The sequence below is a fragment of the Gordonia sp. J1A genome (genome assembly GCF_055393515.1).
Genome location: NZ_AP041607.1, coordinates 2,567,346 through 2,625,016 on the forward strand (window position 1 = coordinate 2,567,346; position 57,671 = coordinate 2,625,016).

The 57,671-nt window shown below is 68.9% G+C and carries 44 protein-coding genes (2 of these 44 cut by a window edge); 16 read left to right on the forward strand and 28 right to left on the reverse strand.

Annotation, left to right across the window (positions count from 1 at the left end):
• The 4 genes in view from ACZ5QD_RS12015 to ACZ5QD_RS12030 are tightly spaced (at most 12 nt apart) and all read right to left on the reverse strand, a layout consistent with a single transcriptional unit that may run on beyond the window.
• A protein-coding gene (locus tag ACZ5QD_RS12015; protein ID WP_006896124.1) for a potassium-transporting ATPase subunit C crosses the window boundary here: on the reverse strand, window positions 1-143 show its start. 514 nt of this gene lie to the left of the window's left edge; 143 of the gene's 657 nt are visible here — the first part of the coding sequence; the start codon lies at window positions 141-143; its stop codon lies off the left edge, out of view.
• A 4-nt stretch (window positions 144-147) separates the two neighbouring features.
• A complete protein-coding gene (gene kdpB, locus ACZ5QD_RS12020; RefSeq protein ID WP_045538766.1) occupies window positions 148-2,244 on the reverse strand; it encodes a potassium-transporting ATPase subunit KdpB in 2,097 nt (698 codons plus the stop codon).
• Window positions 2,244-3,932, reverse strand: a complete 1,689-nt coding sequence (gene kdpA, locus ACZ5QD_RS12025) for a potassium-transporting ATPase subunit KdpA (protein ID WP_006896121.1) — start codon at window positions 3,930-3,932, stop codon at window positions 2,244-2,246. The genes kdpB and kdpA overlap by 1 nt, the downstream gene beginning before the upstream one ends.
• A gap of 12 nt (window positions 3,933-3,944) precedes the next feature.
• On the reverse strand, window positions 3,945-4,043 hold the full coding sequence (locus ACZ5QD_RS12030) for a potassium-transporting ATPase subunit F (protein ID WP_081598092.1): 99 nt from the start codon (window positions 4,041-4,043) through the stop codon (window positions 3,945-3,947).
• A 311-nt stretch (window positions 4,044-4,354) separates the two neighbouring features.
• Here ACZ5QD_RS12030 and ACZ5QD_RS12035 point away from each other — a divergent pair, with 311 nt between their 5' ends.
• Window positions 4,355-4,969: a hypothetical protein gene (locus tag ACZ5QD_RS12035; protein ID WP_006896120.1), complete on the forward strand. Its 615-nt coding sequence runs from the start codon at window positions 4,355-4,357 to the stop codon at window positions 4,967-4,969.
• A 9-nt stretch (window positions 4,970-4,978) separates the two neighbouring features.
• On the opposite strand, the gene ACZ5QD_RS12040 is transcribed toward ACZ5QD_RS12035, so the two are convergent.
• On the reverse strand, window positions 4,979-6,334 hold the full coding sequence (locus ACZ5QD_RS12040) for an HNH endonuclease signature motif containing protein (protein WP_464366778.1): 1,356 nt from the start codon (window positions 6,332-6,334) through the stop codon (window positions 4,979-4,981).
• Between the two features lie 408 nt (window positions 6,335-6,742).
• Between ACZ5QD_RS12040 and ACZ5QD_RS12045 the strand changes: the two genes are divergently transcribed.
• Window positions 6,743-7,678, forward strand: a complete 936-nt coding sequence (locus tag ACZ5QD_RS12045; RefSeq protein ID WP_464366779.1) for an alpha/beta hydrolase — start codon at window positions 6,743-6,745, stop codon at window positions 7,676-7,678.
• Window positions 7,679-7,794: 116 nt separating this feature from the next.
• Here ACZ5QD_RS12045 and clpB read toward each other — a convergent pair whose 3' ends face one another.
• The 7 genes from clpB to ACZ5QD_RS12080 all read right to left on the reverse strand — a co-directional run bounded on the left by clpB (window position 7,795) and on the right by ACZ5QD_RS12080 (window position 17,221).
• Window positions 7,795-10,347: an ATP-dependent chaperone ClpB gene (gene clpB / locus ACZ5QD_RS12050; RefSeq protein WP_006896116.1), complete on the reverse strand. Its 2,553-nt coding sequence runs from the start codon at window positions 10,345-10,347 to the stop codon at window positions 7,795-7,797.
• A gap of 261 nt (window positions 10,348-10,608) precedes the next feature.
• Complete coding sequence (locus ACZ5QD_RS12055; protein WP_045538761.1) at window positions 10,609-11,319, reverse strand: hypothetical protein; 711 nt, start codon at window positions 11,317-11,319, stop codon at window positions 10,609-10,611.
• A gap of 120 nt (window positions 11,320-11,439) precedes the next feature.
• A complete protein-coding gene (locus ACZ5QD_RS12060) occupies window positions 11,440-12,120 on the reverse strand; it encodes a response regulator (protein ID WP_045538759.1) in 681 nt (226 codons plus the stop codon).
• Window positions 12,117-13,355: a sensor histidine kinase gene (locus tag ACZ5QD_RS12065; protein WP_231650258.1), complete on the reverse strand. Its 1,239-nt coding sequence runs from the start codon at window positions 13,353-13,355 to the stop codon at window positions 12,117-12,119. The genes ACZ5QD_RS12060 and ACZ5QD_RS12065 overlap by 4 nt, the downstream gene beginning before the upstream one ends.
• A 733-nt stretch (window positions 13,356-14,088) precedes the next feature.
• A complete protein-coding gene (locus ACZ5QD_RS12070; RefSeq protein WP_006896112.1) occupies window positions 14,089-14,730 on the reverse strand; it encodes a hypothetical protein in 642 nt (213 codons plus the stop codon).
• A 432-nt stretch (window positions 14,731-15,162) separates the two neighbouring features.
• Window positions 15,163-15,843: a potassium channel family protein gene (locus ACZ5QD_RS12075; RefSeq protein WP_231650257.1), complete on the reverse strand. Its 681-nt coding sequence runs from the start codon at window positions 15,841-15,843 to the stop codon at window positions 15,163-15,165.
• Window positions 15,836-17,221: a TrkH family potassium uptake protein gene (locus tag ACZ5QD_RS12080; protein ID WP_006896110.1), complete on the reverse strand. Its 1,386-nt coding sequence runs from the start codon at window positions 17,219-17,221 to the stop codon at window positions 15,836-15,838. Before ACZ5QD_RS12080 ends, ACZ5QD_RS12075 begins: the two co-directional genes overlap by 8 nt.
• Before the next feature lie 106 nt (window positions 17,222-17,327).
• Between ACZ5QD_RS12080 and ACZ5QD_RS12085 the strand changes: the two genes are divergently transcribed.
• Both ACZ5QD_RS12085 and ACZ5QD_RS12090 read left to right on the forward strand, forming a co-directional pair.
• A complete protein-coding gene (locus ACZ5QD_RS12085; protein WP_062366524.1) occupies window positions 17,328-18,800 on the forward strand; it encodes an amidase in 1,473 nt (490 codons plus the stop codon).
• A gap of 29 nt (window positions 18,801-18,829) precedes the next feature.
• Window positions 18,830-19,534 carry a GntR family transcriptional regulator gene (locus ACZ5QD_RS12090; RefSeq protein ID WP_464366780.1) on the forward strand — a complete coding sequence of 235 codons (705 nt, stop codon included), beginning with the start codon at window positions 18,830-18,832 and terminating at the stop codon, window positions 19,532-19,534.
• A 5-nt stretch (window positions 19,535-19,539) separates the two neighbouring features.
• Here ACZ5QD_RS12090 and ACZ5QD_RS12095 read toward each other — a convergent pair whose 3' ends face one another.
• From ACZ5QD_RS12095 to ACZ5QD_RS12105, 3 genes are read right to left on the reverse strand one after another with little or no spacing between them, the layout of a single operon-like run.
• The gene (locus ACZ5QD_RS12095; protein WP_006896107.1) at window positions 19,540-21,012 is read right to left on the reverse strand and encodes an NAD-dependent succinate-semialdehyde dehydrogenase; all 1,473 of its coding nucleotides are present in this window, start codon (window positions 21,010-21,012) and stop codon (window positions 19,540-19,542) included.
• A 24-nt stretch (window positions 21,013-21,036) separates the two neighbouring features.
• The gene (locus ACZ5QD_RS12100) at window positions 21,037-23,958 is read right to left on the reverse strand and encodes an FAD-binding and (Fe-S)-binding domain-containing protein (RefSeq protein ID WP_464366781.1); all 2,922 of its coding nucleotides are present in this window, start codon (window positions 23,956-23,958) and stop codon (window positions 21,037-21,039) included.
• A 4-nt stretch (window positions 23,959-23,962) separates the two neighbouring features.
• Window positions 23,963-25,249 carry an aspartate aminotransferase family protein gene (locus tag ACZ5QD_RS12105; RefSeq protein ID WP_006896105.1) on the reverse strand — a complete coding sequence of 429 codons (1,287 nt, stop codon included), beginning with the start codon at window positions 25,247-25,249 and terminating at the stop codon, window positions 23,963-23,965.
• Between the two features lie 78 nt (window positions 25,250-25,327).
• On the opposite strand from ACZ5QD_RS12105, the gene ACZ5QD_RS12110 reads away from it, so the two are divergent.
• A complete protein-coding gene (locus ACZ5QD_RS12110) occupies window positions 25,328-26,302 on the forward strand; it encodes a D-2-hydroxyacid dehydrogenase (RefSeq protein ID WP_278125123.1) in 975 nt (324 codons plus the stop codon).
• Here the strand turns inward: ACZ5QD_RS12110 and ACZ5QD_RS12115 are convergent.
• On the reverse strand, window positions 26,284-27,216 hold the full coding sequence (locus tag ACZ5QD_RS12115) for a LysR substrate-binding domain-containing protein (protein ID WP_062366518.1): 933 nt from the start codon (window positions 27,214-27,216) through the stop codon (window positions 26,284-26,286). The genes ACZ5QD_RS12110 and ACZ5QD_RS12115 overlap by 19 nt on opposite strands.
• A gap of 134 nt (window positions 27,217-27,350) precedes the next feature.
• On the opposite strand from ACZ5QD_RS12115, the gene ACZ5QD_RS12120 reads away from it, so the two are divergent.
• Together ACZ5QD_RS12120 and ACZ5QD_RS12125 are read left to right on the forward strand one after the other, a co-directional pair.
• The gene (locus ACZ5QD_RS12120) at window positions 27,351-28,598 is read left to right on the forward strand and encodes a Glu/Leu/Phe/Val dehydrogenase dimerization domain-containing protein (protein WP_464366782.1); all 1,248 of its coding nucleotides are present in this window, start codon (window positions 27,351-27,353) and stop codon (window positions 28,596-28,598) included.
• An 87-nt stretch (window positions 28,599-28,685) separates the two neighbouring features.
• Window positions 28,686-29,336 carry an NAD(P)H-binding protein gene (locus ACZ5QD_RS12125; protein WP_006896100.1) on the forward strand — a complete coding sequence of 217 codons (651 nt, stop codon included), beginning with the start codon at window positions 28,686-28,688 and terminating at the stop codon, window positions 29,334-29,336.
• Between the two features lie 13 nt (window positions 29,337-29,349).
• Here ACZ5QD_RS12125 and ACZ5QD_RS12130 read toward each other — a convergent pair whose 3' ends face one another.
• Together ACZ5QD_RS12130 and ACZ5QD_RS12135 are read right to left on the reverse strand one after the other, a co-directional pair.
• Window positions 29,350-29,757: a DUF7144 family membrane protein gene (locus ACZ5QD_RS12130; protein ID WP_006896099.1), complete on the reverse strand. Its 408-nt coding sequence runs from the start codon at window positions 29,755-29,757 to the stop codon at window positions 29,350-29,352.
• A 157-nt stretch (window positions 29,758-29,914) separates the two neighbouring features.
• Window positions 29,915-31,939 carry a winged helix-turn-helix domain-containing protein gene (locus tag ACZ5QD_RS12135; protein WP_157225322.1) on the reverse strand — a complete coding sequence of 675 codons (2,025 nt, stop codon included), beginning with the start codon at window positions 31,937-31,939 and terminating at the stop codon, window positions 29,915-29,917.
• 41 nt (window positions 31,940-31,980) lie between these two features.
• Here ACZ5QD_RS12135 and ACZ5QD_RS12140 point away from each other — a divergent pair, with 41 nt between their 5' ends.
• Complete coding sequence (locus ACZ5QD_RS12140) at window positions 31,981-32,313, forward strand: hypothetical protein (RefSeq protein WP_039867294.1); 333 nt, start codon at window positions 31,981-31,983, stop codon at window positions 32,311-32,313.
• 288 nt (window positions 32,314-32,601) lie between these two features.
• Window positions 32,602-33,195 (forward strand): hypothetical protein, encoded by a 594-nt coding sequence (locus ACZ5QD_RS12145; RefSeq protein WP_006896097.1) that lies wholly within the window; start codon window positions 32,602-32,604, stop codon window positions 33,193-33,195.
• On the opposite strand, the gene ACZ5QD_RS12150 is transcribed toward ACZ5QD_RS12145, so the two are convergent.
• From ACZ5QD_RS12150 to glsA, 3 genes are read right to left on the reverse strand one after another with little or no spacing between them, the layout of a single operon-like run.
• A complete protein-coding gene (locus ACZ5QD_RS12150) occupies window positions 33,192-33,893 on the reverse strand; it encodes an MFS transporter (RefSeq protein WP_464367268.1) in 702 nt (233 codons plus the stop codon). The genes ACZ5QD_RS12145 and ACZ5QD_RS12150 overlap by 4 nt on opposite strands.
• The gene (locus ACZ5QD_RS12155) at window positions 33,894-34,826 is read right to left on the reverse strand and encodes an MFS transporter (protein WP_464366783.1); all 933 of its coding nucleotides are present in this window, start codon (window positions 34,824-34,826) and stop codon (window positions 33,894-33,896) included.
• The gene (gene glsA, locus ACZ5QD_RS12160) at window positions 34,823-35,851 is read right to left on the reverse strand and encodes a glutaminase A (protein WP_197078071.1); all 1,029 of its coding nucleotides are present in this window, start codon (window positions 35,849-35,851) and stop codon (window positions 34,823-34,825) included. The genes ACZ5QD_RS12155 and glsA overlap by 4 nt, the downstream gene beginning before the upstream one ends.
• 119 nt (window positions 35,852-35,970) lie before the next feature.
• Here glsA and ACZ5QD_RS12165 point away from each other — a divergent pair, with 119 nt between their 5' ends.
• On the forward strand, window positions 35,971-36,594 hold the full coding sequence (locus ACZ5QD_RS12165) for a TetR/AcrR family transcriptional regulator (protein ID WP_346076454.1): 624 nt from the start codon (window positions 35,971-35,973) through the stop codon (window positions 36,592-36,594).
• Window positions 36,595-36,617: 23 nt separating this feature from the next.
• Here ACZ5QD_RS12165 and ACZ5QD_RS12170 read toward each other — a convergent pair whose 3' ends face one another.
• The gene (locus tag ACZ5QD_RS12170) at window positions 36,618-37,832 is read right to left on the reverse strand and encodes an oxygenase MpaB family protein (RefSeq protein WP_464366784.1); all 1,215 of its coding nucleotides are present in this window, start codon (window positions 37,830-37,832) and stop codon (window positions 36,618-36,620) included.
• A gap of 163 nt (window positions 37,833-37,995) precedes the next feature.
• Between ACZ5QD_RS12170 and ACZ5QD_RS12175 the strand changes: the two genes are divergently transcribed.
• The 3 genes from ACZ5QD_RS12175 to ACZ5QD_RS12185 all read left to right on the forward strand — a co-directional run bounded on the left by ACZ5QD_RS12175 (window position 37,996) and on the right by ACZ5QD_RS12185 (window position 41,324).
• A complete protein-coding gene (locus tag ACZ5QD_RS12175) occupies window positions 37,996-38,916 on the forward strand; it encodes a TIGR03564 family F420-dependent LLM class oxidoreductase (RefSeq protein WP_006896091.1) in 921 nt (306 codons plus the stop codon).
• 64 nt (window positions 38,917-38,980) lie between these two features.
• Window positions 38,981-39,958, forward strand: a complete 978-nt coding sequence (locus ACZ5QD_RS12180; protein WP_231650177.1) for an ABC transporter substrate-binding protein — start codon at window positions 38,981-38,983, stop codon at window positions 39,956-39,958.
• Between the two features lie 4 nt (window positions 39,959-39,962).
• The gene (locus tag ACZ5QD_RS12185; protein WP_006896089.1) at window positions 39,963-41,324 is read left to right on the forward strand and encodes a SagB family peptide dehydrogenase; all 1,362 of its coding nucleotides are present in this window, start codon (window positions 39,963-39,965) and stop codon (window positions 41,322-41,324) included.
• Between the two features lie 14 nt (window positions 41,325-41,338).
• Here ACZ5QD_RS12185 and ACZ5QD_RS12190 read toward each other — a convergent pair whose 3' ends face one another.
• The 3 genes from ACZ5QD_RS12190 to ACZ5QD_RS12200 form a co-directional block, all read right to left on the reverse strand.
• The gene (locus ACZ5QD_RS12190) at window positions 41,339-41,677 is read right to left on the reverse strand and encodes a DUF1801 domain-containing protein (RefSeq protein WP_006896088.1); all 339 of its coding nucleotides are present in this window, start codon (window positions 41,675-41,677) and stop codon (window positions 41,339-41,341) included.
• A gap of 305 nt (window positions 41,678-41,982) precedes the next feature.
• On the reverse strand, window positions 41,983-42,132 hold the full coding sequence (locus tag ACZ5QD_RS12195; protein ID WP_156150463.1) for a hypothetical protein: 150 nt from the start codon (window positions 42,130-42,132) through the stop codon (window positions 41,983-41,985).
• Between the two features lie 54 nt (window positions 42,133-42,186).
• Window positions 42,187-42,624, reverse strand: a complete 438-nt coding sequence (locus ACZ5QD_RS12200) for an Hsp20/alpha crystallin family protein (RefSeq protein WP_433821445.1) — start codon at window positions 42,622-42,624, stop codon at window positions 42,187-42,189.
• A gap of 297 nt (window positions 42,625-42,921) precedes the next feature.
• On the opposite strand from ACZ5QD_RS12200, the gene ACZ5QD_RS12205 reads away from it, so the two are divergent.
• From ACZ5QD_RS12205 to ACZ5QD_RS12215, 3 genes are all read left to right on the forward strand, one after another.
• Window positions 42,922-44,634: an FAD-binding dehydrogenase gene (locus ACZ5QD_RS12205; RefSeq protein WP_231875673.1), complete on the forward strand. Its 1,713-nt coding sequence runs from the start codon at window positions 42,922-42,924 to the stop codon at window positions 44,632-44,634.
• 536 nt (window positions 44,635-45,170) lie between these two features.
• Complete coding sequence (locus tag ACZ5QD_RS12210; RefSeq protein ID WP_045538629.1) at window positions 45,171-46,238, forward strand: IS110 family RNA-guided transposase; 1,068 nt, start codon at window positions 45,171-45,173, stop codon at window positions 46,236-46,238.
• 114 nt (window positions 46,239-46,352) lie between these two features.
• Window positions 46,353-46,670: a GIY-YIG nuclease family protein gene (locus tag ACZ5QD_RS12215; protein ID WP_045538273.1), complete on the forward strand. Its 318-nt coding sequence runs from the start codon at window positions 46,353-46,355 to the stop codon at window positions 46,668-46,670.
• A gap of 674 nt (window positions 46,671-47,344) precedes the next feature.
• On the opposite strand, the gene ACZ5QD_RS12220 is transcribed toward ACZ5QD_RS12215, so the two are convergent.
• The 3 genes from ACZ5QD_RS12220 to ACZ5QD_RS12230 all read right to left on the reverse strand — a co-directional run.
• Window positions 47,345-51,865, reverse strand: a complete 4,521-nt coding sequence (locus tag ACZ5QD_RS12220) for an amino acid adenylation domain-containing protein (protein WP_464366785.1) — start codon at window positions 51,863-51,865, stop codon at window positions 47,345-47,347.
• Window positions 51,862-57,177, reverse strand: a complete 5,316-nt coding sequence (locus ACZ5QD_RS12225; protein ID WP_464366786.1) for an amino acid adenylation domain-containing protein — start codon at window positions 57,175-57,177, stop codon at window positions 51,862-51,864. The genes ACZ5QD_RS12220 and ACZ5QD_RS12225 overlap by 4 nt, the downstream gene beginning before the upstream one ends.
• A 77-nt stretch (window positions 57,178-57,254) precedes the next feature.
• Window positions 57,255-57,671, reverse strand: partial view of a hypothetical protein gene (locus ACZ5QD_RS12230; protein WP_006896082.1) — the 3' portion only. Its footprint extends 342 nt past the window's final position; only the last 417 of its 759 coding nucleotides appear in the window; the start codon falls outside the window, past its right edge; it ends in the stop codon at window positions 57,255-57,257.

The following is a 57,671-nucleotide window of genomic DNA, read 5'->3' on the forward strand; positions in this document are numbered from 1 at the left end:
GACCCTTCGGCAGCAGTCGTGTGGAATCGCGAGATGCCCCAGACCGCAACGGGGTACAGGCCGCCCACGACGACGGCCAACGCGACCAGAGCGAGCAGCGCCACACCGCTCTGCCGGATCAGGCCGAGCAAGACGTTCTTCATGTCCTCATCCCATCCCCGGCAGCAGCCGGACGAGCAGATCGATCAGCCAGATGCCGATGAACGGCGTCACCACGCCGCCGAGCCCGTAGAGCAGCAGGTTGCGGCGCAGCAGATTGGCCGCGCTCGTCGCCCGATAGCGCACGCCCTTCAGCGACAACGGAATCAGCGCGACGATGATCAGCGCATTGAAGACGACCGCGGAGACGATCGCCGACTGCGCCGAATGCAACCGCATGATGTTGAGTGCGTCGAGCTGCGGGTACACCGTGCTGAACAATGCGGGCAGGATCGCGAAGTACTTCGCGAGATCGTTGGCCAGCGAGAACGTGGTCAGGGCGCCGCGGGTGATCAGCAGTTGTTTTCCGATCGCCACCACCTCGATCAGCTTGGTGGGATCGGAGTCGAGGTCGACCATGTTGCCGGCCTCCTTGGCCGCCATGGTTCCGGTATTCATCGCCAGCCCCACGTCGGCCTGAGCCAGCGCGGGAGCGTCGTTGGTGCCGTCGCCCGTCATCGCGACCAGTCGGCCTCCCGACTGCTCCTTTCTGATCAGGTCGAGCTTGTCCTCGGGAGTGGCCTGGGCGATGAAGTCGTCGACGCCCGCCTGGTCGGCGATGGCCTTGGCGGTTAGCGGGTTGTCGCCGGTCACCATCACGGTGCGGATACCCATGGCGCGCAACTGCGAGAAGCGCTCGGTCATCCCCGGCTTTACCACGTCCGACAGTTCGATGACACCGAGCACATGCGACCGCAGCCCTCGCCGGATGCCGACCACCAGCGGCGTTCCGCCGCGGGTGGCGATGGTGTCGACGTCGGTGCGCACCTGCGCCGGGAGCTCGCCGACCCACTTCTCGACCGCATCTGCGGCACCCTTGCGGTATTCGCTGAGCCGCCCGTTCTCGTCCACGTCGACGCCGCTCATCCGCGTCTGAGCCGTGAACGGCACCACGGTGATACCCGGATCGGCGCCCGATCTCGCCGCGGCAAGCGAGACCTCGTCGAGCGGGGTCACCTCGTAGCGTTCGATCGCCAAGTCGATGATGCTGCGGCCCTCCGGGGTGTCGTCGGCCAGGCTGCACCGGTACGCGACGCCCGCCAGCTCCACGAGTTCCACTCCGTCTGCCGGATGGAACTCTGTGGCCCGGCGATTGCCGTAGGTGATGGTGCCGGTCTTGTCCATCAGCAGGGTGTCGATGTCGCCCGCCGCCTCCACGGCGCGCCCCGACATGGCCAAGACATTGCGCTGCACCAGCCGGTCCATGCCTGCGATGCCGATGGACGAGAGCAACGCCCCGATCGTCGTCGGAATCAGGCACACCAGGAGTGCGATCAGCTTCACCGGGTCGGCGGCTTGTCCCGCATAGCTCTGCATCGGACCGATCGCGACCACCGCGAGCAGGAAGATGATGGTCAGCGCCGTCAGCAGGATGTCGAGCGCGATCTCGTTGGGAGTCTTCTTGCGCGACGCACCTTCGACGAGCGCGATCATTCTGTCGACGAAGGTGCTGCCCGGCTCGGCCGTGATCTGCACGACGATGCGGTCCGACAGCACGACGGTGCCCCCGGTGACCGCCGACCGGTCGCCGCCGGACTCCCGCACCACCGGCGCGGACTCCCCGGTGATGGCCGACTCGTCGACCGTCGCGATGCCTTCCACCACGTCGCCGTCCCCGGCGATGGTCTCGCCCGCCTCGACCACGATCCGCATTCCCGGCTTCAGCTCCGCCCCGGGGATCCGGCTGATGGCGCCGTCGTCGCCGAGAACCCGGGCAACGGTGTCGCGCTTCACCTTCCGCAGGCTGTCGGCCTGCGCTCGGCCGCGCCCCTCGGCGACTGCCTCGGCCAGACCCGCGAAGATCACCGTGAACCACAGCCACACCACCACCGTCCACGCGAACACCGATGGGTAGACGATGGCCAGCACGGTGGTGATCGCCGCACCGAGATACACCACGAACATCACCGGGTTGCGAGCCTGATCGCGCGGGTTGAGCTTGCGCAGCGCCTGGGGCAGCGACGACACGAGCTGCCTCACGTCGAATGCACCGGTCCCCGCCATGCTCGTGTCGTTCGCACTCTCGTCGCTCTGCGTCGCAGTCATCACAGTGCCTCCGCGATCGGTCCCAGCGCCATCGCCGGGAAGAAGGTCAGTCCGGCGACCAGCAGCGTGGTGCCGAGAAGAAGTGAGCCGTAAAGGATTCCGCTGGTGGGCAGCAGCGAGACCGATGTCTCGTTCTGTTTGGGCTTCTGCCTGGCCAGCAGTCCGGCCAATGCGAGCACCAGGACGATCGGCACCAGCCGGCCGAACAGCATGGCCAGCCCCAACGAGATCTGGAACCAGTCGTTGGTGGCGGCGAGTCCGCCGAACGCGCTGCCGTTGTTGTTCGCCGCCGACGCGTATGCGTACATGATCTCGCTGAACCCGTGGATCGCACTGTCACTGCCGCGGGCACCGTCGTTGCCGAGAGCCTCCGGTGTGGATCCGAGAAGAACAGTCACCGCGGACCCCGCGAGCACCAGCGCCGGCATCACCAGTACGTAGAGCGCGGCGACGGTGATCTCCTTCTGACCGATCCGCTTGCCCGCGAACTCCGGCGACCGACCCACCAGCAGGCCGCCGACGAAGACCGTGATGATCGCGAGCACCAGGAGTCCGTAGAGGCCCGAGCCGACGCCTCCGGGGGCGACCTCGCCCAACAGCATGTTCCAGAGCAGCCCTCCGCCCGATGCTGCGGCGAAGCTGTCGTGAGCGGCGTTCACCGCACCCGTCGACGTGCCTGTGGTCGACACCGCGAAGAGAGCGGAGCCCGGAATCCCGAACCGATACTCCTTGCCCTCCAGCATGGCGCCCGCGGCCTGCGACGCGATCCCGTCGGTCCGCGACTCGAAGGTCCAGACCAGCGCCAGCATCGCGCCCCAGATGACGGCCATCACGCCCAGCAGCGTGAGCCCCTGTCGGCGATCACGCACCAGCGTGCCGTAAGTGCGGGTGAGACAGACCGGAATGATCAGGATCGCCAGCACCTGGACCACGTTGGTCAGTGGCGTCGGGTTGGAGAAGGGGTGCGCCGAGTTGGCCCCGTACGTTCCACCGCCGTTGGTGCCGAGAAGCTTGATCGCCTCTTGGGACGCGAAGGGACCCAATGGGACCCGTCCCGCGGTCCCGTCCACAGTGGTGAATTCCGCTGCCGTGTGCCACGACTGGACCGCCCCTTGGAAAACCAGGATCGTCGCCACGATCAGCGCCAGCGGCAGCAGAATCCGGACGGTGCCCCGCACGAGATCGACCCAGAAGTTGCCGAGCACTCCGTTGCCCCGGCGGCTGACGATGCCCCGGATCAGCGCGATCGCCACGGCCATGCCGACCGCCGCAGACAGGAAGTTCGCAACCGCCAGGCCGAGCATCTGCGACAGGTTGCTGATGACGGTCTCGGGCTCGTACGACTGCCAGTTGGTGTTGGCGACGAACGAGATCGCGGTGTTGAAGGCGACCGCCGGAGACATGCCGGGCTTTCCGTCCGACCACGGGAGATGCCCCTGCAGACGCTGCAACGCGTACAGCACCAGGATCGAGACACCGGAGAATCCGAGGACCGACAGCGCGTAGCCGCGCCAGGTCTGATTCGCCCGCGGATCGACGCCGATCACCCGGTAGAGCAGACGCTCCGGCGGAGAGTCCTTCACGGACTCGTACACCCGCGCCATGTAGTCGCCCAGCGGCACATACACCACCGCGAGCACGACGAGAACAGCTGCCAGCTGCAGAATGCCGGCCGAAAGATCAGTCAATGCCCCGACTCTCTAGAACTTGTCCGGGTACAGCAGCGCTGCCACCAGATATCCGACGACGCCGATTGCGGCGATCAACAGCACCACCGACACCGTGCCAGCCCCGGTCATCGCCCGGTCCCCCGCTCCAGTGCGAACAGCAGTCCAGCGCACGCGGCTATCGCGAGCACGGCGATGCAGACCATTACGACGTCAGCCATCTCCCGGCCTCCTCAATCCGACGGCCCGCCGGTCCGGCGGGCTCGGACCTCACGCTCGTCGCACGAGATGCGCTGCGCCAGATGCCTTAACGCGATCTATACGGCGGCGCCGAGGATCTTGACGGCTCCGTTCACACCGCATGCCCCCACGCTCGGCGATTTGCGCGCGGACCGCCGTCTCCGGTGTAGTTGCATGGTCCAGCTCACCCTCAGGAGTTTCACGTGAAGCGCAGCATCCAGTTGGCCACCGTCGGCGCGACCGCCGCTCTCGCCGCGACCGTCGGGGTCGCATTCGCCCCGGGCGACGCCGCAGCCGGCGTCGTCGGCGGGTACCAGCAGCCGGCATCCGGAGCCGTCTCGATCACCTCCGGGACCAACGAGATCAACGTGATGGTGATCAACCGCAAGGACGCGGACCAGTGCACCGTCACCGCCACCCGGAGGGACGCCAAGACCGGCACCAAGACGTTGACCCGCACCGTGAAGCTCAACGCACTGAACCAGCACACCGGCATCGCGAACTTCGCAGGAATGTTCAACAAGACCGACTACACCGTCTCCGGCACCTGCGTCGGAACCAAGGCGACCGAGCCGTCGGACGAGCCGGGAGACGCGAAGTCCGGAGAAGCGAAGTCCGACGCCGCCGAGACCGGCGAGCAGATCACCACCAACCTCCTCGGCGGGACCAACAAGGTCGTCGTGAAGGTCGACAACTCGGTGAACTCGAACTACGCGCAGTGCTTGCAGATCGTCAAGGGTGTGTCGTGGGATCTCGGCCTCCGCGGCGCACCGCTGGAGACCGTCATGAAGATCGCCACGACCTTCTGCCCGCGGTAGCCGCCGCAGTCACGCGGCTGCCGGCGCCGACGTGAGCGTCCTGCGCGCGTTCGACCGCAACTCCCTTCGCGGCCGGTGCGGCTGGTCGGTGTCCGCAGGCTCACGGAACCAGGGATACCGATCGTGGCCGATGAACACCTCCCACCCCGATTGATGAATCAGCGTGTGGTGCATCCGGCACAGCAGAACGCTGTTGTCGAGCGACGTCTCTCCACCCTGCGACCACGGAATGCAGTGATGCGCATCGGTCCATCCGACGGGCCGGCCGCACCCTGGGAATGCGCACCCTCGATCTCGCACTTCGAGTGCCCTTCTGATCCCCGCCGTGACCAGCCGCTGTTCACGGCCGACGTCCAGCGGCACCGACTCGCCGTCGACCACGATGCGCCGCACCGCCGCATCGCAGAGAACCAGACCCACCGTCGCGGACGACACCGGCCCGGTGTAGCCGAGCGACGAGACCCTCTGCTCCGCCTCCGACCGCCTGCCACTCACACGTTCCTCCGTGCGACTCGGCACGACCAGAGTGACGTGCGGAAGGACGCCGCCGCTCGACGGGCGATCGCGTCCGCTGAGGAAGGAGCGGACTATCTGCCCGAACGCATCTGCACGCCGCCGTCCCACCGCGCGCGGATCGGGTGAGCCGTCCGGCAGCGGCACCGGTCGGCACAACCGATCCAGCGCCGCGCTGAGTTCCTCTCCGGTGAGCACATCCACGTCGAGCGTCGCCGAGATCCGACCGTCGGCCCCGACTGCCAGACTCATCTCATTGAGCTCCGAGTTCTCCGCGACCGGCACCGAGTCCGGATCGGATTCATCGAGTTCCGGAGCCCATTCGAGCGCGAGTTCCCGCGCTCGGCGAGCCACATCCGCCGGAGTCTCCTGCACCGTCAGCCGCCGAGCCAGATCCTCACGCGCCGCGGAGTCGAGCGGGATCCGCTTCTCCACGAACGCGATCCCGCGTCCGACGGCATCGACGTGTTCCACTGAGACCCCGCCTGCGCGCGCCTGCCGCGACAACGACGGGAGCGTCGCCGCGACGCCACCCACCCGAGCGAGACGATGTGCCGCCGCCGGCGAGTGACCGAGTCCTTTCAACAGGTCGACGACCGATCTCACTCGCTTGCGAGTCGGAAGCCCCGATCGCGCGGCAGCCTCCGACACTCCAGCCAACGCCGTCGTCGTCAGATTCAGCAGGCGGGTCAACTCCGCCATCAACACGAGGAGTTCGCGGTCGTCGACGCCGGCGCGAGCCACCGAGTCGATCAGTCGCGCGAGCGAACCTCCCGACTCGCCTCCCATTGCCGGAGACAACTCGTCCGACAGACGATCGGCGAACTCCTTCACAGCTTCAGTCAGATTCATGATTCCCCCTTTCGCACGGCCTCCCTCGTCGCGATCGAGTCGCAACGCACTGCATCACGCAACAAGCACGCCAGGGTCGCTCAACAGTCACCCCCGAGCCGGGTGCCGGTCCGACGAATCCGGACCGGCACCGACCCCATCTGCACTTTCGATTCTCAAAGAACTCGAAGCGTCCCGAAGAGACCTTCACGCTCGATCTGTGATCTATGCTACATTCGACTTCTAGATAGTACAAGTGTTCGACTCGTCGGGTGGGGGTCTCATCCACGGACTCGTACCCAGGAAGGATTATTCCTAGGCAACTACCGGGCCTGGGCCACGTCAACAGAAGTGGGAAGACTGGATGCAGCGGCCGACAGAGACATACCCATCACATGATCGGCCGAGAATCGACAGAGAGGCGAGCACGTGTCCAACGACATCAAGCACATCAAGTTCCAGAACCCGGACATGTTCTGGGAGATCGCGGCGGACCTCTACTTTCCGCCGTCGTTCGACGAATCCAAGAAGTACCCGACCGTCATCAGCGCGCATCCGATCGGCAGCTGCAAGGAGCAGACAGCGGGCAACATCTACGCCACGCGCCTGGCCGACGAGGGCTACGTGGTCATCGCCTTCGACGCCAGTTTTCAGGGTGAGAGCGGCGGCACCCCACGGCTGATCGAGGATCCGACCCAGCGTGTGGAGGACTTCCGCCGGGTGGTCGACTACCTCACGACGCTCCCCTACGTCGACACCGACCGAATCGGCGCGCTGGGTGTGTGCGGCGGCGGCGGATACGTGCTCGCTTCGGCGCAGAGTGAGAAGCAGATCAAGACAGTCGTCTCGATCACCGGCGTGAACTACGGTCGCATGGTCCGCGAGAACGCGGCGGCAGCCGGCGGCCCGGTGGCCGCGCTCAAGCAGATCGCCGAGCAGCGCACCGCCGAGGCCGCGGGAGCCGAGGGCGCGATCAGTGCTGCTCTGCCGCCATCGGCCGAGGCCGCGCAGCAGATCGGCGACATCGACGTCGTCGAGGCCTACGACTACTACTGCACCCCGCGCGGACAGTCCGCGAACGGCAAGGCGATCTTCGACGTCGCACACGGCGCGTCGGCCATGGTGTGGGACGCCTTCGCCTTCGCCGAGACGCTGCTGACCCAGCCGGTCATGGTCGTCGTCGGCGACAAGCCCGGAGCATTCGGCGCCTACCGCGACGGATTCGAGATCAACCGCCGCGCGGCGTCCGAGGTCAAGGAACTGGTGGTGCTCCCCGGCGTCTCGCACTACGACCTGTACGACCAGCCGCGGGGTGCGGGTGCGGCATTGGAGAAGGTCATTCCCTTCCTGGCCGCGAACCTCTGATCCATCCCACACGACGGAGGTCCCGCACTCGAAACCCGAGTGCGGGACCTCTGTGCGATTCCATCGGTACCGCTCAACCGGCGGAACTCAACCGATGAGATTCAACGAGGCTCGGCTCAGCCGACCACGAGGGTCTCACCGTCGCCGCTGACGTCCACCGGGACGGTGTCGCCGTCGCGTACCCTGCCGGCCAGCAACGCCTTCGCGAGCTGGTCGCCGATGGCCTGCTGCACCAGGCGACGCAGCGGACGCGCACCGTAGAGCGGATCGAATCCGCGTTCGGCCAGCCATTCCTTGGCCTTCGGCGTCACCTCCAGTTCGAGACGACGCTGGTGCAGACGCTTGGCCAGGTTGTCGAGCTGGATGTCGACGATCCGGACCAACTGCTCGGGCGAGAGAGAGTCGAAGATGACCACATCGTCGAGCCTGTTGATGAACTCCGGCTTGAACGCCGCGCGGACGGCCGCCATCACCTGATCCTTGTCACCGCCGGCGCCCAGGTTGGACGTCAGGATGAGGATGGTGTTGCGGAAGTCCACCGTGCGTCCCTGACCGTCGGTCAACCGCCCCTCGTCGAGCACCTGCAGCAGCACGTCGAAGACGTCCGGGTGAGCCTTCTCGACCTCGTCGAACAGGACCACCGAGTACGGACGACGACGCACCGCCTCGGTCAGCTGGCCACCGGCTTCGTACCCCACGTACCCGGGAGGCGCACCGACGAGCCGCGCGACGCTGTGCTTCTCGCCGTACTCGCTCATGTCGATCCGGACGATCGCTCGTTCGTCGTCGAACATGAACTCGGCCAGGGCCTTCGCCAGCTCGGTCTTGCCGGTTCCGGTGGGACCGAGGAACAGGAACGAGCCCAGCGGACGGTTGGGATCGGCGACGCCCGCGCGAGCGCGTCGGACCGCGTCGGAGACGGCCTTGACCGCCTCGAGCTGACCGATGACTCGCTTGCCCAGCTCGTCCTCCATGCGCAGCAGCTTGGCCGTCTCACCCTCGAGCATCTTGCCCGCGGGCACGCCCGTCCACGCCGAGACCACCTCGGCGACCTGGTCGGGACCGACTTCCTCCTGCAGCATCACGTCCTCGTCGGGATCGGTGCCGCTCTTCTCGATCGCGGCCTCCAACTCCTTCTCGAGGCCGGGGATCCGGCCGTACCGGAGCTCGGCGGCCCTCCCGAGATCACCGTCGCGCTCGGCCCGCTCGGCCTCGCCGCGCAGACGCTCCAGTTCCTCCTTCACATCGCGGACGGCGTCGATGGCGGTCTTTTCCGACTGCCAACGGGCCGACAGCTCGTTGAGCTTCTCGCGGTGATCGGCCAGCTCGCGGCGCAATGCCTCGAGTCGTTCCTTGGACGCGGCGTCGGTCTCCTTCTCCAAGGCGACCTCCTCCACTTCCAGGCGCCGGACGATGCGCTCCACCTCGTCGATCTCGACCGGACGCGAGTCGATCTCCATCCGCAACCGTGACGCGGCCTCGTCGACCAGGTCGATCGCCTTGTCGGGCAGGAACCGCGACGTGATGTAGCGGTCGGAGAGCGTCGCGGCAGCCACCAGAGCCGAGTCGGTGATGCGCACGCCGTGATGCACCTCGTACCGGTCCTTGAGTCCGCGAAGGATGCCGATGGTGTCCTCCACCGACGGCTCACCGACGTACACCTGCTGGAACCGGCGTTCGAGGGCCGCGTCCTTCTCGATGTACTTGCGGTACTCCTCGAGCGTGGTGGCACCGACCAGCCGCAGCTCACCGCGGGCGAGCATCGGCTTGATCATGTTGCCCGCGTCCATCGCGGACTCACCGGTCGCACCGGCACCGACGATGGTGTGCAACTCGTCGATGAACGTGATGATCTGTCCGTCCGACGCCTTGATCTCGTCGAGGACCGCCTTCAGCCGCTCCTCGAACTCGCCGCGGTACTTGGCGCCCGCGACCATCGAACCGAGGTCGAGCGAGATGACGGTCTTGCCGCGCAACGACTCCGGGACATCGCCGGCCACCACGCGCTGGGCCAGACCCTCCACGATGGCGGTCTTGCCGACGCCCGGCTCGCCGATGAGCACCGGGTTGTTCTTGGTACGGCGCGAGAGCACCTGGACCACGCGGCGGATCTCGGAATCGCGGCCGATCACCGGGTCGAGCTCGCCTTCGCGAGCGCGCTTGGTGAGGTCGGTGGAGTACTTCTCCAGCGACTGGTACGTCGCTTCCGGGTTCTCGCTGGTGACGCGCGCTGTGCCCCGGACGGACACGAACGCGTCACGCAGTGCCTCCGGCGTGGCGCCTGCGCCGGCCAGCAGTCGTGCAGTCTCCGACTCACCGGTGGCCAGTCCGACCATCAAATGTTCGGTCGAGACGTACTCGTCGGAGAGTTCGGTGGCCAGCTTCTGCGCAGCGGTGATCGCCGCGATGGACTCGCGGCTCAGCTGCGGCTGCGCGCTCGCACTCGACACGGTCGGAGCCCGGTCGACGAGGGTCTTGGCCTCGTTCCGGATCCGCACGGGGTCGACGCCGACCGCCTTGAGCAGCGGCGATGCGATGCCGTCGGTCTGCTCGAGGAGTGCGACGAGGATGTGGGCCGGCCGCACGTCGGGGTTGCCCGCCGCGGCCGCGTCTTGGACGGCAGCCTGCAGTGCAGCCTGTGTCTTGGTGGTGGGGGTGAAGCTGTCCACTGACATTCGCCTTTCTGTTGAGCTGTCCGGTTCGGCACTGCCGAACCTAAGTCTACGAGGCTCAGGTTTGCCTCTCGAGTAGTTCAACTATCTGAAAGTTGAGTCCATTCCACTAAACCCCAGGGGTTGTCAGTGATACAGGACACAGGTCGAATGTAGCCCCACCTGCAACTGTCGTCCGACGTCGACGAGTCTTCGACGCCGCGCTTCGACGAACGTTTCGTCCGGAGCACGCATCGCGCTTCCAGCCGCGTCACACCGTCACAAGCTGCACGGCATCTGTGCGTACGCGGAGATGTCGCACACCGACTTGTCGGACAGCTTCCATGCGCTGTCCTTCCACACCCACCGCAGCGGGATATAGCGCGAGCCCGACCCCGGAAGGGTCATCTGCAGTCGGGCGTTCGCCGTGGTGCCGTTCTGCGTCAACGGGCCCACCACCTGGTACCGGAAGCCGGTGTACGAATACTGCTTCACCAGGTACAGCACTTTCGAGATGGGACCGACCGCGCGGGAACCGCCCTCGAGGAGCTTCGCCTTCTGAGCGGACGACGAATTGCCGGACAGCGTCGTCAACTGGCTGTTGAACTCGGCGAGCGTCGGCGGAGTGGGACCGGATCCCTGCGACTGAGCGGTCGTCGGCGCCTGCTGCCTGGTGGCGACGACGGGGGCTCCGGGTGCGAGTCCGGGCTCGTCGGTCGCCGGCGCGTCTTCGGCGACCGACGCCGACGCGTCGGCCGTGGCCGCCGGGGTCTGCGTTCCGCCCTGGACCGCAGGGGCCTGCTGGGTGTCACCGAGACTCACCACGGTGGCAGGCGATTGCGCAGCAGTCGTGGGAGCGGCACCGCTGAGCATCATGGCGACCACGCCGACCACGACGATCAGGGACGAGATCACGGCAGCCAGACCGGCCGCGGCGATCACCGTCGGCGAATTGACACCGGTACCCGACTGACCTGTTCTCCGACTCATTCTTCCTGCACTCCTGATCGCCCCTGGACAACCGTCTGCCCGGCTGTCCGATCGCGCACCACCGCGCGACACAATTTAGGCAAGGCTAAACTATGCAGTCGAATGCGGCAACGCCGACCTCTACCGTTCGCGCTGCGCCGCGACGACGCCGTTCTCATACGCGCAGATGACCAAGTGCACGCGGTCGCGGGCATCGAGCTTCGTGAGCAGTCGTCCTATATGAGTCTTGACAGTGGTGATCCCCAGGTGCAGGCGGTCGGCGATCTCACCATTGGACAGTCCTGCGGCGACCAGTTCGAACACGTCCCGCTCGCGGTCGGTGAGACGGTCGAGTTCACCGCTGCGCACCGCCGGCCGCTCCGGCGAACGCCCGAGCTCGGTGATGAGTCGCCTGGTGATCGACGGCGAGAGCAACGCATCACCGCGGGCGACGGTGCGAATCGCTTCCAGCATCTGCTCCGGCGGCGTGTCTTTGAGCAGGAACCCACTGGCCCCGCCGCGGAGCGCGGCGAAGACGTATTCGTCGTCGTCGAACGTGGTGACGATCAGCACTCGGGCCGCGGCGTCGTCCGCGACGATCAGACGGGTGGCCTCGATTCCGTCGATGCCGGGCATCCGGATGTCCATCACCACCACGTCGGGCGCAAGCCGGCGGGCGGCGCGGACCGCCTCGCCTCCGTCCCCGGCTTCACCGACAGCGGTCAGGTCGGACGCCGAGTCGATCAGCAGCCGGAATCCGGCGCGCACGAGCTGTTCGTCGTCCACCACCAGCACGGTGGTCGTGTCCGCGGGATCGTTCACGGCGCGCCCGCCGCGTCCGTCACCCGCACGGGCAGTCGTGCCCGGACAGTGAATCCACCGTCCGGATCTGGACCGGCGACGACGTCCCCGCCGAGGAGTTCGACGCGCTCACCGATTCCGGCGAGGCCGAGCCCGGCACCGACCGGATCGGACGGCACCCCGTGTCCGCCGTCGTCGGACACGGTCAGCAACAGGTGGTCCGGACGGTGGGTGAGCCGGACGGTCACCGCGGCGCCCGGAGCATGCTTGACGGCGTTCGTGACGGCCTCCTGAACGATTCGATATCCGGAGAGTTCCACCGCGGGCGGATACGACCTCGGCGGTCCGTCCTCGACGACACTCACCGAGACCACCCCATCGTCGCTGATCTGCGCCGCGAGCGCGGTGAGGTCGGCCAACCCGGGGGCCGCAGCCGCGTCGTCCGGCGCAGTTTCGCGGATCTCGCGCAACAGTCCGCGGAGATCGGACAGTGCCGAGCGGCCCGCAGTCTCGATGGTCGCGAGTGCGCGACGTGCCTCCTCGGGCTGCTCGTCGAAGACCACTCGGCCGATCCCGGCACGGACGACGATCATGCTCAGCCCGTGCGAGACGACATCGTGGACCTCGCGCGAGAGGCGGAGATGGTCCTCGGCTCGCAATCGACGCTGCCGCTCCAGCGCCGACAGCCGTTCCTGTTCCCGCACCCGAGCCTGGAACTTCCGTCGGCTCCGCGTCGCGTCGCCGATGATCCAGGCCGGGACGGCGAGAAGCAGGTGAACCGCGTCCTGCTCGATCTCGGGGTGCAGCGAGAAGGCGACCGCTCCGCCGAGCGAGACGACCAACACCGCGCCCGCAGTGACCACCGCCGACAGCCGACGCGCGCAGCGGTCCGCAACCGTGTAGACGGCGATCGGGAACACAAGCCCGGCATCGGATACGAACGGCGTGAACTGCACGCGTAACAGCATCGCGGCCACCGACACCGCGGTGATCACGCACAGAACCGCGACGGGGCGTCGCCGTCGAAGTATCAGCGGAGCCGCGGCCAGCGCCCCGAACGCGGCTTGCGCGGCCGGAGACCCGTGACGGTCGACCACCCCGAGCAGCAGTGGCCCGGTGAACAGCGCGAAGCACGTGATTGCGATCGTCAGATCCACCAGCATCGCGAATCCGCCGGCGCCCAACCGGTTCTCGATTCGAACGTGCCACGGCGGTCGCGCCGACGGCACTGTCGACGGATGCACGGGATCTGCCATGTCTCTCAATCTAGAAAGGATGAGACTCCGGCCGCGTCATTCCGGAGTCCTCGCCTGACGTCCTCCCCCGGTACCACCCCGGCTAGCGGATCGTCTCGGAGTACCGCCGAGAAACCGGCTCGTAAGCCGACGACAGCCGAGACCGCCGGCGGCACCGTTGAGTCATGACCATTTCCACTTCACGTCCCTGCAGCAGTCGTTCCCACATCTCGTCGCTGTCGGCAGCCCTGTTCGGTTCCGCTTTCGTGGCGGGACTGATTCACGGTGCACTCCTCTACGCCGGGCGCTCGCCCGTCCACGAGCAGCATCAGGCCGGTACATCGGCGTGGTGGCAACACGCGGTACTGGCCGGGCTCGCGGCCGCTCTCGCGATGGCCGTCGGCATCCATCGCCGTCGCACGGGTCGCCGCAGACCGGCGGTCCTGCTGCCTCTCGGACGACGGGCGGCTCTTCGTGTCCGACGCACGCTCAGAGCCTCAGCCGCGGGGCAGAGCCGTTGGCGCCTCGCGGCCGCCCTCCCGCCCACCGCACTGCTCGTGTTCTGCGTATACCGCGCCGGCGTCCAGGTCATCGGCGGGCTCGACCCGAACTTCACGGTCAACGCCTGGGGCGGACCCGGTTACATCGGCGCGATGGCGTGCCACTACCTGGACGCAGCACTCCTGATGGCGTCCGCCGCGTTGCTGCTGGACGTGATCCTGCTGCCGGCAGACGACGGTGCGGTCCGTACCGGTCACACCGCGTCGCGTTCACGGGGCACCGCCGCGGGAACCGGGGGACGACCGGACAGGACTCCGTACATCGTCCTACCGTGCCAATCGGTGGTCGCGAAGGGCTCGGCCGCCCAACCCGCCACGAACCAGTCCCGCAATTCCGGCGAGCCGGTCCAGGCGTAAAAAGGCCTGTCGCGCTCGGCGCAGTATCGCTCGACGACCCGCATCATGTCGATGAGCGTGCGACCGCCGCGTCCCCCGGGTTCGACCGTGGTGAGGGTGCAGTTGACCGCGTCCTCGACCGGCGACCACAGCGGCGGCTGTGTCCAGAGCTCGGCCAACCTCTCGCGCAGACCCGGTGTACGTGCCGCCACCTCGACGTCCGCGGGAGTGAGCGGCGGCTCACCGTCTGGCGACAGATCGACGTCGTGCGGCTGCCAGACGAGTACTCCGACCAGCCGCCCGTCGCTGCGGGCGCCCGTGACACACCCGACTCTCAGCAACGGACGAAGGAGCAGGCGAGCGAGCCACTCCCGCTTGTCCGAATCGCCGACGTGCTCGCCCAGCAACCACTGGTAGAGCGGAATCTCCCGGATCCCGTGGGCGGCGAGCCGCACGGCCTCGGTCAGGTCGGTGTCATCAAGGGTGACGATCTCGGTCATTCATGCGGTCCCATCGCTGCGATCCGGTGCTCGACCGCACCGGGTGCCGGAAGAAAGCCGAGAGGCCGCTTCGCAATGAGCGAAGCGACCTCTCGTCGAATCGAGCTACGTCGTCTCGAACTACGGCGTCGCCGGGGTGTCTCCACCGCTGCTGCCGCCGCTGGAACCGAGAGCGTCCATGATCGGGGTCAAGAAGTCGATTTCGAGGCGAAGCGGGCCGTCTGCCATTTTCTACTCTTTTCTCTATCGGGGAGGTCGTCCGATCAGTTGTCAACCGAACGCGTTAATCACGTTGCGCCCTCGTGTCAGATCCATCACAGAATGACGGGTTTTCGTTACAAAACCGTTATCTGGACAGTTGTCGGCGTTCGCCGTGAATACCCGGCCCGACCAGGAGTTATGGGAGAAATCGGCGAATTTCGAGCTCTGGGCTCACTTGTTGTCCGCGAACCGCTCCACGGCCCGCCTCGGACCCGCGACGATCAACACATCGTCCTCATGAACCACGGTGTCGACGCCGGCGAACTCGAACGCGCCGTCACCCTTCTTGATCGCGACGATGGTGACGCCGTAGGTGCTCCGCACTCGGCTCGACTTGAGATCGAGACCGACGAGGTCGTGCGGTACCGACGACTTCCCCATCGCGAACTCGTGGTCGAACTCCGCGTAGTCGAGCAGCCGCCGATCGATGACGAGATGCGCCACTCGCTCGCCCATCTCGTGCTCCGGCAGCACGACGTGATGGGCGCCGACGCGAGTGAGGATGCTCCCGTGCTGACGCGACAAGGCCTTCGCCCAGATGTCGGGAACCTCCAGATCGGCGAGCACCGACGCGGTCAGGACACTGGCCTCGAGGTCGGCCCCGATGCAGACGATCACGTGATCGAACGTCTCGACGCCCAACTGGCGCAGCGCCTGTGGATCCGTCGAATCGATCACCGCGGCGTTCGGCAGGTCGTCGGAGTATCGCTGCACGAGGGCCGGATCGCTGTCCATCGCGAGCACCTCGACGCCCTGATTCACGAGCTCGATCGCCAGCGACGCCCCGAACCGGCCGAGACCGATGACGGCCACGCGCCGCTCGTCGTCGCGAGTCCTTCTGAACCTAGCCAACGATCGGGCGCTCCTCGGGTCGTTCGAATCTGCGGGCCTTCTCCCGCAGCGCGAGAGCCGATCCCAGCGTAATCGGACCGAGGCGGCCGAGCAGCATCAACCCGACCAGAAACAATTGCGCCGCGCCGGGAAGATCCGGCGTGATCCCCGTCGACAGTCCGACGGTGGCGAACGCCGACACCGTCTCGATCAGCACCGTATCGAGGGTGTAGTCGGTGAGGTACATCAGCGCGAGCGTGGCGGCGACGACCGCGCCGACGCCGAGGAGCGCGACGGTGATCGCCTGCCGCTGGACGTCCGGCCCGATCCGCCGCCTCATCGCATGTACGCTCGGCTCACCCCGGATCTCGCTCAAGATCACGTAGCCGAGGATCGCGAAGGTGGTGACCTTGATGCCGCCCGCGGTACCCGCACTGCCGCCGCCGATGAACATCAGGACGTCGGTCACCAGCAGCGAGCTCGACTTCATCGAGCCGACGTCGACGCTGTTGAATCCGGCCGTGCGCGGCGAGACTCCGGAGAACATGCCGGCGAGCAGCTTGTCGGAGAGTCCCAGATGGCCCAGCGTGGCCGGATTGGTCCACTCCGTGGCGGTCAGCGCCACCACGCCGACCACGGCCAGCGCCGCGTAGGTGACCAGTGTCATCCGGGTGTGCAACGACAGCCGCAGCCGGGCGGCGCGGCCCACACCCCGCAGCCTCAGTCCGGCGCGGCGCATCTCGCGCGCCAGCTCGAAGAGCACGGGGAAACCGAGTCCGCCGAGAATCAGCGCCGCCGAAACGGGCACGATGATCCACGGATCGCCGACGAAGCCGACGAGGTTGTCGCTGAAGAGGGCGAACCCGGCGTTGTTGAACGCCGAGACCGCATGGAAGACGCCGAGGTAGGCGGCACGCCCCGTCGACTCGCCGTAGCCGGTCGCGAACCGGACCGCGAGAATCGCCGCGACCACGGCCTCGATCACCACCGTGGTGCCGATCACCCCGAGAATCACCCGCCGGCCGTCGCCGAACACCGTGGACTTCGATTCCCGCTGCGCCGCCATCTGTGTCTGCAGCCGCACCCTCCGTGCGATGAGCAGACCGAAGATCGTCGCCAGCGACATCACCCCGAGTCCGCCCACCTGAATCAACACCAGGATGACCACCTGGCCGAAGCCCGACCAGTGCTCGGCGGTGTCGACGACCGAGAGCCCGGTGACACAGGTCGCCGACGTCGCGGTGAACAACGCCGCCACCAGGCCCGTGCCCCGTCCGTCGGCCGACGACGTCGGAAGCGTCAGCAGCACGGTTCCGGCGACGATGACGAGAACGAAGCCGATCAGGATCAGACGTGCAGGTCGTAGCGCCGGGCGTCGCCGGCCCGCGGCGGGCAGCATTTTCAGAAGACTACCCCGCACAGGCCGGAGACCCTTGACGAACCGACTCGCCTGCGTAGGATTGTCGACAATCAACAGACCGCGATCGAGAGAGACGGTCGATGTCATGAGCACACCGCACGCGAGCACCTGCGCACTCACCGCATTGGAGCTGACCGAGGCCTATCGCGCCGGCACCCTCTCGCCGGTGGAGGCGACCGAAGAAGCTCTTGCTGCGATCACCCGCCTCGACCCCGCGCTGAACGCCTTCTGCCTGGTGGATCCCGAGGGAGCCCGTGCCGCGGCGCGCGCCGCCGAGCAACGCTACCGGCACGGCGATCCGCTCGGCCCGCTCGACGGCGTACCCGTGACGATCAAGGACATCTTCCTCACCGCGGACCACCCGACGCTCCGCGGCTCGCGACTGCTGGCAGACGGGCAGGCGGCCGCCCCTCCGACCGACGACGCCCCCGCTGTGGCCGCGACGCGCGATGCCGGCTGCGTGGTCCTCGGCAAGACCACCACACCCGAGTTCGCGTGGAAAGCGGTGACCGATTCTCCGCTGACCGGGATAACGCGGAACCCCTACGACCCGGCACTGACTCCCGGTGGATCCAGCGGCGGGTCGGCGGCCGCCGTCGCCGCCGGACTCGGCCCGCTGTCGGTCGGCACCGACGGCGGCGGGTCGGTCCGGATCCCCGCATCCTTCACCGGAACGGTCGCGCTGAAACCCACCTACGGCGTGGTGCCGATGTACCCGTCCAGCCCGTTCGGGACCCTCGCGCACGCCGGTCCGATGACCCGAACTGTCACGGACGCCGCCGCGTATATGGATGTGCTGGTCCGGCCGGACTACCGCGACTGGTCCGCGGTGCCGGCACAGGCGACGGCCCCCGAGCCCGGGGGATTTCTCGCGGCCGTGCTCGAGGGCACCCGCGCCGACCGCCCGCTTTCCGGCCTGCGGATCGCGTACAGCCGCGACCTCGGCTTCGGCACCAACCATCGAGACGTCGAGCGAGAGGTGAGCGCCGCGGCACGGACGCTCGAGAGCCTCGGCGCGCGGGTCGAGGAAGTGACGCTGGAACTCGCCGACCCGGCCGATGCCTTCCACGTCCTCTGGTTCGCCGGAGCCGCGGCCGTTCTGAAGCCGTTCGGCGACGATGTGTCCGACCGGATCGACCCCTCCCTTCGCGCGGCCCTGCACCGGCATTCGGAGTTCACCGCGCAGCACTACCTCGACGCCGTCGCCGTGCGGATGGCGCTCGGCGTCCAACTCGGCGCACTGCACACGGACTACGACCTGCTGCTGACTCCCACCACCCCCGTGCCGGCATTCCCGGTCGGGAGCGACGTCCCTCCGGGATGGCCCGACGACGACTGGACCTCGTGGACGCCGTACACCTACCTTTTCAATATGACTCAGCAACCCGCACTGTCGGTGCCGTGCGGCGTCACCGACAGCGGCCTTCCGGTCGGCGCTCAGCTCATCGGACCGCGCTTCGCCGATCTGCTGGTGATGCGGGCGGGAGCCGCGTTGCAGGCGGCAGTCGCCGACCGCGTACCGCGACCGCGGATCCACGCATGCTCCGAAGAAGCGTGAAGACGGGAAGCGGGATGACGGGAAGCGTGATGACAGCGAGCGACCGTCCGGCGAGTTCGTTGGAACCCGTCGTCCAGGAATCGACCCCCGCGATCATCGCCCGCGCCCTGCGCCGGGCGATCTCCGCCGGAGAGTTCCCGCCCGGATCCCAACTCGGCGAAGCCACCCTGGCGAAGCAGCTCGGAGTCAGCCGGGGACCGTTGCGCGAGGCGATGCAGCGGCTCACGCAGGAGGGGCTGCTGGTCTCGCGCCGCAATCGGGGCCTGTTCGTTCCCGAACTGACCGCCGACGCCGTCGCCGACATGTACCTGCTGCGTACGACGATCGAACGCGCCGCGGTGGAGCGGATCCTCGCGGCCGGAACGGGGCCGTCATGCGCCGACCGTCTCGACGCCGTGGTCGCGCGGATGTCGGCGGCTGCGACGAGACGCGACTCCCCTGCGATGATGGCCGCCGACCTGGAGTTCCACCGCACCATCGTGGAGTCCGCCGAGAGCGACCGGCTCTCGCGGGTGCACGAGACGGTGATCGTCGAGACGAGCATGTGTCTTCGGGCCATGGCGCCGACATACGCTCCTGGCTCGGACCGGGTGTCGGAGCACCGCGAGATCGCCGACGCCGTTCGCGCCGGCGACCGGACTCGTGCGGTCGCCGTCCTGGAAGCGCACATGAGCGACGGGCTGGCCCGGTTGACCGGCGGCACAGCCGAACCGGCCGCCGGCCACCTGCCGTAGCGGGCCTAGGTCGCGTTCCGCACCGGCATCGCCACGTACTTGGTCTCCAAGAACTCGTCGATGCCGGAGAATCCGCCCTCCCGGCCGAGACCCGATTGCTTCACGCCGCCGAACGGTGCCGCGGGATTCGAGACCAGCCCGGTGTTGAATCCCACCATCCCGGTCTCCAGTCGCTCGGCGATGGAGAAGCCGCGATCCGCGGACTCGGTCATCACATAGGAGACGAGACCGAACTCCGTGTTGTTCGCGAGTTCGACGGCCTCGTCGTCGGAGTCGAACGGCACCAACGCGGCCACCGGCCCGAAGATCTCCGTGCGCACCATCTCGGCGTCGGACGCGACGCCGGTCAGGACCGTCGGCGGGTAGAACCATCCGCGCCCCTCGGGCCGCTCGCCGCCGCACAGTACCTCCGCACCGCGGGAGACGGCGTCGCGCACCAGATCGTCGACCTTGTCGACGGCGGCGCGGTTCACCAACGGACCCACATCGGTGCCGTCGACCGCCCCGTCTCCGACGGTCAGCTCCGACATCCGGGTAGTCAGCCGCCCGGCGAAGTCTCCGATCACCGAACGGTGCACCAGGATCCGGTTGGCGGCCGTGCACGCCTCGCCCATGTTCCGCATCTTGGCCGCGAGGACTGCCTCGATCGCGACATCGAGATCGGCGTCCTCGCAGACGATGAACGGGGCATTGCCGCCCAGTTCCATCGACGTCCGCAGCACTCCGCGGGCGCATTGTTCGAGCAGCGACTTGCCGACGTCGGTGGAGCCGGTGAACGACAGCTTGCGCGCCTTGCCCGAATCGATCCACGGCTCGACGACCGAGCCGGCCGACGAGGTGCAGACCACCGAGAGGACTCCGTCGGGCAGCCCCGCCTCGCGCAGCAGATCGGTGACGTACAGGGAGGTCAGCGGGGTGAGGCTGGCCGGCTTGTAGACCATCGTGCAACCGGCGGCGATGGCCGGCCCGATCTTTCGCGCGACCATCGCGAGCGGAAAGTTCCACGGCGTGATCAGGATGCACGGTCCCACCGGTTCCTGGGTGACGATGATCCGCGACTTGCCGTCGGGACTGCGCCGCGCATCGCCGCGGATCCGCACGGCCTCCTCGGCGAACCAGCGGAAGAATTCGGCGCCGTACGCCACCTCGCCGCGGGACTCGGCCAGCGGTTTGCCCATCTCCGCGGTCATCACCGCCGCGACCTCGTCAGCCCGTTCGGTGAGGAGTTCGTACGCTCTCCGCAGGATCTCCGACCGCTCGCGCGCGGGGGTCGCCGCCCACTCGCGCTGGTGTGCCGCCGCCGAGTCGATCGCCGCGACCGCATCGCTCTCGCCACCGTCGGCGAGCGTCGCCAGCACCTCTCCGGTGGCCGGGTTCTCGACGTCGAACGTGCTGCCGGAAGACGCCTGGCGCCAGCGTCCGTCGATGTGGATGCCGGTGCCTAGACCGGCGATGATGTCGGCGACGGAACGGGTCATGACATACCTCCTGTGATGATTGAGCTATCGGGGTCCTCCCCCGCCGGCCGCGGGGTCGGCGGAGTGCGATTCGAGTGGGTCCGGGTCGAGCAGTTCCAGCAGATGCCGTCCTCGCCGGTCGGCGCCCGTGGCTCCGCCGGCGACCGGATCGGTGACGGCGAGGCGACGGATCGCGGTGGCGCACGAGAAGCCGTCGGTGAGCACCGGAGTGTCGGGATGACGCCGCAGTGCGGGCGCCAGCGATTGCTCGGCCACCGCGTCCGACACCTCCTCATGACCGGCGGTGAAACCGAAATCGCCTGCCACACCGCAACACCCGGTCGCCTCGACGATGCTGCCGACGCCGAGTGCGGTGAGCGTCGCACGCTGGACCCGGTTTCCGAAGGTCGCGTATTCGTGGCAGTGAGTCTGAAGCACCACCGCCTCAGGTGGTCCGTCCGGCCACTGTGGCGCACGCCCTTCCTCTGCGAGGCGCCCCAGGTGCACCGCCACCGATCGTACGCGCGCCGCCACGCGGCGTGCCCGCTCCGCATCGGCCGCACCCACCGACTCCTCCGAGAGCAGTCGCGGCAGATCCTCGCGCAGTGCCGCGGCGCAGCTCGGCTCCACGACGACGATCGGCGCCTCCGGGTCGAGGGCGTCGAGATGCCGGGCCGTGCGCCGCAACGTCCTGCGGGCGGCGTCGAGCCGACCGGTGGTGATCTGAGTGAGCCCGCAGCAGTGGTGCTCGCTGCAGGCGACCGCGGCGTGGACGCCGCCGAGCACCCGGACAGCCGCACCGGCCACCTCCGGACGCAGCCCCCGGGTGAACGAGTCGAGGAACAGCACCACCTCGGCCGGTCCGGGCGCGCCGACACTGTCCGGAGCGCGTCCGAGTTCGGCGCGCAGCCGCGCTGCGGACGCGAACTGCGGCAGCACCCGGCCCTGCGCCAGACCGCCCAGCCGCGCACCGGCGCGGCCGGCCCGCGAGGCCAGCAGCCGGTTCAGCGGTCCGGCGGCGTACGGGGTGAACCGCAGCCACGTGGGCAGCAGACCGAGCGTGTAGTGCGCCCGCGGCCGCAGCCGTCGGGCATATCTGCGGTGCAGCGCCTCGGACTTCATCGCCGCCATGTCCACACCCGTCGGGCAGTCGGACGAGCACGCCTTGCACGCCAGACACAACTCCAACGATTCGGCGACCATCGGTGAGTCCCAGTCCGCGGCGGCACCGCCCCGGACCAGTTCCTGCAGCACCCTCGCGCGGCCGCGCGTGGAGTCCTTCTCGTCGCCGGTGGCCCGGTAGGACGGACACATCACTCCGCCCGAGTGAGTCCGGCACCGTCCGATGCCGATGCACGACTGGGCGGGATGCGGGTCGACGTCGGCCAGCGCGAGGTCGGCGTCGATCGGCCGGGTGGCCCGGAGTCCGCCCGGCGCGAGCAGGCCCCGAGGGTCCCAGATCGACGCAAAGCGGTCGAAGGCCGTCAGCATCTCGTCGGAGTACATGATCGGCAGCAGCTCCGACCGCGCGCGTCCGTCGCCGTGCTCCCCGGAGAGCGAGCCCTCGTAGCGCACCACGAGGTGCGCGGCATCGGTGCAGAACTCGCGGAACACGGTGCGCCCCTGCGAGGTCCGCAGATCGAAGTCGATTCGGATGTGCATGCAGCCGGCGCCGAAGTGGCCGTACATTACGCCGGTGAGACCGTGCCGGCCGAGCAGGTCGCGGAAGTCGGCGAGGTAGTCGGCCAGCAGGTCCGGCCGCACGGCGGCGTCCTCCCAGCCGGGCCAGGTGGAGATGGTCTCGCCCGTCGCGGGATCGGTGAGCCGCGAGCTGAGTCCGGCGCCGTCCTCGCGTACGCGCCACAGGTCGGCGCGCTCCGCGGGATCGTGCACCTGGCGGACGTCGACCGGGTGTCCGGCGGTCCGCAGCTCGTGCACCAGTTCATCGGCCGCGTCGGCACCGCGGTCGGTCTCGATGAACAGCCATGCGTGCCCGGAGGGCAGATCGGCCACCGCGTCGGCGCCGCGCCGGCGGCGCATCGTCTCCACGATCACCTCGTCGACCCCTTCGACGGCGGTGGGTCCGTGGAGCAGCAGCAACGGCACGTCGCGCGCCGCGTCGACGATGTCGGCGTATCCGGCCACGATCAGCGAGGTGGTCGCGGGCCGCGGTACCAGCGCGACCGTGGCCGAGGTGATGACGCCGCACGTTCCCTCGCTGCCGACCAGCGCACGGGCGACGTCGAAGCCCTCCTCGGGAAGCAGATGCCTGAGGTGATAGCCGGACACCTGCCGCGGAATGCGTCCCAGCTCGGTCCTGATGGCGGCGAGGTGGTCGGCGGCCAGCGCGCGCAACTCCGACTCGAGGTGTTCGGCGCGCGCCGCGGCCTGGGTGTCGGCGGGATCGGTGGCCCTGATTCCGTTGCGGGTGGCGGTGACCCGCAGTCCGTCGGCGGTGACCAGGGCGAGTTCGACGACGTGATCGGCGGTGCGGCCGTAGCGCACCGAGTGGTTGCCGCAGGCGTCGTTGCCGACAGCCCCGCCGAGGCAGGCACGGGTCTGGCTCGACGGGTCCGGGGCGAAGGTCAGGCGATCGCCGGTGGACGCGTGCACCGCTGCCCGCAGCGCGGTGAGCACCACCCCGGCCTGTGCCGTGGCCGTACCCGCTTCCTCGTCCACGCGGAGCACCCGGTTCATGTGGCGCGAGAGATCGATGACCAGTCCGTCACCGATCGAGTTGCCCGACATCGAGGTGCCGCCTCCGCGGGCGGTCACCGGCACTCCGAGACGGTGACAGACGGTGAGCGCCGCGGACACCTCTCCCTCCGACCGGGGGAAGAGCACCGCCGCGGGCACCACGCGGTAGTTGGAGGCGTCGTAGGAGTACTCGGCGAGACGCCGCGGAGAGGACTCCGGGGCCAGTCCTTCCGCGCGGAGTGCATCGATCAGCGCGGCGGGGACTGTCATGAGATCAGCCTCCCACTACACGCTCCACGGCGCGAATGAATCTCTCCGTGCCGGTGGCGACCTCGTCTGCGGTGACGGTCAGCGGCGGGATGATCCGGACGATGGCCCCGATGGGTCCGCAGGTGAGGGTCAGCAGGTCCTCGTCGATGCACGCCCGCTGCACGGCGCCCGCCAGCCGCACCGCCTCGGCCGAGTCCGGGCTCCCCGCATTGGCCGTCGGATCGCCGAATTCGACGGCCAGCATCAGTCCGGTTCCGCGGATGTCGCAGATCTCATCGACGCCGTCGAGCCCTGCGCGCAGGCCGTCGAGCAATTGCGCGCCGCGTACGCGCGCATTCTCCACCAGCCCTTCCCGTTCGATCACCTCGAGCGTGGCCACGCCGGCGGCCGCCGCGACCGCGTTGCCGCCGTAGGTCCCGCCCTGCGACCCCGGCCAGGCCTTCGCCATGATCGCCTCGGGCGCCGCGATCGCCGAGATCGGAAACCCCGAGGCGATGCCCTTGGCGGTGATGATGACATCGGGCACCAGCCCGTCGGTGTGCTGATGCCCCCAGAATCGTCCGGTGCGACCGACGCCCGCCTGCACCTCGTCGAGCACCAGCAGCGCGCCGTGCCGTCGGGTCCGCTCGCGCAGGCCGGCGAGGTATGCGGGCGGGACCGCGAGGTATCCGCCGTCGCCGAGGACGGGTTCGATCAGAACCGCGGCCAGTTCGTCGGGATGAATCCGAGTGCCGAGGAGGTAGTCGAACTCCTTGAGCGCGTAGTCGACGGCCTCGTCCTCCGACAGTCCCAGCCGCAGGGCGTCGGGGAACGGGGTGGTCGCGACACCGGCCATCAGCGGTCCGAACCCGGCCGAGAACTTGGTGCCCGCCGAGGTGAGCGAGGCGGCGGCCACGGTGCGGCCGTGGAATCCGCGCTGCACCGTGACGATGTACTGGCGCCGCGTCGCCATCCGCGCCAGCCGGACCGCGGCCTCGACCGCCTCCGACCCGGAGTTGGCGTAGAAAACCGAGTCGATCCCGTCCGGCAGATGTTCGCCGAGCTTCTCGGTGAGCCGCAACAACGGTTGGTGCATCACCGTCGTGTACTGCGCGTGGATGATCTTGGCGCACTGCTCCTGCGCGGCGGCCACCACGTCGGGATGACAGTGACCGGTGCTGGTGACACCGATCCCCGTGGTGAAGTCGAGATAGCGGCGGCCGTCCGTGCCGTGTATCCACGATCCGGACGCGTGGTCGACGACGACCGGAGTCGCCTGCTTCAGAACCGGAGACAGGGACGCGCTGCTCATGTGGTCAGTGTGTCCCCCCCGCACATCGACTGTCAACGGTAGGATTGTCGACAATCTGGCGACCGTTACGGTGGAACCATGTCCGACCGCAGACCCATCGTCGTCCTGCTCACCGCCGACGGAGTCGAGCCGCCAGCCGACCTCGACGCGATGGCCCGGATCGCCGAGATCCGCACCGCGACGGACGGCACCCTCGCCGACGCGCTACCCGGCGCCGACGTCCTGCTGGTCTGGGACATCTTCTCCGACGCCCTGTCGCGCGCCTGGCACGCGGCGGACGCGCTGCGATGGGTGCACGTGGCCGCGGCCGGCGTGGACGCGATCCTGTTCGACGGGCTCCGGTCGTCGTCCGTACGGGTCACCAATGCGCGCGGCGTCTTCGACGAGCCGATCGCCGAATACGTGCTGGCCTGCATTCTGGCGCACGACAAGCTCCTCCACGAGACCGAGGAGTTCAGGCGCGAGGAGCGGTGGGTGCACCGGGAGACCCGGCGCGTCGCCGGCCGCCGTGCGCTGGTGGTCGGAACCGGGGGCATCGGGCGAGCCACGGCCCGGCTGCTGCGGCGCGTGGGGCTGCAGGTGCGCGGTGCCGGCCGACGGCCCCGCGAGGACGATCCCGACTTCGGCGTGGTCGTCGACTCGGCCGACCTCGCCGCCCACCTCACCGACGTGGACCACCTGGTGATGGTCGCGCCCCTGACGGAGACGACTCGGGGGATGCTCGGCGCCGGGCAGTTGGCGGCGCTGCCCGACGGCGCGCACGTCGTCAACGTCGGGCGAGGCGCCCTGGTGGATCAGTCCGCGCTCACCGCCGAGATCGCGGCCGGACGGCTCTCGGCGCATCTCGACGTTTTCGACACCGAGCCGCTTCCCGCCGATGACCCGCTGTGGACGCTGCCCGGCGCGCACATCAGCCCGCACATGTCGGGCGACGTGATCGGCTGGCGTGGCACGCTCTCCGACCAGTTCCTCGGCATGCTGACCGACTATGCCGCAGGGCGCGATCCCGGGCCCGCCGTCGACAAGGAACGCGGTTACGTTCCCGGCCGCTGACCGCCCGGAGCCCGGAGTCCCACTTCCACCGCGGCCTCGGCCATCGCGTCGATGAATGCCTGCAGCGACGATCGGTCCGAGTCCCTGGTGCGGTACGCGATCGACAGGTTGCGCTCGAATCTCCCGGCCAGCGGCGTCAGCTCCGCGCCCGGCGGCGGTGTCATCCCACCGAGGTCGGACACCAGTGTCACACCTTGACCGGCGGCGACGAGCGCCAGCGCGGTCGACTGCTCGCCGACGACGTGCCGCACATCCGGTTCGAATCCCGCCTCCCGGCATGCCAGGCGCACCGCGCGGCCGAAGTGCGAACGCGAGTCGGACAGGATCCATGCGTCGGCAGCCAGTCCCGCGAGGTCGATCGGGTCGGGACCGGCGGCACCCGCGGGCGCCGCGACGTACATCCGCTCCACCGCGATCGTCTGCCGTTCCAGGGTGCGGATCCGCGGCATCGCGTAGTTCGAGTAGTCGATGACGAATGAGAGGTCGAGCGAACCGTCGCGCACCGCATCGGAACCCGCCTCGGGCGCCAGTTCCACCGACCGCACCGAGACTCCCGGCGCTCGCCGTTCGAGAATCGCCAGTCCGGTCGGCAGGAGCCCCGTCGCCACCGACGCCCACACGCCGGCGCGGAGCGTGGCGGACGAGGCACCGCGCAGTGATTCGATCGCGTTGCCCGCGCTCTCGACCGCGTCGAGGATCGACTCGGAGTGATCGGCGAGCACCATGCCGGCCTCGGTGAGTGAGATGCGGCGTCCGTGCCGTTCGAACAACGGAGTCTCCGCCTCCCGCTCCAGGAGCGAAAGCTGTTGGGACACTGCGGACGCCGAATAGTGGAGGGCGTCGGCCACCGCGGTGACCGTGCCGCGGTACCGAAGCTCCCGAAGCAGTTTCAGGCGGTGCAGCGAGACCTCCATGCATCGAGCCTAATCGGTAAAGCTGAACGGTCGTCTTCACAAATTCCACATGGACCCGGGCGCATCCGGAATCCGATGATGAGGACGACGGCGGATGTACGCACCCGCGAGATCGACCGTGAGGAGGACCGGCCATGACGCTCACCCCGACCGACCCGGCTGCCGCAGGCGGTCTGCCCCCGACCGAGGGCGTTCTGCACGAGACCGTCCTGCCCGCGCCCGGCTCCGGCGGGCGTCGACCGCCGTTTCTGCGCATCGAATGGGTCGACGACGAGACCGGCGCCGTGGGCTACCTCGTGATCGACACTCTGGTGCACGGGATGGCGACCGGCGGAACTCGCATGCGCGCGGGTTGCACCGTCGACGAGGTGGCCGATCTGGCACGCGGAATGTCGAACAAGACGGCGGCCTTCGACCTGCCCGTCGGCGGTGCGAAGGGCGGCATCGATTTCGATCCCAAGGATCCGCGGGCCGTCGATGTACTGACCCGCTACTGCGAGGCGATGCGTCCCTTCCTCGACAACCAGTGGGTCACCGCCGAGGATCTCGGAGTGTCGCAGGAGCGGATCGACACCGTCTTCGCCCGTCTCGGGATGCGGCAGTCGTATCACGCGGCGATCGAGCGGTCGCCGGACCCGCGCGCGACCGCCGACCGCGTCTTCGCGGGTCTCAACGCCTACGCGCCCGGAGGACGCCTCGGCGACGTGGTCGGTGGCTACGGCGTCGCGCAGGCCGCTCTGGCCGCGGCCGGGGTTCGCGGCTGGGCGGTGCCGGAGACGACGATCGCGGTCCAGGGCGCCGGGACGATGGGCGGCGGCGCCGCGTTCTATCTGCACGAAGCCGGTGCGCGCGTGGTGGCCTTGGCCGATGCCGCCGGGACGCTCTACGACCCGGACGGGCTCGACGTCCCCGGGCTGCTCGACGCACGGGATGAGTACGGCGAGATCGATCGGACCGCGGTGCCGTCGCGGGTGATGCGCCTGCCTCGCGAGGCAGTTCTGGCGACCGCGTGCGACATCCTGGTCCCCGCGGCCGTGTCGTACGCGATCACCGGCGCAGGGTGCGGCGACGTCCGAGCGCGGATCGTGGTGGAAGCCGCGAACGCTCCGACCACCGCCGACGCCGAACTGGATCTCACCGCCCGCGGTATCGCCGTGATCCCCGACTTCATCGCCAACGCCGGCGCCGTCGCCTGGGCGTGGTGGCTGCTGCTCGGCCAGGTGGGCGAGGACTACCGCGACTCGTTCGACCGGTTGCGCACCCGGATGGATGCGAAGGTCTCGTCATTGCTGACCGGGTGGACACCGTCCGCCGGCCCCATCCGCTGGGCCGCCGACGTCTCCGCGCGCTCGCGCTCCGCGGAGCCGCTGGTGGTTCCGTAGCCCGACTCCGCGTAGGCGCGTCGGCGGGGTGACGCCCGACGCCGCGCGACCCGGCGGCGAGCGTAACGCACGCGTACGGTCGAGTGCATGGCTCACATCGCGATCATCGGCGGTCACGGAAAGATCGCCCTACTCCTGGCTCCCCTGCTCATCGCGCGTGGCGACGCGGTCACGTCGATCATCCGCAACGCGGACCATGCCGCAGACGTCGAGGCGACGGGCGCACGGGCACTGATCCTCGACATCGAGAACTCGACTGAGGGTCAGATCGCCGAGGCGTTGACGGGCACCGACGCCGTGGTCTTCAGCGCGGGCGCGGGCGGCGGCGACCCGGCACGCACGTACGCCGTCGACCGCGATGCGGCAATCGCCACGATGCACGCCGCGCAGTCCGCGGGTGTTCGGCGCTTCGTGATGGTCTCCTACCTCGGCGCCGGCCCCGATCACGGCGTGCCCGAGAGCGACTCGTTCTTCCCGTACGCCGAGGCCAAAGCCGCTGCTGACACGGCTCTGCGCTCGGCTGACCTCGACTGGACAATTCTGATGCCCGGCCGGCTGACGCTCGACGAACCGACCGGCGCGATCGACCCGGGCGCGACGCGCTCACCCGACAATCCCGGTACGTCGCGGGCGAACGTCGCACTGGTCGCCGCCGCGGTCCTCGCGACACCGTCGACGACAGGAAAGGACATCGCGTTCACCGACGGCGACGTACCCGTCGATCAAGCGGTGCGCTGACACCTACCGCCGATCAAGCGGACTTCCAGGTGGCGACCGCCCAGATGACGACCAGGTCGAGGGCGATGAGCAAGATGGACCACCAGGGGTAGTACGGCAGCCAGAGGAAATTGGCGATGATCGACAGCGATGCGATGACGATGGCCGCGACGCGCGCCCACACCGCACCGGTGAACATGCCGATCGCGATGATCATCGCGAGGACGCCCACCACGATGTGGATCCAGCCCCACGCGGTGGTGTCGAACTGGTAAACGTACTGCGGGCCGACGACGATCAGGTCGTCGTTGACGACCGCCGAAATACCCTGGAACAGACCGAGAAGACCGGCGACGAAGAGCAGGATCGCAGCGGCGAACGTGGCTCCGCCTGCGAGGCCCTGCCGTACCGGATGCGATTCGCGTTGATCGGGAACGGACATGAGAGAACTCCCATCGTGTTGATCGTCTACGCCCCCATCATCGCGCTCGGCCATCCCTCGCACAACACCCTTTGCGAGTGATTCCGACGGCACGGGAGAATCCGGCGTGCTCGGTCCCGGTCAGATCAGCCTCAGCTCCCGCGCCCGCGTTATCGCGTCACGACGGCCGCGCCCCGAGCTTCTGGTAGATCGCGCGCTGATGCGTCTTGACGGTATTCACCGAGATGAACAGCCGATCGGCGATCTCGGCGGTGGTCGTGGCACCGAGCAGATGCCGGAGGACATCCATCTCGCGGGCGCTCAGCCGCGGAACCAGCCGGCCCGCCTCGTCGACGAGCCCGCCGGTACGGACCGGAATCCGATTGAGAAGGTCGAGTGCGAAGCCGCTGTGCTCCGTGCCGCCGGCGACCCGGTCGGACAGCAGTTCGCGCAAGTGGACTCCTCGTTCGAGGAACGGCCGGCGAAGCCGATGACCGGCGGCGATGCCCAGGGCTCGGTCGAGGGCCCGCAGTCGCTGATCCCTGCTCGACCCTCCGCCGCTGTTCGCCGCGACGTCGAGGCACTCGGCCACCATTCCCCGGATCGAGTCCGCGTCGCCCGCGAAGCGGATGCCGACACGTCTGCGGTGGCGGTTCCGACTCAGCACCGCATGGGTGCCGATCGCTACGGTCACCAACGAGTCCGGAACGCCCGGGACCGACGCCGCGCGAAGTGCCTCGTCGGCGAACCGGAGCGCCTCGGCGACGGCTCGTCGCGCCATCATCAGCCGCGCCTGGAGGACCACCAGCACCACGGTCGCGTGGGGGCTGTGGACCGATGCGGACGCCGAATCGAGCCACGTCGCCGCATCGTCGAGGTCATCCCGGTCGAGCGCGATGCCCGCAAGCGCCAGATGTGCGGCCCCGGCCTGGACGGCGAGAGGACTGCCGAGCTCGTCGGCATCTGCGACCGCGCGGCGGGCGTGAGTTTCAGCCGCCGACAAGTCTCCGTCCTGCCACTCGAGAAGCGCGAGGTTCGCGCGGGCGTTGAGAACGGGAAGCAGAATCCGCGGGCCGCCCTCATACCGCAGCACGTCGGCGAGATCGGCTCGGCCCGCCACACGATCCCCCGACCAGAGCTCACAGGCTCCGAGGTTGCCGACCAGCGCCGTCCGAATCACGTCCCAGTCCGCCAGTCCGGAAGTCGCCAGCGCCTCTGGGTTCCGGTGCAGTCGATCGCAGCGTGCCCGCAACCCCGCCGGATCGTCGATCCACGGCCGCAATCCCAACTCGACCAATTCCAACAGGAACTCGTACCGGCGACGCCTGCGGCCCTCGAGGCGGCAGACGCGACCGTGCGCCGCCGCTGCCAACTCGTCCAGGTCGGCGGTCCGGCCCGTCATGGCCTCGGCCGTCGCCACCCCGATCGCCAACCCGGGATGAGTGAGAACCGCGTCCCGCGGAACTCGGCTCAACGTCGCCGACAGCCAGTCCGGCGGGCGCGCCATCGCCCACGCGATGATGTGGGTGCCGACGAGTTCGGAGGCCGCCTCCCACTCGTTCGCCTCGATCGCATGCTCCAGCGCCCGTCTGGGCATGCCTTGTTCACGAAACCAGTGCGCGGCCACCCGATGCGAAGTGGCCAGATCGCGCCGGTCGGTGATCCGGGAACGGAGCAGATCGAGCAGGAGCGGGTGCAGCCGGTACCAGCCGGGGGCGTTTGCGCTCTCGTGGACGAACATGTTGAGACCGGCGAGTTCGGCCAGCCGCTCACCGCTGTCTTCACCTCCGCCGAGAGCAGCGGCCAGTTCCGGACACACTTCGTCGGCGACGCAGACCCTGGTGAGGAAGTAGCGCCATTGCAGCGGTGCGCCGAGGAATACCTCTCGCATCAGATAGTCGGCGACGTATCCGTCCCGTCCGGAGAACTCGGTGGCGTACGCGTGCGGATCGGCCGCCGAAGCCAGACCGATGGCCGCGAGGCGCAGACCGGCGGCCCAGCCTCCGGTTCGCTCGACCAGCCGCTCCACGTCGTCCGGACCGACGGTCACCGACGCATCCGCCAGCAGCGCCGCCGCCTCGTGAACACCGAACCGGATCTCGTCGACGCGGACCTCGCTCAGCACCGATTCCACCCGCATGCGGTGCAGTGGCCACGGCGGATCGTGGCGCGTCACCGCGACGATGCGCACGCTGTCGGGCATCCGGTCCACCAGTTCCAGCAACTGCTCGTGCGCGCGGCCCGGTGACCGAGTGCAGGTCGTCGAGCACCAGCAGCAGGGGCCCGGAGTCGGCCAGGCACGACGCCAGCCGCGCGGGCACCTCCGCCGGCGAGCACGCGGAGAAGTCGATCATCGCGGCGAGCGCACGGGGATCACCGATGCCCATCTCGGCCACGGCGGTGACCACCGCCGACCAGAGCGCGGCCGGGTCGGCGCCGACACGGGCGAGATCGGCCCAGGCCGCCGGATGCCGGCGGTCGGTGAGCCATCCGGCGACCGCGGTCGTCTTGCCGTACCCGGCCGGGGCCCAGACCACGGTGACCGGCGTCGACCGGTACTCGTCGAGCAGTGCGTAGACGGTGCGGCGCGGCAACGCATTGCGGACGACGGGACGGTCGAACGGTCTCACCGCCTGCCCGTCCCTGAACCACGCCATTCGCCCATTGTTCTGCGGCAGAGCCGATTTCGAGGGCGATTTCACCCATTTACGGTAATTTCCGCGCCTACCGTCAGACGGAAGACTCGTCAGCGGTATCCGGCTCGGGGCTGGGGGATTCTCGACTACTCTGACGTTCCTGTCCACCGCGGGCGCGGCGCCGATCGCGTCCGGCCGGACGCGACGGCAGAACCGGAAGGGCTCGAGGATGTTTGATGCAAACGGCTTGGTGATCCTGGCAGTCGGCGCGCTGCTGTGTTTCTACGGGGTGCGGTCAGTGCATCTGGGCGTGATCGCCGCGGGATTCGGTCTGGGCTGGATCGTCAGCGGCCTGTTCAACGCCGGCGGTCTGACCATGTTCCTGTTCGGCCTGATCGGCGCGGTGTCGGCCTGGGTGGTCTGCTCGCTGATCTTCCGGTTCGCCGCGTACTTCGTGGGCGGCCTGACCGGAGCGGTGGGCGGCGCACGCCTCGCCGACCTGGTTCAGCCCGGCGACAATTCGTGGGCGGCCAGCGCGATCATCATCGTCGCCATCGCGGTCGCGGCCGCGTTCTGCGCCGACAAGTACCGCGCACGCGCACTGCTGTGGCTCACCTCCATCGGCGGCGCCAGCATGGTCCTGATCGGCGTCGGGCGCGCCTTCGAGCCGTTGAACTGGGTCGACAGTCCCGACTCGGCAGCGGCCAGCATCACCTCGAACGCGCTGTGGATCGCATTGTCGGTGGCGGGCTGGATCATCCAGCGGCGACTGTTCGCCGACCGCCTGGGCATCAAACCCCGCCAGAGCGAGGCCGCGGCCTAGGCCGCGCCTTCGTCGTCTCCGGGTGCGGGGATCTCCTCCCTGCGGTAGTTCGGCAGTCGGCCGGCCGGAATGATCGCGGTCGCGCTCACGGCGGCCAGGAACAGCAGTCCGAATCGCAGGGTCCGCAGACGCGTGTCCTCGTTGACCTCCACCGCGGCGTCGATCTGTGCCGGGGTCGCGTCCGTCTGCTCCTCGAGAGCGGTCCGCAGATTGTCGTTGCTGACGAAGTTGACGTTATCGAGATTCACCTGTTCCACCAGCGAGTCGGGCAGTTCCGGGTGGCTCGCGACCGACGATGCGACCGTGAAGCCGAGGATGGTGACCAGCAGCGCGCCGGCCACCGCCGTGCCCACCGCCGAAGCCAGATTCTGTGTGGTGCCGCGGACCGATCCGACGTCACCGGCCAGACGCGTCGGAGCCGCGGTCACGAGCACGTTGAAGACGAGGGTGACGAGGGCGCCCTGCCCGATGCCGAACACGATGAGCCCGATGATCGTCGCCGCCGTCTCCCAGTTGTTGCTCACCACGAATGAGAGCCACAGCAGTGCCGCGGTGGTGAGGCCGAAGGAGAAGACGCCGATGGTGCGGGGACTGTAGCGCCGGTAGAACCTGATCACGAGGAGCGCGGTCACGAACACCGTCAGGTTGAACGGAATCATCGCGATCGCGGTGTCGAACGACGAACGGCCCTGAACGATCTAGATGTACAGCGGCACGGTGAAGTTCAGTGCGGCCTCCAGCGAGACGACGATGAACATGGCGTACACCGCGGCACGCTCACGCGAACTGCCGAGCACCGACAGATCGACCAGCGGAACCTTGCCCGCCTTCATCCGCGACCGGGTCCAGACGAAGAAGCCCTGGCCGACGATGAGACCGAGCACGATCATCAGTGGCGCCGGCGAGGCTCCGCCGACGTCGAAGGGCGCACCGGCGTCGGCGAAGAACAGGCCCCACGAGTTGAGGTTGTTGAAGCCGAGCGTCAGCAGCACCACCGAGCCACCGATCAGCACCGCGCCGATCACGTCGATCTCGATACTCGGGTCACACTTGTCCGAGCGGAGAGTGAAGCTGAGCGCGAAGACGATGACCGCCAGAGCCAGGACGATGCCGAACACCGGCCGCCAGCCCACCGGCGCACCCAGCGCACCGCCGATGAAGAAGGCGCTCATGCCGGAGACCGCACGAGCCGAGCCGAGCGATCCTACCGCCGTCGCCTGCTGGTCGCCGACGTAGTTCTCAGCGATCAATGCGACCAGCGACGGCACGATGATGGCCGCGGATGCTCCGGCCAGGCCCTGTCCGGCGATCGCCCACCCGACCGACGGCGAGAAGATCATCATCAGCGACGAGCAGGCGAAGGCGACGACGACGATCCGGAAGATCATCACCCATCCGACGCGCTGACCGAGTTTGCCGCCGAGCATCACCAATGCGGCCACGGCCAGCCCGTACATGACGATGGTGGTGCCGACGGCGGTGGGCGTGGCGTCGAAGTCGTCGACCATCCCGCCGATCGAGACCGGCAGCGCCGCGACGTTGAACGACATCAGGACCTGCGCGAAGAACAGTCCGATGAGCGGCAGCCACGAGCGCCGCTCCTCGCTGACCGGGACGGCGGTGGTCGTCATACTGCATCCTTTCGGGCGGCTGGTGCCGAAGAGTGGCGGGCGGGAGCCGACGCGAAGATGTTCAAGCCGAGTGCACGTGAGAGATACGCGGTCGCCAACTGGCCGCGAACGCTGTTCCCGGCCGAATCCAGGAGTGGCGAGAAGGTGCCGATCGCGCCCTTGCCCGGGGCGATCGCGACGATGCCGCCCGACACCCCGGACTTGGCGGGCAGGCCGATCTCGAACAGCCATTCGCCGGAACGCTCGTACATGCCGGTCGACGCCAGCACCGCGAGGGTGTCGCGGCAGACCTGGTCGGAGACCACCCGTTCACCGGTCACCGGGTTGACTCCGCCGTCGGCGAGCGTCGCGCCCATCACCGCGAGGTCGCGCGCGCTGACGCGGAGCGAGCACTGGCGCGTGTAGGTGTCGACCGCGTCCGACGGATCGATGTCGATGCGCCCGTAGCTCTCGAGCAATTGTGCGATCGCCCTGTTGCGCTGGTTGGTTCGCATCTCCGAATGGTAGATCTCGCCGTCGAGTTCGAGTTGCCGTCCGGCGAACCGGGACAGCCCCGTCCGGATCACCTCCCACTGTTCGGCCGGCGTGGCTCCGGGGACCAGCGCCGTGGTGGCGATGGCGCCGGCGTTCACCATCGGGTTCATCGGGTGACCGTTGTTGAGTTCGACGGCGATCACCGAGTTGAACGACAAGCCGGTGTTGTTCACGCCGACCCGATCCTTGATGACGCCGTGACCCACGGCGTCGCAGACCATCGCATAGACGAAGGCCTTGGAGATCGACTGAATCGAGAACAGCGTCTCGCATGAGCCGGCGCCGTGGACCGATCCGTCGATCTCTCCGACCGCCAGCCCGAACAGCTCCGGGTCGGCGGCCGCCAGCCCCGGGATGTAGTCGGCGACGTGCCCGTCGGCATTGGACGCGTAGCGCGCATGCGCCTGGACGGCCAGGGTCTCGACGCGGTCCCATCCCGGCATGGCGCCGGTCGAGACCTGCTGAGCCACATCGTTCACGGTTCTGTCCACCGGCGTTCCTCTCGTCGACGCGCACTTCGTCGTCCGGCCATCGTAGGTTCCGCATGTTCCGGGCCGCACACCGGCTTTCAGCGTCGACGAGAGTCTCGAACCTCTAAACTCTTAGCGCAATGGCTGCCAACTCCCACCGGCCGCGCGCCGAGCATCTCGGCCCCGAGCGTCGTCGGCCCCAGATCCTCGACGCCGCGCTGGACATCGCCGTCTCCGAAGGCGTTTCGGCCGTGACCGTGGCGTCGGTGGCCGAGCGGCTGCGCGTCACCCGGCCGGTGATCTACGCGTGCTTCGCCAACCGCGTCGACATGATCGCCGAACTGGTCCAGCGCGAGGAGGGCCGGCTGCGCGAATCGATGACGACCGTGCTCCGCAGGCGAGCCGTCGACGCCGACGCGACGGTCTTCATCGACGGTTTCCGCGCGCTGCTCAACACCGTCGCCGAACAGCCCAAGACCTGGCGGCTGGTGTACGGCTCCCCCGACTCCGAAGTCGCGGAGTTCTTCGGCCGGGGACGGGCCGACGCCGTGGCCCGCTGCACCGATCTGCTGCGGCCGACCCTGGCGGCGTGGGGGATGCCGGAGGCGGACATCGACAAGAAGCTGTACCCGCTGGTGGAGTTGTGGGTCTCCGCCAGCGAGGGCGCCGTTCGCTCCCTGCTCGCCGATTCTCGTTGGGCGCCGGACGAATTGGCCGAATTCCTGGGCGAGAGCGTGTACCACGCACTGCGGACGGCCGTCTGACGTCGCTGCGCAAGCTCGGGCGGTCAGCGGCGCAACGGGGCCGTGGCGTCGAACGCCTCCACACGGCTCCCGCTGTGCCAGGCGTGCCAGCGCCGCCACCGTCTCATGGACCCTGCCTGCCACCACCGATCCACACCCGGCAGTACGCGGCGCGCCACTTCGATCACGGCGATGAAGGGCGCCCGTCCGATCAGCATCGCGACGCCGGGCAGCCCGCTCGGGAGCCGGTGGGCGCGCCGGTTCCAGGGCAGCATGAACAGCCGCGTGTAGCCGGCCTGCAGATGCAGGTGGAACAGGGCACGCAACCGGCCCGGGCCGCGCATTCCCGGATGCGGCGCGAACGCGGGGACGAACGACTCCACCAGTTCGGAACCGAGACCGCCGGAGTCGTGTTTGCGCGTGGCGTCGAAGTAGTAGAGCAGCCGGAGGCCGTCGGCATAGGTATCCGGATACATCTCGTCCACCCGGCAACCGACCAGGTGACCGAGATACCGATTGAAATGGAGGACGGCGCGGACCTCCGACGGACTGGTCAGGAAGCCGAGCGCGGTCAGCCCGAAAGCCGGACCCACGCTGCCGCCGAGGAGGGTCAGCATCATCTCGCTCTGGCTGATCGGCAGACCGTACCGTTCGGCGTCCCACTCCGGATGCGCAAAGACGCGCGCCCGCACCGACACGTGCATCACGCGGACTCGCAGCGAGATGGCGCGCGCCGTCGACCCGGGAGTGAGCACCGCCCCCGGACGGCAGACCTCCAGCCACCACCGACTCGTCTCGAGATATCGGTTCAGCGCACTCGATCCCGCGTATCCGCCGGCGAGTGAGAGCGGCACCGCGAGAGACGCTTCGGTGTAGGTGTCCATCGTGCCCGCATTCCCGACCGCTCCGAGGCTGTAGCCCCAGCGTCGCCACACCGCCGCGCCCTGCTCCACCAGGTCCGGATCCACCCAGTCCGGGACCGTCTCGAACTCGGCGAAGAGAGCCCGCATCGATTCGGCCGCGTCGGGAACGTTGTCGATCCCCACTCGCAGCGCCTCGTCGAGGAGTTCGCGCGCCGCCGCGCCGCCCATCTCACCGTGAAAGGTCTCGGCGACGAAGGCCTCCGCCGTCGGGTCGCCGGCGAGAAGTCCCGCAGCGAACGCCGAGCGCACGTCGCCGCCGGGAAACAGATCCACTCCCGTGATCCGCTCGATTCGATTCCGCAACCGCAGATGCGCGGGCGACACGACCAGTTCCATGCGGCAAGAGTAAGAGATGAACGCACCATTTTGAGACTGTTTGACTATATCGTCTCACCGGCTGCACGCGCACCAGCTCCCCGCGGCGGGGTCCCGAGCCACCCACGCGCGTCGGCGACGAAGCATAGGATCGACGTCGACCGTCCCGAACTCAGGAGCACCCATGGATGTCAGCGTCGTCTGGACCATCAATGCCCGCACCGCCTCCGTCGACAAGGCCGTCGAGAGCCTCGCGGAGATCCAGGAGGAGGGCTTTCGCCGAGTCTGGTGCACCCAGATGCCGAATGAGCCCGACGCCCTGACGATGCTGACGGTCGCGGGATGGGAGGTGCCGGAGATCGAGTTCGGTACCAGCGTGCTGCCGATGCAGGTGCAGCATCCGATGCTCCTGGCGCAACGCGCGCTGACCACCAACGCGATCATCGGTCCGCGCCTCCATCTGGGACTCGGCCTGAGCCACCAAGTGGTCACCGAAGGCATGTGGGGCGTCTCCTACAAGCGGCCCGTCCAGCGCACCAACGAGTACCTCGACGGCCTGCTCCCGCTACTGAACGGCGAAAAGGTCAGCAGCGCGGGCGAACTCGTGACGACGCGGGGCGCCCTGACGATCGCCGACGTTCCCGCGCCGCCGGTGTACCTGGCCGCGCTGGGACCGAAGATGCTCGGCATCGCGGGCAGTCGCACGGCGGGCACGGTGACCTGGATGACCGGGCCCAAGACCTTGCGCGATCACATCGCCCCCACCCTGCGCACAGCCGCCGAGGCCGCGGAACGCTCGGCCTCCGACGTGCGCGTGGTGGCGATGCTGCCGGTCTCGGTGACCGACGACGCCGACGGCGCCCGCGCCGCCGCGGCCGAGCAGTTCGCGATGTACGACAACCTGCCCTCGTACAAGGCGATGCTCGACCGCGAGGGCTTCACCGGTCCGGGCGACGCCGCGATCGTCGGCGACGAAGCCACCGTCGCCGACCGCGTCCGGGAGCTGGGAGCCTTCGGCGTCGACGAGTTCGTCGGCATACTGTTCGATCGCGACCGCGAGACTCGCGCCCGCACGCGCGCTCTCCTGCGGACGCTGGATGCGTGATGTCCGACTCCCAACCCAGGGCCGACTAAGCAAAGTTAGGTGAGCCTGGGTTACTATTCGGCTCATGAAGTCGACTATGAAGACCGTCCTGGCACTGGTGGCGGGTCTGCTGGCCGTCGTCCTGACGGTGTCCGCGTGCAGCGCTCCCGACGAGGACGAGGCCTCGGGCGGCCCGATCCAGGTGAACACCGCGCAGGGACCGGTGACGGTGAAGGGCACTCCCAAGCGGATCGTCACCCTCGGCGCGCAGTGGATCGACACCGCACTGGCCTTCGGCGTCAAGCCCGTTGCCTACCTCGACAACATCCAGATCCTCACCGGCAGCCCGTCGCCCTGGACCGGTGACAAGCTGCAGGGATCGACGGCACTGGATCCGGAGAACCTGGTGGCGCAGATCGCCAAGGCCGAGCCCGACCTGATCCTCGCCGAGGGCTACATGCCCAAGTCGCAGCCGGAGAACTTCGAGAAGATCAGAAAGATCGCGCCCACCATCCCCGGCGTGACCGGTCAGCAGGTGGACCCGTGGCAGGACCTTGTCGCGCTGATGGGCACCCTGCTGCGTCAGGACGGCAAGGCCAAGGAGATCACCGCCGGCGTCAACAACCAGATCGCCGACTTCAAGAAGGAGCTCCCGGGTCTGGCGGGCAAGACGTACGCGATGGCGTACATGTACTCCGCCGATCAGATCCAGGTGATGGCCGATCCGAACGACGGCGCCGCGTACCTGTTCAACGAACTCGGCATGAAGGTCGCGCCCAAGCTGCTCGCTCAGTTCGAGAAGACGAAGAACCCGCGCTTCCCGATCTCCACCGAGAACGTCCCGATGCTCGACGCCGATGTCCTGATCGTCACGGCGAACACCCCGGCTCTCAAGAGCGCGCTGCGCAAGCTGCCGGGATACTCGGAGCTCGAGTCGGTCCGCAGCGGGGCCGTCGCCGATCTGTCCGTCGCCGACATCAGCGGACTCAATCAGCCGACGCCGCTGGCGATCCCGTACCTGCTCGACGAGCTGAAGCCTGCCTTCCAGAAGGCGACGGCCTGATCGGATGACGGGTCCCTCGCGGACCGCCCTGCGCAACGTCTACACCTGGCGTCCCGGGAGCAAAGCCGTGCTCGGCGCTCCCGGGACCGCTACGGTTCTGCCGGCGAAACGCCGGTTGACCGGACTGGTGCCCATGCAGGGCGGCGTACTCAAAGCACTCAACGCCGGCCCGGTCGCCTTCGACGCGGCACCGCCTCCGCCGGTCGCCGATCTGCTGCGCGATCTGCTGTCGGCCGGTGCACTCGAACTCGCCGTCTCCCGCGGCGAGACCGAGCTGTACCGCCTCCGGCCGTTCCGCTCCGTCGATTCCACGCGCCCCGAGCCGCGTCACGCCGACGGGGTGCTGTCTCGATTCACGGTGCTCCGCAGGACGGGCGGCGAGGTCGTCGCCGAGAACCCGCGCTCCTGGTGCGACGTGGTGATCGGCGACCCTTCGGTGGCCGCGATCCTGGCCGGCGGCCGAGACGACGACCTCGTCGCCGACTCGCTGTGGTCGGATCTGCTGTGGACCGGTCACGCCGTTCTCGACGCCGACGGCGAGGAGTCCGATTTCTCAGCGGCCGCGTGGAGTCCCCACGAACTCTGGTTCCACCGTCGGAGCACCGTCGGCGACCGCGGCACCAGTTGGGCCCACTTCGGCCCCACCCGCTGGGCCGACGGGCACTTCGCGCCGGTCCCCGCGTCGCCCGAACCGTACCCGGGCGAGAGCATCCCGCTGCCCGTGCCCGATCTCGACCGCCTCTCGCAGTCGGACGTGCCCTTGGCGCGCGTCGTCGAGGATCGGGTGTCCGTCCGCAGCTTCGACGACGCCGCACCGATGACCGTCGCGGAGCTGGGCGAGCTGCTGTATCGCTGCGCCCGCACTCGGAACGTGGCCACCCTCGAGCGTTCCGGCACCGCCGTCACCGAGCTTCCTTCCCGCCCCTACCCTTCCGGCGGCTCCCTCTACGAGCTCGAGATCTACCCGGTGATCCGCACCGTCGACGGCGTCGCACCCGGGATGTACCACTACGACTCGTACCGGCACGCACTGCGCCGGGTGGCCGACATCGACGACCCCGCCGTGAATCGGCTGCTCTCGCCCGCCGCTCTCACCCTCGCCGACGGCGAGTTGCCGCAGGTGATGCTCGCCCTGGCCGCTCGGGCGGGCCGAATGATGTGGACGTACGAGCAGATGGCGTACGCGGTGATCCTCAAACACGTCGGCGTGCTGACCCAGACGCTGTATCTCACCGCCACGGCGATGGGTCTCGGCGGGGTCGCGCAGGGCTACGGCGACACCGCGGCATTCGCCGCGGCCACCGGCCGCGACGAGTTGGAGGAATGCAATGTGGGGACCTTCGTGGTGGGCCGTCCCCGCGTCTGAGCCGGGCCCGCGCCTCAGTCCCGGTTGAGCGCGACCGCCGCCTGGACCAGCGCCACGAACGCGTCCGCGTCGAGATCGTCCGATTCGGCGAGGTCGACGGCACGGCGGGTTCCGCCGGTCGCGGGGACGAACAGCCCGGCGGGATCCGGCAGCGACGCGCCCTTGGCGAAGGTGACTTTGACCTTCGCCTTGTAGGTCTCGACGGTGCAGATCAGACCGTCGAGCGAGAAGGTCGGCACTCCGTCGGGATTCGAGGGCTTCTTCCACTTCGCCTCTTCGACGACACCGGGCGCGGCGCGGTGGATCAGTGAACGGATCTCGTCGACGCGGGTCGCCCGCCAATCGCTGCTCATGGGCTCACGGTAATCGATTGCGGCCGCCTCCGATCGCCGCACAGCACGGACACAACGTCTGCCCGGGTTCGATCACCCAGCCGTCGGCCGCGGCGAAGTCGACGGCGGCGGCGCCCGACCGGCATCGGAGCCAGTAGGCGCGCTCGCATCGGGAACATCGGATCTCACTCGTGGGCCGCGGCGCGGCGGACTCCCGTGGAGGCAGGACTGCAGTCATCGAAATGCTCTGATCGTCGTTCTCATGAGAGATCGTGAGGTGCCGGGCCGCCCGGGTCTTCTCCCCGGACGCCCGGCACACGGTTCGGTTACGGGACTTCGGAACGGTGAGGGAGTGCGTCGACCTGCGCCGCTCCCCGCACGGTGTGGGGGTAGTCGTCAGGTTCGGCGCCGTCCGCATCGACCGGATGCTGCTGTTCCAGCCAGTCGATCGGATCAACTTCCAAGACACTCGTCATCGACAACCTCCTTCGGTGAAGAGAATGCGGACGCCTGCGGCGGCTGTCAGCGGGTCACTCCGTCGCAGCGGTGATCGACCGCGGCTGGCCCTTGTGCTCGATCTCGATCTTGCGGGGCTTGGCCTTCTCCGACAGCGGGATGGTGACCGTCAGTACGCCGTTGTCGTACTGCGCATTGATTCCGGACGTGTCGATTCCCTCACCGAGGGTGACCTGGCGCCTGAAGGTTCCGGAGAAGCGTTCGCTGGCCAGCCATTTGGCGTCTTCGGACGGCACGGTCCGGTGAGCCGACAGGGTCAGCACGCCGTTGTCGACGCTGACGTCGATCGATCCGGGGTCGACGCCGGGAAGGTCGGCAGCGAGAACGTAGTGACTGTCGACCTTGTAGAGGTCCATCGGCATGAATCGGGGAGTCCGCGCAGTTCCTGCCTGGCCGGAGAGCAGGCCGCGGGCGAGGGCGTCAAAGTCGCTGAATGGATCGAAGCGAAGCACAGCACCACACCTCCTATTCATTTGTCACCAGCCGGTTCGACTGATGATCGTCGACTGTGCACCACCAAATTTAGCACTCTTGATCATCGAGTGCCAGATTTTCGTGTCTCTTGTGCCAGATTTCGGCGATACCGCGCGCGCTGCGGCCCGCGCCCGGTCAGTCTGGTGCAGGCCGTCTGAGAACACGACCGATACCACCCTCACGACATCGAAAGGTCACCCGTGCCCGCTGAGTTCAATCCGACCATCACTCGTCGCCAGGCACTCGCCGCGGGCGGCGCGGCCGTCGCCGCCGCATTGGTCGCGCCGGGTCACGGGATCGCGGCAGCGGCCGGGCCGTCACCGGACGCCGACGTCATCATCGTCGGTCACGGACTGTCCGGACTCGTCGCGGCGTCCGAACTCGCCGATCGCGGACGCAAGGTGCTCATCGTCGATCAGGAGTCGGGACAGAACGTCGGTGCCCAAGCGCACTGGAGTCTGGGCGGACTGTTCTTCATCGACAGCCCGGAGCAGCGTCTCGCCGGCATCCGCGACTCGCACGAGCGGGCACACCGCGACTGGTTCGCCACCGCGGGCTTCGACCGCTCGCCGCACAGCGTCGACGGCGAGGACTACTGGGCTCGGAGATGGGCCGAGAAGTACCTGGAATTCGCCGCCGGAGAGAAGCGGTCGTGGCTGGCGGGAATGGGCGTCTCGTGGGTCCCCGTGGTCGGATGGGCCGAGCGGGGCAACGGCGTTCCGGGCACTCCCGGCAACACCGTCCCCCGATTCCACACCACGCTCGGCACCGGTCCGGGAGTCGTCGAACCGTTCGTCCGGCGGGTGCGCGAGGCGCAGCGCCGCGGACGGATCCGGTTCGCGTTCCGGCATCGGGTCGACGAACTGATCACCGCGCAGGGAGCCGTGGTCGGCGTCCGCGGCTGCGTCCTCGAACCGAGTTCGCTGCCGCGAGGAAAAGCCAGTTCCCGCAAGCAGATCGGGGATTTCGAACTCCACGCCCCACTGGTGATCGTGGCGTCGGGCGGCATCGGAGGCAATCACGACCTGGTGCGCCGCAACTGGCCGGCACGGCTGGGAACGGCGCCGGAATTCATGGTCACCGGCGTCCCGCAGCACGTAGACGGCCGGATGCTCGGCATCGCCGAACGATCAGGCGCCCGGCTCGTGAACCGCGACCGCATGTGGCACTACACCGAGGGCCTGCGGAATCATTCGCCGATCTGGCCCGGACACGGTATCCGGGTGCTCGGAGCCCCGTCGTCGATGTGGTTCGACGCGGCCGGTCGCCGATTCGGCGAACCGGGCATCCCCAGCCACGACACTCTCGGCACCCTCGAACTCATCCAGCGCTCCGGCTACGACTACTCGTGGTTCGTCTTGAACAAGCGGATCATCGAGAAGGAGTTCGTGCTCTCGGGCTCCGAACAGAACCCGGAGCTGACCGCCAAGAACCTCCCGCTGTACCTGGTGCACCGCGCCACCGACGACGTTCCGAAACCCGTGCAGGCCTTCCTCGATCGCGGACCGGACTTCGTCACGGCGGGCAGCGTCGAAGCGCTGACGGCCAAGATGAACGCCCTTGTCGGTACCGATCTGGTGGATCCGGGTTCTCTGAAGAAGCAGATCGCGCACCGCGACCGTGAGGCCTTCAACCCGAAGAGCACCGATCCGCAGATCAAGAGCATCCGGCGGTCGCTGGCCTACGTCGGCGACAACCTCGTGCGCACCGTGCCGATGCACCGAATCCTCGACCGCGATGCGGGACCGCTCATCGCGATCAAGATGAACATCCTGACCCGGAAGTCCCTCGGCGGACTGCAGACCGATCTGTCGGGCCGGGTCCTGTCCGCGGACGGCCGGCCCGTCGAAGGGCTGATGGCCGTCGGTGAGGCCTCCGGCTTCGGTGGCGGCGGCGTGCACGGCTACCGAGCACTCGAAGGGACCTTCCTGGGCGGGTGCCTGTTCACCGGCCGCACCGCGGGCCGGGCCGCCCATCGCCTGCTGTGATAAGCGACCGGCCGCGGCCGCTCAGCTGAAGATCGAGAGGTCGACGGCCTCGGCCATCGTGCGGTAGCCGGCCGGACCCGCTGGCGCTCCGAATCGGCCCGCGGGGCGGCGTAGCCGCTGAAGAGCGAGTCGGACGCCGGCAGGATCGTCGCCACGTGAACACGGACGCCGTCGGCCTTCAGGCGGGCGATGATGTTCTTGTACCCGGCGATCACCTGGTCGGCGGTCGAGCCGAGCCGAGGACTTACCGAGACCCCAAACACACAGGAGCGCAGCGCCCCCCAGGCCAGTCTCAGTGTGATGGTTGAGTGGCCACTTCGGTGGTGGTTGGGTTCTCTTCACCGGGGATTTGGCTCTCAGGCCTGTTGCCTCCGCGTGTGGGTGGCGTTCACTCGTTGTGCCGGTTCCCGGTGAGGAGAGGCCAGACGGCCGTGGCTTGATAGGAGCGTGTCCTTGCATCAGGGCTCCACTGAGATTTGCCCGGGCCGGCTGGCCTCGTCCTCACCCTTGCACCTACTGCAATAGGAGGCCATTTCATGATCACCGTTGGAGCCGATGTTCACAAGGCGCGGCACACCTTCGTAGCCGTCGATACGGTCGGTGCCAAGATCGCTGAGACGGTCGTCCCGGCTACCACGGTCGGGCATCGCCAGGCGTTGGCGTGGGCACGAGCGTTGTTGCCCGGTGCTGAGACCGACGGACTGTTGTGGGCGGTCGAGGATTGCCGGAACATGTCTAATCGTTTGGAACGGGACCTGCTGGCGGCCGGGCAGTCAGTGGTGCGGGTGAGCCCGCATCTGATGGCGGCTCATCGCCGCACCGGCCGGGAACGAGGCAAGTCCGACCCCATCGACGCCCTGGCCGTAGCGCGCGCGGCACAACGTGAACCCGACCTGCCGGTCGCCTCTCACGACCAGATTTCCCGGGACCTGAAGTTGCTCACTGATCACCGCGATCATCATGTCGTGCAACGGACCTCGTCGATCAACCGATTGCGGTGGCATCTCCACGAGCTGGATCCGGAGTTCCTCGGCGATACGGCCGACCTTACGACCGTCCTGGCTCAGCAACGGATCAGAGCATGGCTCGGTGAGCGGTCCGGAGTGCTGGTGGAGATCGCCGCCGAGGTGCTGGCCGATGTTATGGATCTGACTGCGCGGATCAAGAAGCTCGACAAGCGGATCGATGCCGTGGTGACCCCGGTGTCGTCGGCGTTGCGGGAGATCGACGGCTGCGGTGTGCTGACCGCTGCGAAGATCCTCGGAGAGGTCGCCAACGTCGATCGGTTTCCCGGCCAGGACCAGCTCGCCCGCTACTGCGGGATCGCACCGGTGCCGGTATGGTCCGGCAGAACCGAAGGGACCATGAGGCTGACGAGATCGGGCAACCGGCAACTGAACCGAGCAATCCATGTCATCGCCCTGACTCAAGCACGCTGCGACCAGACTCTCGGGCACGCCTACTACGAGAGGAAACTCGCCGAAGGAATGTCGAAGAAGCAGGCCCTGCGTTGCCTCAAACGACAGATCGTCCGAGCCGTCTTCCGAGCCCTCGAAACCGACTACCAAAACCGCATCAACCCGGCCCTGAACACCGCAGCTTGACATAGGAGCTATGAGTAAGCGGAGGAGCGAAGCGACGAAGCGCATCGAGACCCGTCGTCACACGCTGTGGATACCCGCATTGCACCCCGCCCCGACGTCCGCCACAGTCGCCTCATGCACGGCTTCATGTACATCCTGAAATGCGCGGACGGCAGCTATTACGTGGGGAGCACGCGGAATATCGAGCATCGGTTCGAGCAACACCAGTCAGGTCGCGGGTCGGCATATACCCGGAATCGCTGTCCGGTCGAGCTGGTCTTCTGTGAGGAGTTCGATTCCATCGAGGATGCGTACGCGATGGAGAGACGCGTGTCGAAGTGGTCGCGCGCGAAACGAGAGGCGCTGATCGCCGGCGATTTCGACGCGCTGCGCCGCGCGGCGAAGAAGGGCTTCCGCCCGGGCCAGACGCCGCCGTCGAGGCCGCAGGAGTGATTGCCCAGGCCTATGAGTAAACCGAGGGCGCATCGAGACCACCCCGGCGGCAACGTCTCGATACGCTCCGTCGCTCCGCTCCTCCGCTTACTCGACAAACCTGAACGGTGCCCCAGGACCGTCGAGTAGAACGAGGCGCAAGCCGAGGACGCATCGAGACCCCGGGCGACGTCCGTCTCGATGCGCTTCGTCGCTTCGCTCCTCCGCTCACTCGACAAACCTGTAAGGTCGACAGGCCTGACAGAACGCCCCAAGACCGTCGAGTAGGACGAGGCGCAAGCCGAGGACGCATCGAGACCCCGGGCGGCGACGTCTCGATGCGCTTCGTCGCTTCGCTCCTCCGCTTACTCGACAAACCTGTGGGGTCGACAAACCTGATAGAACGCCCCCAAGACCGTCGAGTAGGACGAGGCGCTAGCCGAGGACGCATCGAGACCCCGACGCCCGTCTCGATACGCTTCGTCGCTCCGCTCCTCCGCTCACTCGACAAACCTGTCGGGTCGACAGGCCTGATAGAACGGCCCAGGACAGGCGAGTAGGGCGAGGACGCATGGAGACCCGTTCGTCTCGATGCGCTTCGTCGCTTCGCTCCTCCGCTTACTCGACAGGCCAGAGGTCGACAAACCTGGGGCACCTCGGGCCAGTGCGATGCCCCGTCTCGGTCCGCTCCTCCGCTACTCGAGAGGCTTTGGGGGTTCGGCGCTTGAGAGGGCGGAGAGGGAGCGGGACCAGAGGGTGGAGAGGCGGGCGATGTCGGCGGGCGAGAGGACCGTGGAGCAATAACGCCAGTTCGTCACCAACTGAGGGCCGTCGTCGGTCGCGCGGACCACGGCGACCACGTCGAGCGCGTATCGCAGCGGAAGATCCGGCTCGGGATCGGTCGGCAGATGCTCGTTCAACTCCAGGTCGACGACCGGCTGCCACGCGCCCGGATCCTCACCCGCGACACCCAGGTCGAAGCGGCCCAGATAGTTGAACTCCACCTGCGGTTCGACGCCCTCGACCAGGTCGGCGTCGCGTTCGGCATAGCGCAGCAGCCCATAGTCCAGACCCCGGTTCGGGACCGCCTCCAGCTCCGCAGTGACACGCTCGAGCAGACGTCGCCCCTCGCCGGAGTCCGCTTCCAATGCGTCGACCGTGACCGTCGCGCCCGCGGCCAGCCGCACCGGGAACACCGTGGTGAACCAGCCGAGCGTGCGCCCGGTGTCGATGTCGTCCCCGACGGTCGCATCCTCTCTGCCGTGACCTTCGAGCGCGATCAGCGCTCCCGCCGACGGGTCCTGGTCGCGCTCGGCGCGCCAGGATGCGAAGGTCGCCGTCAGCGCGGTCAGCAGGAACTCACGCATCCCGATCCGCTGATCGGTCCGGTCCAGGATCTCGGCCGTCACGGCGACGTCGGTCAAGACGGGCGCCGACGTCAACTCGCTCCAGGTGTCGCGGCCGATCTCCGGTCGACGCGAACCGATCACCGGGTCGTCGGCACACACCTGCGACCGCCAGTAATCCCGCTGTGCGGCAACGACTTCCGTTCCCGACCTCGCGAGCATTCGACGACTCCACGCGCGGTAGTCGGTGTACTCCGCGGGCAGTGCCGGCGGCGCGCCCGCGGCGACGGCCGCGCCGGCCTGGGCGAGGTCGCCGAAGAGGATCTGCCAGCTCACCGCGTCCACCGCGAGATGGTGGATCGCGAGCAGCAGGACATCGCCGCCCCCGCTCGGCACCACGCGAACCGCGGCCACCATGTCTCCGCGATCGGGATCGACGGCCTCGTTGGCCTGGCGGGCGGCGATGGTGATGAGCGTGCCCAGCTGCTGCCCCGGCTCCCCGTCGATCACCCAGAACCGACTCGCCGCGTCCACCGCACCGGGTTCGCGGGTCACGAGCACTCCGCTCTCCCGAGTGGACCGCAGCATGTCGTGCGCATCCACCACGGCCTGCAGCACCTGGACCACCTCGGCGTCCGTGCACCCGTCGGGCAGTCGGAACAGCACCGTCTGCGTGAACCGCCGCCACCGGCCGCCCTCGTACATCCACTCCACCACCGGCAGCGCGGGCACCTCGCCGTACTCGCGCTCGGCGGCGATCCGCGCCAGACGCTCGCCCCGGCGGACGGCATCAGCCAGGTCGCGCACGGTGGGGAAGGCCATGACGTCGCGCGCCGCGATCTCGTCGCCGCTCGCACGAAGCGCGGTCACCAACGCCATCGCGACGATGCTGTCCATGCCGAGGTCGAAGAAGTCGTCGTCGGGACCGGGGCGGGTGCCGAGCACGCCCTCGACGGCCGCGGCCACCCGCTCCTCCACCTCGTCGAGCGGTCGGCCCGTCTCCCCGCCGCCGGCCAGCGCCGCGCGCGCCGACTCCCCCAGCAGCACCGAATCGAGCTTGCCGTTACGGTTCACCGGCAGCACCGGCAGCACGACGATCCGCGTCGGGATCATGTGCGACGGCAGCTTCTGCGCCAGTTCGCCGCGGACGACGGCGGCGTCGAGAGCCGCCCCGTTGGTCGCCCCCGAGACGAATCCGACCAGCGCCGCACCGATCGGCCGATCGACCACCACCACGGCGGCCTCGCGAACCCCGGGCACAGCCCTGAGTCCGGCCTCCACCTCGCCCACCTCGATGCGGTAGCCGCGGATCTTGACCTGGTCGTCGCCGCGTCCCACGAAGACGATGTCGCCGACTGCGTTGCGGCGTACCAGGTCTCCAGTCCGGTACATGCGCTCCCCAGATCGGATCGGGTCGGCGACGAAGGCTGCCGCCGTCTGCCCGGGGCGCCCCTGATAGCCGCGAGTGACCTGGTCGCCGGTCAGGTACAGCTCACCGATCACCCCGTCGGGAACCGGCCGCAGGCGGGAGTCGAGCACCCGCGCACTCATCCGGTCGGTGGGTCCGGCGATCGTCGGCACCGGCGACTCCGACACGCGCGCGACCATCGCCTCGACGGTGGTCTCGGTGGGTCCGTAGCAGTTGAAGACGGCCGTCCGCGGCAACGACCCCAGTTGGTCCCACAGCGCCGGACCGATCGCCTCGCCACCGAGTGCGAGCACCGTCAACGTCGGCCGCCCCGGTTCCCCGGACACCAGCCCGGCCGCCGAGAGCTGGCCGAACATCGACGGCGTGGTGTCGATCATGTCGATCCGGCGCTCGGCGAGCGCCGCGACCAGACGCGTGGCGTCGCGCGTCTGCTCATCGGAGAACAGATGGACCTCGTGGCCGTCGAGCAGGGCGGCCAGCGGCTGCCACGACGCGTCGAAGGAGAACGTCCAGGCGTGCGCCACCCGCAACGGGCGGTCGAGCCGCCGGCGGCCGACCGACAGCACGCGGTCGCGGTGATCGCGGGCATAGCTGGCCAGCGCTCCCTGCGTGCCGATCACTCCCTTGGGCTCGCCGGTGGAGCCGGAGGTGAAGATGAGATACGCCGCATCGGCCGGGGACACCTCGACGGATTCCCCGCCATGCCGATCCCCGGCGTCCCAATCGGTGACGACGGTGCGCCCCGCGAACAGATCGACGAAGTCGGGGTCAGTGAGAACCACGTCCGCACGGGACTGGTCGAGCAGATTCTCGATCCGGGCGACCGGCATGGACACGTCGATCGGCACGTACGCGGCGCCGGCGAGCATCGCCCCCAGCACGCCCGCGACCGTCCGGCCCGACCGTCGCGGCGCCACCGCCACCACGTCACCGCGTCGCACTCCCGCAGACCGCAGGTCCGCCGCAAGCGCCAGCGACCAGCGGTGAAGCTGATCGTAGGTCCAGGTGCCGTCGTCGGCGACGAGCGCGACGGACGCCGGAGAGGTCCGTGCCTGTTCGCAGAACAGCCCGATCGCCGTGGTTCCGGCGGGCAGCGGCGTACCGCGCGACGGCCGTGCCGCCCATTCCCTCTCGTGATCGAGCAGCGCGTCGAGCGTGTCGGCAGGAGCGTCCGCGGCGTCGGGCAGCGCCCGGAGCACCGCGAGCACCCGTTCGACGGCCTGCGCCGGATCGATCGGTCCCAGCGATTCGGCGACCGATTCGCTCATCACGATCAGCTCCCCGTCGAGCTCGTACGCGACGACGGTCAGCGGGTAGTGCGACAGCGACTCCATCGCGAGAGGCAGGAAGCGGGTGCCGTCCGGCGCGGTGACGGGTTCGGTCGCCGAACCGATCGGAGCGTTCTCGTAGACGAAGAGCGTGTCGAAGAGGTTCGGGGTACCGGCCGCGCGCGCGATGTCCGCGAGGCCGAGGAATCCGAGGTCGCGCATCCTGGCCGACGACCGCTGCAGTGCGGTGCAGGCCTCGAGGACGGTCGGCTGAGCTCGCAGGTCGACGCGCACGGGGACGGTGTTGATGAACAGCCCGACCATCTCGCCGGCCCCCGGCAGACTCTGCGGTCGGCCCGAGATGGTGGTCCCGAAGACCACGTCGGTCCGGTCGGCGAGCCGGCCGAGGACCACCGACCACGCGTACTGCGTCACAGCCGCCGGAGTCAGTCCGGCCCGGCGCGCCCAACCCAGAACGCGCGAGGTCTCCGCGGCGTCGAGCGTTCGCCGGTGCCGCACCGGTTCGGTGGCCGGGGTCCCCGGGGCACCGATCAGCAGCGGCGGCACCCCGTCCAAATACGACGTCCAGGTGTCGAGCGCCGCGGCGGAGTCCTGCTCCGCCAGCCACGCGATGTAGTTGCGGTACGGCTTCACCGGCGCCAGTCCGTCGGCGCTGCCGCCCGCGCCGTAGATCGCCAGCAGCTCGCGGAAGAAGAGCGCGATCGCCCAGCCGTCCATGAGGATGTGGTGTGCGGTGAGCAGCAGCCGGTGCCTGCCCTCGGGCAGTGCGGCGAGCACCACACGCATCGCAGGGCCGCGACGCAGGTCGAACCGCTGCGAGCGTTCGGCGAGCGCGAGAGCGTCGAAATCGTCGGGATGGGTTCGCACCTCGCGCCACGGCACGGTGACCTGGGTCGGCACGATCTGCACCGGGTGCGGAACGCCTTGATCCCACAGACTGACACGGAGATTGGGGTGCCGCGTGAGGACGGCGGCGACGCTGCGGCGCAAGACCGCGGCGTCGAGCGGTCCGCTGATCTCGACGACGAACTGCATGCTGTAGACGTCGAGGCCGTCGCCGGCCATCTCCGAGAGCGAGAACAGCCCGGCCTGCAGCGGCGAGAGCGCGAGGACGTCTTCGATGGCCGGCTTCGACTGCTGCTCCGGGCTCACTGCTGCGCCTCCCACGCCGAGCCGAGCGCCGAGAGCATGTCACTCGACAGCCCCGACGCCGACATCGGCGACGCATCGACCGGCTGCGGCTCCGGCTCGACGGTGTCGTCGTTCCGGGCCCGCGCGGCGTCGACCGCCTCGGCCAGTTCGGCGATCGAGTAGTGGTCGAAGATCTGCTGCGGATCGAGAGCGATGCCCGCGGCCGCGGCACGCGCCGACCACTGGATCGAGATGACGCTGTCGCCGCCGACCGCGAAGAAGTTGTCGTCGCGCCCGACCCCGGTGACCCCGAGCAGTTCCTCGAGCATGGTCACCAGTGCCCGCTCGGTCGGCGTCTGGGTGCCGCCGCCGGCGGTGTACACCTCGGCGACCGGCGCGGCCGCCGGTGCGGCGACGTAGTTGTCGATCACCAGCGACGCGGGCGAGAGCGCGCGCAGCGTCTCCGGAAGTGCGGTGGCGGCACCCGGACCGTCGACGATCCAGGTCGCGACCGAGGCGCAGTGCGTCAGACCCGCGTGCGGCAGACCGGCGAGTGTCGCGGGCCGCGCCTGAACGCGTCGCGGCGACCCGGCGGCGATGAGTTCGGCGAGCACGGCGGGATCCTCACCGTGCACGGAGGCGTCGAGTGCATCCGGTATCGGCCGGACCGTCACCTCCGACAGCCGTCGCTGCGGATTCTCCGCCAGAGCTTCGAGAAGCGTCGTGAATCGGTCGGCGATACCGCGCGCGGTGTCCTCGTCGTAGAGGTCTGCGCTCGCGACCAGCCGGCCGCTCAGGCTGCCGTCGCCGCAGGTGGTCACGATCAGGTTCAGATCGAGGTAGGAGGTGTCCACCTCCATCGGGAGGATGTGCATGGACGTGCCCTCCGCGAGCTGGACCACGGGCTCGCCTGCCGTATCGCGAAAGTGGACCATGCTCTGGAACAGCGGGTTCCGGGCCCGGGTGCGGCGCGGGTTCAGCGCCTCCACCAGGCGTTCGATCGGCAGATCCTGGTGGGAGAAGGCGTCGAGCACGGCGTCGCGGGAGCGGTGCAGAACGTCGTTCAGTGTCGGCTCGCCGGCCAGATCGGTGCGCAGAACCACCATGTTCGCGAGCAGCCCGACGATGTCGGCGGTCGCCGGGTCGGCCCGCCCCGCCGACGGAGTGCCGATCGCGATGTCGACGCCGCCGCCGAGCGTGTGCAGCGCAGCCGACCACATGGCGGTGAGCGCCATGAAGTCACTGACCGCACTGTCGCGGAAGACGGTCTTGAGCCGCTCGTAGCGCGAAGCGCTGATATCGAAGTCGACGATCACCCCGCGGTGGCTCAGGCCCTCGGGGCGGGGCCGGTCGGCCGCCACCAGGATCTCGTCCGGAAGTCCTTCGAGCCGGTCGCGCCAGAAGTCGATCTGGGCACGCCCGTAGCGGCCTGCGTCGCTGTCGGGGTCGGCGTCGAGACCGAACATCGAGTGCTGCCAGCGCGCCACGTCGGTGTACTCCGGTCCAGCCGGCCGAGGAGTGAGGGCGGGACCGCCGGTCCGCGCACGGTAGGCGGCGGCGAGGTCGGCGATGATGATGTCGGTGCTGCCGTGGTCGACCACCATGTGATGAATCACCAGCGCGAGCACCGACGACGACCCGGCCCGCACCAGGTGTGCGCGCACCAGCGGCGCCGCCGCCAGATCGAAGATCAGCTCCCCGGTCTGCGCCGCGATGCGCACGGGGTCGTCGGCATCGGTGGCCTCGGTGATGCTCAGCGGCACCTCGATGTCGGCGTCGGCGCGGATCACCTGGACCGGCAGTCCGTCGATCTCGCTGAACGAGGTCCGCAGCGAGCGATGCCGCCGGACCACGTCCGCGATCGCGCCGCGCAGAGCGTCGTCGTTCACCGGCCCTTCGACGGCGAGGGTCAGCACGATGTTGTTCTCCGCGCTCGCGCCGCCGAACCGCTCGTTGAACCACATGGCGAGCTGGGAGAACGACAGCGGCGCCCGCTCGACCTCGTCACCGGCCACCAGCGGAGGTCGGACCGGTTCGGTGTGCCGCGGCTCCGGCGTTCCCAGGGCGATCCCGCCGAAGTCGGCGCTGGTCCAGTCCCCGTCGGCCCAGTCGCTCCCCTCCGCGTCGCCTTCTGTCCAGGCGCCGTCCGCCCAGCCGTCCTGGTCCGGGTCCGCGTCGAGGTCGACGCCGAGCTCGGCGCGCGCCTTCTCGACCAGCAGTGCGGACAGCCCGGCCACCGTCGGGGCGTCGAACGGTGCCCGGACGTCGACGTCGAGCCCGAACTCGGCCGAGAGGGCGGTCACCAGGCGGGCCGCGAGCAGCGAGTGGCCGCCGAGATCGAAGAACGAGTCCGCGGACCCGATGGTCCGGCCGCCGAACAGCTCCGAGAACACCGCCGCAACCCGCCGCTCGGTGGGCGTCGCCGGCTCCACGAAACCCGCGGCCTGCGCGGCCGGCACCGGAAGCGCAGCGCGGTCGAGCTTGCCGTGCACGGTGATCGGCACCTCGTCGATGGCGACGACGGCGTCCGGAATCATGTGCGACGGAAGTGTCTGCGCGGCGTGGTCGCGGAGCGCCTGCGGGTCGGGGACCGCGCCGGACTCGCCGATCACGTACGCGAGCAGTCGGTCGTCGACCACGGTGACCAGGGCACGCTGGACGTCCTCGTGCGCGGCGAGCACCGCCTCGATCTCACCGGGCTCGATGCGGAAGCCGCGGACCTTGATCTGGTCGTCGGAGCGGCCGACGAACTGCAGCTCCCCGTCTCCTCCGCGCCGGGCAAGATCGCCTGTGCGGTAAAGACGTTCGCCCTTTCCGAAGGGGTCCGCGACGAATCGCGCGGCGGTCAGTCCGCTGCGGCGCAGGTAGCCGCGCGCCAGCTGACGTCCGCCGAGGTACAACTCGCCGACCACTCCGTCGGGCACCGGTTGCAGGCCGGCGTCGAGCAGGTGCGCCGCGACCCCCGGATTGGGACGGCCGATCGGCACCACCGCGCCGCCGCGCGGTCCGTCGACCCGGTGATGGGTGGCCGCGACGACGGCTTCGGTGGGCCCGTAGTTGTTGCTGAGGTCTGCGGTGAACGCGGTGGTGAACTCGTCGGCGACCTCACCCGGCAGCGCCTCGCCGCCCACCGGCACGGTGCGCAGCGTGGTCCACTGCTTGACCTCCGGGATCAGCAACAGCGTGGAGAGCATGCTCGGCACCATGTGCATCACCGTCACTTGCTCGCGGACCAGCAGGTCGGCCAGGTAGGCGATGTCGGTGAGCGCGCCCTTCTTCGGGATCACGAGGGTGGCGCCGGCGGTCAGGGTCGCGAAGATCTCGAACATCGACGCGTCGAAGCTGACCGACGAGGTCTGCACGAGGCGGTCGTCGGAGCCGACGACGCTGGTGGCGCCGAATGCGCGCAGATGCTCGGCGATCGCCCGGTGCTCCACGGCCACGCCCTTCGGGGTGCCGGTGGATCCGGAGGTGTAGATGATGTAGGCCAACGATTCCGGCGAGGGCCCGGGAAGGCCGAGACGCCGCGGCGCCTCTTCGGGTTCGGCGCGCAGCCGCTGCACTTCGGCGGCGTCGAGCACCAGCACAGGACGGGCGTCCTCGAGCAGGAAGGCGGTGCGGTCGGCCGGGTAGTCCGGATCCACCGGCAGGTAGGCGGCGCCGGTCTTGAGCACCGCCAGCGCGGCGACCACGAAGTCCTCGCTCGCGGACATGCGCAGCGCGACCACGGCGTCCGGCGCCGCCAGCGCCGGGCCCGCGGCGTGCGCGATCCGGGCCGCGAGCACGTCGACGGCGGTGCCGAGTTCGGCGTAAGTGATCGAGCGGTCGTCGGTGACGATCGCCGGGTGGGCGGGACGCTGCGCCACCGCGGCCTCGAACATGCCGACGAGGGTGTCGGGAACATCGTCGACCGCGGGTCCGGCGGCCGCGGAGACCACCGCCGAGAGCGCCTCGTCATCGAGCAGTCGTGCGTCCCGGATGGGCGCGTCGGGCCGGCCGAGGACGTCGGTGAGGAAGGTCGCGTACGCGGCGAGCAGCGCCTGCGCCTCCGCATCGCGCAAGCGGGACGACTGATACTGCAGTTCCAGGACGGGTTCGGTACCGGACACGATCGCGAACTCCAACGGCAACTGGGCGTTGGGAGCGTGGAGGTGGTCGAGGTGTTCGACGCGGAGGCCGTCGAGCCCGAGCCCGGACAGATCACGGCGCAGCGACAGGCTCGCCGAGACCAGCCCGGCCAGACCGGCGCGGCGGTCGGGCGCGAACTCGGCCACCACTCGGTCGATCGGAACGCGGCAGGCGGCGAGCCCGGCGGCCAACGACTCACGGGAACAGCCGATCAGCTCGGTCAGCGACGACCGCGCGTCGACGTCGCCGCGCAGCAGGACGGTGTTGCCGAAGTAACCGATCAGATCCTCGGCCCCGGCCGGGCGCACGGTGGTCGGCACCGCGATCACCACGTCGTCGGCGCCGTACACGCGATGCAGGAAGGCTTGGGTGGCCGCGAGCAGGACCGCGAACGTGGTGGTGCGCGCAGCTCGTGCGAGTTCGGCTGCCGCAGCCTCGATCTCCGGCGCCAAGCGGCGGTGCACGCGACCGCTGCCGGTGGCGCCGGTCGCGGCGGGCAGGTCGAGCGGTTCGGGTGCGGGACGCAGCACCTGCGCCCAGTGCGCGAGGTCGGCGTCGAGTCGGTCGTCAGAGGGGTCGGGCACGTCGGCGTACGCCCGCGCGAGCGCCGCCGTCTCCGTCTCCCGATAGGCGGCGGCGAGGTCGGCGAAGAACACCGCCCACGAGTCGTCGTCCCAGGCGATGTGGTGGACGGTCAGGAGCAGCACGTGGTGCTCGGGTGCCAGCGCGGCGAGCGTGACTCGCAGCGGAGCGTCGTCGGCGAGCCGGAAGGGCGTCCGCGCCTCCCGCGCGGCCAGCACCTGCAGGCGCCGCTGCGCCGCCGAGCCGGACAGTTCGGTCAGGTCGGCGGTGGTCCAGGAGATCGGGGCGCCGACGCGGTGCTGCATCACCGGCTCGCCGTCCTCGCCCGCGAGGTAGCGGGCGCGGAGCGTCTCGTGTCGCGAGACCACGGACTCGACGGCGCGGCGGAGACGCTCGGCATCGAGTTCCCCGTGCAGCGCGAAGGCCACCGAGATGTTGAGCGAGGTGTCGTCCGGATCGCGGTGGCCGGCGAACCAGAGCCGGCGAGCCGCGATGGGCAGCGGCGTGCGCGCACCGTCGGCCCGGGCCGGCACCGCCTCCGCGGCGCCACGGTGAGTCAGACTCTCCTCCTGGAGACGCTTGCGGAGGAGTTCACGTCGGCGGGCGGCCAGGTCACTCGTCATGGGTCGATTTTAGCCTAGCCTTACCTAAAGGAAGGACCCGGGGCGATCGCCCCGGGTCCTTCCTGGTCCAACGGTCCTTACAGGTTGCAGGGAATGTTGGCGTACGAACCGAGTTCACAGATGGACGAGTTGGTGAGCTTCCAGCGCCCGTCCTTCCACACCCACTTCATCGTCATGTAGGTGGGCTGGTATCCGGGCGAGGACAGCTTGAGACGCGCGCTGGCGATGTTGCCGTTGACCGTCACCGGGTCGACGATCCGGTAAGTCAGCCCCATCGGCTTGAACTTCGCGGCCAGACCGAGGATGCCCTGCGCCTGGTTCACCGCGCGGGCCCCGCCCTCCAGGCGCTGAGCCTTCTGCGCGTTCGAGGCACCGGAGGCGAGGTAGTCCATCTCGGCCTGCAGTTGCGCGGCCGTCGGCTTCGTCGGCCCCTGCGCGGTGGGCGTCTGCTGCTGAGCAGCAGCCGGAGCCTGCGCCGCCGGAGCGTCCGCGGC

Bases quoted from the DNA above. Each gene is read 5' to 3' on its own strand.
- kdpB (WP_045538766.1), bottom strand. From the start codon at position 2,244: ATGACTGCGACGCAGAGCGACGAGAGTGCGAACGACACGAGCATGGCG.
- ACZ5QD_RS12135 (WP_157225322.1), bottom strand. From the start codon at position 31,939: ATGCCCGACAGCGTGCGCATCGTCGCGGTGACGCGCCACGATCCGCCG.
- ACZ5QD_RS12080 (WP_006896110.1), bottom strand. From the start codon at position 17,221: ATGCTGCCCGCCGCGGGCCGGCGACGCCCGGCGCTACGACCTGCACGT.
- ACZ5QD_RS12190 (WP_006896088.1), bottom strand. From the start codon at position 41,677: ATGAGCAGCGATTGGCGGGCGACCCGCGTCGACGAGATCCGTTCACTG.
- ACZ5QD_RS12070 (WP_006896112.1), bottom strand. From the start codon at position 14,730: ATGACCGAGATCGTCACCCTTGATGACACCGACCTGACCGAGGCCGTG.
- ACZ5QD_RS12055 (WP_045538761.1), bottom strand. From the start codon at position 11,319: ATGAGTCGGAGAACAGGTCAGTCGGGTACCGGTGTCAATTCGCCGACG.
- ACZ5QD_RS12125 (WP_006896100.1), top strand. From the start codon at position 28,686: ATGGCTCACATCGCGATCATCGGCGGTCACGGAAAGATCGCCCTACTC.
- ACZ5QD_RS12110 (WP_278125123.1), top strand. From the start codon at position 25,328: ATGTCCGACCGCAGACCCATCGTCGTCCTGCTCACCGCCGACGGAGTC.
- ACZ5QD_RS12195 (WP_156150463.1), bottom strand. From the start codon at position 42,132: ATGACGAGTGTCTTGGAAGTTGATCCGATCGACTGGCTGGAACAGCAG.
- ACZ5QD_RS12115 (WP_062366518.1), bottom strand. From the start codon at position 27,216: ATGGAGGTCTCGCTGCACCGCCTGAAACTGCTTCGGGAGCTTCGGTAC.
- ACZ5QD_RS12065 (WP_231650258.1), bottom strand. From the start codon at position 13,355: ATGGCAGATCCCGTGCATCCGTCGACAGTGCCGTCGGCGCGACCGCCG.
- ACZ5QD_RS12090 (WP_464366780.1), top strand. From the start codon at position 18,830: ATGACAGCGAGCGACCGTCCGGCGAGTTCGTTGGAACCCGTCGTCCAG.
- ACZ5QD_RS12105 (WP_006896105.1), bottom strand. From the start codon at position 25,249: ATGAGCAGCGCGTCCCTGTCTCCGGTTCTGAAGCAGGCGACTCCGGTC.
- ACZ5QD_RS12145 (WP_006896097.1), top strand. From the start codon at position 32,602: ATGTTTGATGCAAACGGCTTGGTGATCCTGGCAGTCGGCGCGCTGCTG.
- ACZ5QD_RS12155 (WP_464366783.1), bottom strand. From the start codon at position 34,826: ATGACGACCACCGCCGTCCCGGTCAGCGAGGAGCGGCGCTCGTGGCTG.
- ACZ5QD_RS12030 (WP_081598092.1), bottom strand. From the start codon at position 4,043: ATGACCGGGGCTGGCACGGTGTCGGTGGTGCTGTTGATCGCCGCAATC.
- ACZ5QD_RS12100 (WP_464366781.1), bottom strand. From the start codon at position 23,958: ATGACAGTCCCCGCCGCGCTGATCGATGCACTCCGCGCGGAAGGACTG.
- ACZ5QD_RS12185 (WP_006896089.1), top strand. From the start codon at position 39,963: ATGACGGGTCCCTCGCGGACCGCCCTGCGCAACGTCTACACCTGGCGT.
- ACZ5QD_RS12130 (WP_006896099.1), bottom strand. From the start codon at position 29,757: ATGTCCGTTCCCGATCAACGCGAATCGCATCCGGTACGGCAGGGCCTC.
- ACZ5QD_RS12165 (WP_346076454.1), top strand. From the start codon at position 35,971: ATGGCTGCCAACTCCCACCGGCCGCGCGCCGAGCATCTCGGCCCCGAG.
- ACZ5QD_RS12175 (WP_006896091.1), top strand. From the start codon at position 37,996: ATGGATGTCAGCGTCGTCTGGACCATCAATGCCCGCACCGCCTCCGTC.
- ACZ5QD_RS12210 (WP_045538629.1), top strand. From the start codon at position 45,171: ATGATCACCGTTGGAGCCGATGTTCACAAGGCGCGGCACACCTTCGTA.
- ACZ5QD_RS12170 (WP_464366784.1), bottom strand. From the start codon at position 37,832: ATGGAACTGGTCGTGTCGCCCGCGCATCTGCGGTTGCGGAATCGAATC.
- ACZ5QD_RS12225 (WP_464366786.1), bottom strand. From the start codon at position 57,177: ATGACGAGTGACCTGGCCGCCCGCCGACGTGAACTCCTCCGCAAGCGT.
- ACZ5QD_RS12040 (WP_464366778.1), bottom strand. From the start codon at position 6,334: ATGAATCTGACTGAAGCTGTGAAGGAGTTCGCCGATCGTCTGTCGGAC.
- ACZ5QD_RS12120 (WP_464366782.1), top strand. From the start codon at position 27,351: ATGACGCTCACCCCGACCGACCCGGCTGCCGCAGGCGGTCTGCCCCCG.
- ACZ5QD_RS12180 (WP_231650177.1), top strand. From the start codon at position 38,981: ATGAAGTCGACTATGAAGACCGTCCTGGCACTGGTGGCGGGTCTGCTG.
- ACZ5QD_RS12095 (WP_006896107.1), bottom strand. From the start codon at position 21,012: ATGACCCGTTCCGTCGCCGACATCATCGCCGGTCTAGGCACCGGCATC.
- ACZ5QD_RS12085 (WP_062366524.1), top strand. From the start codon at position 17,328: ATGAGCACACCGCACGCGAGCACCTGCGCACTCACCGCATTGGAGCTG.
- ACZ5QD_RS12215 (WP_045538273.1), top strand. From the start codon at position 46,353: ATGCACGGCTTCATGTACATCCTGAAATGCGCGGACGGCAGCTATTAC.